This is a genomic window from Streptomyces sp. NPDC058741 (assembly GCF_042746715.1).
Taxonomy (GTDB): domain Bacteria; phylum Actinomycetota; class Actinomycetes; order Streptomycetales; family Streptomycetaceae; genus Streptomyces.
This window is the reverse complement of the sequence record NZ_JBHYQH010000035.1, coordinates 1-57,671: the sequence shown is the minus strand read 5'-3', so window position 1 is coordinate 57,671 and position 57,671 is coordinate 1. Positions and strand designations below refer to the sequence as shown.

At 73.4% G+C, this 57,671-nt stretch carries 31 protein-coding genes and 4 pseudogenes; 11 read left to right on the top strand and 24 right to left on the bottom strand.

Features of this window, described 5'->3' with window-relative positions; genetic code table 11:
• Positions 1 to 140 precede the first annotated feature (140 nt).
• The 4 genes from ACFW6P_RS24285 to ACFW6P_RS24270 all read left to right on the top strand — a co-directional run bounded on the left by ACFW6P_RS24285 (position 141) and on the right by ACFW6P_RS24270 (position 3,436).
• Positions 141 to 659, top strand: a complete 519-nt coding sequence (locus ACFW6P_RS24285; protein WP_386357829.1) for a hypothetical protein — start codon at positions 141 to 143, stop codon at positions 657 to 659.
• A 75-nt stretch (positions 660 to 734) separates the two neighbouring features.
• Entirely contained in the window at positions 735 to 1,577 is an 843-nt protein-coding gene (locus ACFW6P_RS24280) for a DUF4097 domain-containing protein (RefSeq protein WP_386357827.1), read from the top strand.
• A 75-nt stretch (positions 1,578 to 1,652) separates the two neighbouring features.
• Positions 1,653 to 2,648: an ATP-binding cassette domain-containing protein gene (locus ACFW6P_RS24275; protein WP_386357825.1), complete on the top strand. Its 996-nt coding sequence runs from the start codon at positions 1,653 to 1,655 to the stop codon at positions 2,646 to 2,648.
• Positions 2,645 to 3,436 (top strand): ABC transporter permease, encoded by a 792-nt coding sequence (locus ACFW6P_RS24270; RefSeq protein ID WP_386357823.1) that lies wholly within the window; start codon positions 2,645 to 2,647, stop codon positions 3,434 to 3,436. The genes ACFW6P_RS24275 and ACFW6P_RS24270 overlap by 4 nt, the downstream gene beginning before the upstream one ends.
• A gap of 201 nt (positions 3,437 to 3,637) precedes the next feature.
• On the opposite strand, the pseudogene ACFW6P_RS24265 reads toward ACFW6P_RS24270, so the two are convergent.
• The 12 genes and pseudogenes from ACFW6P_RS24265 to ACFW6P_RS24210 all read right to left on the bottom strand — a co-directional run.
• Positions 3,638 to 3,799, bottom strand: a pseudogene (locus ACFW6P_RS24265) (cytochrome P450); the annotation flags it as partial.
• Between the two features lie 324 nt (positions 3,800 to 4,123).
• Entirely contained in the window at positions 4,124 to 4,846 is a 723-nt protein-coding gene (locus tag ACFW6P_RS24260; RefSeq protein ID WP_386357842.1) for an ABC transporter permease, read from the bottom strand.
• 35 nt (positions 4,847 to 4,881) lie between these two features.
• A complete protein-coding gene (locus ACFW6P_RS24255) occupies positions 4,882 to 5,820 on the bottom strand; it encodes an ATP-binding cassette domain-containing protein (protein ID WP_386357821.1) in 939 nt (312 codons plus the stop codon).
• 25 nt (positions 5,821 to 5,845) lie between these two features.
• Positions 5,846 to 6,616: a thioesterase II family protein gene (locus tag ACFW6P_RS24250; RefSeq protein WP_386357819.1), complete on the bottom strand. Its 771-nt coding sequence runs from the start codon at positions 6,614 to 6,616 to the stop codon at positions 5,846 to 5,848.
• A gap of 16 nt (positions 6,617 to 6,632) precedes the next feature.
• Positions 6,633 to 10,493, bottom strand: coding sequence for an amino acid adenylation domain-containing protein (locus tag ACFW6P_RS24245; RefSeq protein WP_386357817.1), 3,861 nt, complete (start codon positions 10,491 to 10,493; stop codon positions 6,633 to 6,635).
• A complete protein-coding gene (locus tag ACFW6P_RS24240) occupies positions 10,490 to 19,378 on the bottom strand; it encodes an amino acid adenylation domain-containing protein (RefSeq protein ID WP_386357815.1) in 8,889 nt (2,962 codons plus the stop codon). Before ACFW6P_RS24240 ends, ACFW6P_RS24245 begins: the two co-directional genes overlap by 4 nt.
• Entirely contained in the window at positions 19,375 to 27,168 is a 7,794-nt protein-coding gene (locus ACFW6P_RS24235) for an amino acid adenylation domain-containing protein (protein WP_386424759.1), read from the bottom strand. Before ACFW6P_RS24235 ends, ACFW6P_RS24240 begins: the two co-directional genes overlap by 4 nt.
• 41 nt (positions 27,169 to 27,209) lie before the next feature.
• Complete coding sequence (locus ACFW6P_RS24230; RefSeq protein ID WP_386424756.1) at positions 27,210 to 28,397, bottom strand: NAD(P)/FAD-dependent oxidoreductase; 1,188 nt, start codon at positions 28,395 to 28,397, stop codon at positions 27,210 to 27,212.
• A gap of 186 nt (positions 28,398 to 28,583) precedes the next feature.
• Positions 28,584 to 28,802 carry an acyl carrier protein gene (locus ACFW6P_RS24225; protein ID WP_386357809.1) on the bottom strand — a complete coding sequence of 73 codons (219 nt, stop codon included), beginning with the start codon at positions 28,800 to 28,802 and terminating at the stop codon, positions 28,584 to 28,586.
• A gap of 48 nt (positions 28,803 to 28,850) precedes the next feature.
• Positions 28,851 to 30,506 carry an amino acid adenylation domain-containing protein gene (locus ACFW6P_RS24220; protein ID WP_386424754.1) on the bottom strand — a complete coding sequence of 552 codons (1,656 nt, stop codon included), beginning with the start codon at positions 30,504 to 30,506 and terminating at the stop codon, positions 28,851 to 28,853.
• Between the two features lie 118 nt (positions 30,507 to 30,624).
• Positions 30,625 to 31,350, bottom strand: a complete 726-nt coding sequence (locus tag ACFW6P_RS24215) for an LmbU family transcriptional regulator (protein WP_386357806.1) — start codon at positions 31,348 to 31,350, stop codon at positions 30,625 to 30,627.
• A gap of 267 nt (positions 31,351 to 31,617) precedes the next feature.
• Positions 31,618 to 31,833, bottom strand: a complete 216-nt coding sequence (locus ACFW6P_RS24210) for an MbtH family protein (protein ID WP_386357804.1) — start codon at positions 31,831 to 31,833, stop codon at positions 31,618 to 31,620.
• A gap of 1,103 nt (positions 31,834 to 32,936) precedes the next feature.
• On the opposite strand from ACFW6P_RS24210, the gene ACFW6P_RS24205 reads away from it, so the two are divergent.
• From ACFW6P_RS24205 to ACFW6P_RS24185, 5 genes and pseudogenes are all read left to right on the top strand, one after another.
• On the top strand, positions 32,937 to 33,698 hold the full coding sequence (locus tag ACFW6P_RS24205; protein ID WP_386357802.1) for a thioesterase II family protein: 762 nt from the start codon (positions 32,937 to 32,939) through the stop codon (positions 33,696 to 33,698).
• Between the two features lie 157 nt (positions 33,699 to 33,855).
• The gene (locus ACFW6P_RS24200; RefSeq protein WP_386357801.1) at positions 33,856 to 35,034 is read left to right on the top strand and encodes a serine hydrolase domain-containing protein; all 1,179 of its coding nucleotides are present in this window, start codon (positions 33,856 to 33,858) and stop codon (positions 35,032 to 35,034) included.
• A 55-nt stretch (positions 35,035 to 35,089) separates the two neighbouring features.
• Positions 35,090 to 35,422: pseudogene (locus ACFW6P_RS24195) on the top strand (N-acetyl-gamma-glutamyl-phosphate reductase); the annotation flags it as partial.
• Between the two features lie 143 nt (positions 35,423 to 35,565).
• Positions 35,566 to 36,465: an acetylglutamate kinase gene (gene argB, locus ACFW6P_RS24190; RefSeq protein WP_386357841.1), complete on the top strand. Its 900-nt coding sequence runs from the start codon at positions 35,566 to 35,568 to the stop codon at positions 36,463 to 36,465.
• The gene (locus ACFW6P_RS24185) at positions 36,462 to 37,682 is read left to right on the top strand and encodes an acetylornithine transaminase (protein ID WP_386424751.1); all 1,221 of its coding nucleotides are present in this window, start codon (positions 36,462 to 36,464) and stop codon (positions 37,680 to 37,682) included. The genes argB and ACFW6P_RS24185 overlap by 4 nt, the downstream gene beginning before the upstream one ends.
• 29 nt (positions 37,683 to 37,711) lie before the next feature.
• Here the strand turns inward: ACFW6P_RS24185 and ACFW6P_RS24180 are convergent, their stop codons facing one another.
• Entirely contained in the window at positions 37,712 to 38,737 is a 1,026-nt protein-coding gene (locus ACFW6P_RS24180; RefSeq protein ID WP_386357797.1) for a ParB/RepB/Spo0J family partition protein, read from the bottom strand.
• A 354-nt stretch (positions 38,738 to 39,091) separates the two neighbouring features.
• On the opposite strand from ACFW6P_RS24180, the gene ACFW6P_RS24175 reads away from it, so the two are divergent.
• The gene (locus ACFW6P_RS24175) at positions 39,092 to 39,880 is read left to right on the top strand and encodes an LmbU family transcriptional regulator (protein WP_386424748.1); all 789 of its coding nucleotides are present in this window, start codon (positions 39,092 to 39,094) and stop codon (positions 39,878 to 39,880) included.
• 27 nt (positions 39,881 to 39,907) lie between these two features.
• Here ACFW6P_RS24175 and ACFW6P_RS24170 read toward each other — a convergent pair whose 3' ends face one another.
• Entirely contained in the window at positions 39,908 to 40,552 is a 645-nt protein-coding gene (locus ACFW6P_RS24170) for an FMN-binding negative transcriptional regulator (protein ID WP_386357793.1), read from the bottom strand.
• 321 nt (positions 40,553 to 40,873) lie between these two features.
• Between ACFW6P_RS24170 and ACFW6P_RS24165 the strand changes: the two genes are divergently transcribed.
• Positions 40,874 to 42,226, top strand: coding sequence for a lysine N(6)-hydroxylase/L-ornithine N(5)-oxygenase family protein (locus ACFW6P_RS24165; RefSeq protein WP_386357791.1), 1,353 nt, complete (start codon positions 40,874 to 40,876; stop codon positions 42,224 to 42,226).
• A gap of 161 nt (positions 42,227 to 42,387) precedes the next feature.
• Here ACFW6P_RS24165 and ACFW6P_RS24160 read toward each other — a convergent pair whose 3' ends face one another.
• The 10 genes and pseudogenes from ACFW6P_RS24160 to ACFW6P_RS24115 all read right to left on the bottom strand — a co-directional run bounded on the left by ACFW6P_RS24160 (position 42,388) and on the right by ACFW6P_RS24115 (position 57,593).
• Positions 42,388 to 42,849 (bottom strand): nuclear transport factor 2 family protein, encoded by a 462-nt coding sequence (locus ACFW6P_RS24160; RefSeq protein ID WP_386424745.1) that lies wholly within the window; start codon positions 42,847 to 42,849, stop codon positions 42,388 to 42,390.
• Positions 42,850 to 43,371: 522 nt separating this feature from the next.
• A pseudogene (locus tag ACFW6P_RS24155) lies at positions 43,372 to 43,479 on the bottom strand (adenosylhomocysteinase); the annotation flags it as partial.
• Positions 43,479 to 44,234: pseudogene (locus ACFW6P_RS24150) on the bottom strand (PfkB family carbohydrate kinase); the annotation flags it as partial. The pseudogenes ACFW6P_RS24150 and ACFW6P_RS24155, both read right to left, overlap by 1 nt.
• A gap of 37 nt (positions 44,235 to 44,271) precedes the next feature.
• Complete coding sequence (metK, locus tag ACFW6P_RS24145; RefSeq protein WP_386357787.1) at positions 44,272 to 45,495, bottom strand: methionine adenosyltransferase; 1,224 nt, start codon at positions 45,493 to 45,495, stop codon at positions 44,272 to 44,274.
• A 67-nt stretch (positions 45,496 to 45,562) separates the two neighbouring features.
• Positions 45,563 to 47,710, bottom strand: a complete 2,148-nt coding sequence (locus ACFW6P_RS24140; RefSeq protein WP_386357785.1) for a condensation domain-containing protein — start codon at positions 47,708 to 47,710, stop codon at positions 45,563 to 45,565.
• Between the two features lie 1,062 nt (positions 47,711 to 48,772).
• Complete coding sequence (locus tag ACFW6P_RS24135) at positions 48,773 to 49,627, bottom strand: 4'-phosphopantetheinyl transferase family protein (RefSeq protein WP_386424742.1); 855 nt, start codon at positions 49,625 to 49,627, stop codon at positions 48,773 to 48,775.
• Positions 49,628 to 49,707: 80 nt separating this feature from the next.
• The gene (locus ACFW6P_RS24130) at positions 49,708 to 51,468 is read right to left on the bottom strand and encodes an acyl-CoA dehydrogenase (RefSeq protein ID WP_386357782.1); all 1,761 of its coding nucleotides are present in this window, start codon (positions 51,466 to 51,468) and stop codon (positions 49,708 to 49,710) included.
• Positions 51,469 to 51,837: 369 nt separating this feature from the next.
• Positions 51,838 to 52,020: a DUF5302 domain-containing protein gene (locus tag ACFW6P_RS24125; protein ID WP_386357780.1), complete on the bottom strand. Its 183-nt coding sequence runs from the start codon at positions 52,018 to 52,020 to the stop codon at positions 51,838 to 51,840.
• Positions 52,021 to 52,134: 114 nt separating this feature from the next.
• Positions 52,135 to 53,655, bottom strand: a complete 1,521-nt coding sequence (locus ACFW6P_RS24120) for an MFS transporter (protein WP_386424740.1) — start codon at positions 53,653 to 53,655, stop codon at positions 52,135 to 52,137.
• A gap of 8 nt (positions 53,656 to 53,663) precedes the next feature.
• Positions 53,664 to 57,593 (bottom strand): SDR family NAD(P)-dependent oxidoreductase, encoded by a 3,930-nt coding sequence (locus tag ACFW6P_RS24115; RefSeq protein WP_386424736.1) that lies wholly within the window; start codon positions 57,591 to 57,593, stop codon positions 53,664 to 53,666.
• Positions 57,594 to 57,671 lie beyond the last annotated feature (78 nt).

Sequence of the window (57,671 nt, the reverse complement as noted above, 5' to 3'; positions counted from 1 at the left end):
ACAGGAACGCGCACGGAGCCGCCATGACCCGGGATCCCTTCTTCACGTTTCCGCAGGCAGGAAAGTTTTCTGCGGCGTCGTGCCAGCGGAGGCGCCGGACACGCTTGCGCATAGCGCCACGATGATGCCATGATGGCGTTATGGACCTCGCCCCCTATGTCGACTCCCTCCGCCGCGAACTCGCGGTGGCCGCCGAGGCCGGCGGAGACGACGCCCGTGAGCTGGCCGAGCGGCTCACCGCCCCTCTGGAGTCGGCGACCCGGCTGACCCTGCTCAACGTGCTCTCCGCCGCGATGGACGAGATCACCCGTGAACTCGCCCCCGGATCGGTCGACGTGCGGCTGCGCGGGCTCGACCCCGACTTCGTGGTGACACCGGCGCCCACCGACGCCGGCGCCCCCGCGGAACCACCGGCGCCCGCCGAACCGTTCATACCCCCGGCACCGGCCGACGGCGACGAAGGCGGCACCGCGCGGATCAACCTGCGCCTGCCGACCCACCTCAAGACGCGCGTCGAGGAGGCCGCGAGCCGCGAGGGCCTGTCGGTCAACGCCTGGCTGGTGCGGGCCGTGTCGGCCACGGTCGACGGCGGCACCCGGCCGCGCCCGCCGGAGAAGGCCCGGAGCGTCGGGCACAGCTTCACGGGCTGGGTGCGCTAGCCGCGGCCAGCCGCCTCCCCCACACCGCGTCCCACCAGCGGGGACGTCCTGAGGACCCACGACGACGGGACAGCCATGCCTTCCTTCGACACCCCCGAGGCGATCTCGGTCACCGCCCACGTGTACGCCGGCTCCGTCCAGTTCGTCGCGGGCGACCGCCTCGACACCGTCGTCGAGGTGCGGCCCCGCGACCCGAAGAAGGACCTGGACGTACGGGCGGCCGATCAGACCGAGATCACGTACGCGAGCGGCGCGCTGACGGTGAGGACGCCCAAGGCCGGTCTCCTCGGCCGCAGCGGCACCGTCGACGTCTCGGTCGAGCTGCCCGCGGGCTCGCACATCGACATGACCGGCGCCGCGGGCACCGTGCTCGGCGAGGGCCGGCTCGGCGAGGTCCGCGTGAAGACCACGGCCGGCGATGTCCGCCTCGACACCACCGGCCCGCTGCACCTGACCTCGTCGCACGGCTCGATCACCGTGGACCGGGTCGAGGGCGCGGCCGAGATCACCAGCAGCACCGGCAACGTGCGCGTCGGCATCCTCGACGGCCCCGCCGTCCTGAAGAACTCGCACGGCACCACGACCGTCGGCGCGGTGACCGGCGAGCTGCGGGTGAACGGCGCGCACGGCGCCGTCGACATCGCCCGCGCCGAGGACTCGGTCACCGGCACCACCACCCACGGGCACCTCCGCCTCACCGACGTCGCGCGCGGAGACGTCCGGCTGGAGACCTCCAACGGCTCCATCGAGGTCGGTATCCGCGAGGGCACCGCCGCCTGGCTCGACATCAGCTCCAACCGCGGGCACGTACGCAACACGCTCGCCGCGTCCGAGGCGCCGGAGCAGACCGAGGACACCGTCAGGGTCCGCGCACGGACCAACTGGGGCGACATCGACGTCCGCCGGGCCACGTCCTAGCGGCCCGTCCTCGAGCGGCCCCGTTCCCCACCCACTTCCGCCTTCGCAGCCTTCGACCCTCGAATGGAGGACTCCATGTCTTCTGTCATGTCCACGTCGCAACGGGATGACGGTCACCCGTCGCCGGCCGCCGTCTCCGCCACCGCTCTGCGCAAGTCCTACGGCGACAAGACCGTCCTGGACGGCATCGACCTGGACATCCCGGCCGGCTCCGTGTTCGCGCTGCTCGGCCCGAACGGGGCCGGCAAGACCACCGCCGTGAAGATCCTGTCCACGCTCATCACAGCCGACGGCGGGCAGGCCCGGGTCGCGGGCCACGACCTCACCACCGAAGCGCAGGCGGTGCGTGCCGCCATCGGCGTCACCGGGCAGTTCTCCGCCGTCGACGGGCTGATCACGGGCGAGGAGAACATGCTCCTCATGGCCGACCTGCACCACCTGTCCCGAAGCGAGGGACGCCGGGTCGCCGCCGGGCTGCTCGAGCGCTTCGACCTGGTCGAGGCCGCGAAGAAGCCGGCCTCCACCTACTCCGGCGGCATGAAGCGCCGTCTGGACATCGCCATGACGCTGGTGGGCAGCCCCCGGATCATCTTCCTCGACGAGCCCACCACCGGCCTCGACCCGCGCTCCCGCCACACCATGTGGGGCATCATCCGCGAGCTGGTCACGGGCGGGGTGACGGTGTTCCTCACCACGCAGTACCTGGAGGAGGCGGACCAGCTCGCCGACCGCATCGCCGTCCTCCACAACGGCAGGATCGCCGCCGAGGGCAGCGCCGAGGAGCTCAAGCGGCTCATCCCCGGCGGACACGTCCGGCTGCGCTTCACCGACCCGGTCGTCTACCAGTCCGCCGCCTCCGCCCTGCGCGAGGTCACCCGCGACGACGAGGCCCTCGTCCTGCAGGTCGCCAACGACGGCAGCCAGCGCGAGCTGCGCTCCCTCCTGGAGTGGCTGGACACCGCCGGCATCGAGGCGGACGAGCTGACCGTGCACACCCCCGACCTCGACGACGTCTTCTTCGCCCTCACCGCCACCGACATCCCCAGCCAGCCCGAGGAGGCTGTCCGATGAGCTCCCTCTCCCTCGCCGTGCGCGACTCTTCCACGATGCTGCGCCGCAACCTGCTGCACGCCCGCCGCTACCCGTCCCTGACCCTGAACCTGCTGCTCACGCCGATCATGCTGCTGCTGCTCTTCGTCTACATCTTCGGCGACACCATGAGCGCGGGCATCGGCGGCGGCGGTGCGGACCGCTCGGACTACATCGCGTACATCGTCCCGGGCCTGTTGCTGATGACCATCGGCAGCACCGTGATCGGGACCGCGGTGTCCGTCTCCAACGACATGACCGAGGGCATCATCGCCCGCTTCCGGACCATGGCCATCCACCGCGGGTCGGTGCTCGTCGGGCACGTCGTCGGCAGCGTGCTGCAGTCGGTCGCCAGCGTGGTGGTCGTGGGCGCCGTCGGCGTGGCCATCGGCTTCCGCTCCACCGATGCCGGCCTCCTGGAGTGGCTCGCGGCGTTCGGGATGCTCGTGCTCTTCGCCCTGGCGCTCACCTGGATCGCGGTCGGCATGGGCCTGGTCAGCCCGAACGCCGAGGCCGCCAGCAACAACGCGATGCCGATGATCCTGCTGCCGCTGCTGTCCAGCGCCTTCGTCCCGGTCGACTCCATGCCCGGCTGGTTCCGGCCGATCGCCGAGTACCAGCCGTTCACCCCGGCCATCGAGACCCTCCGGGGCCTGCTGCTCGGCAGCGAGATCGGCCACAACGGATGGCTCGCCGTCGCCTGGTGCCTGGGCCTGACGGTGCTCGGCTACTACTGGTCCAAGTCGCGGTTCGGCCGCGACCCGAAGTAGGGGCCGGCAGCCCGTCCCGCTCCGGGGCGGCGTACTCCGACACCACGTCGGCGTGCGCCGCCCCGTCCGCGTTCCGGCCGCCCGCCGGACCCGGGCCCGTGCCGCGGAGCCGCTCCGCTGGCTTCGCCGCTCGGCGGAGTGATCCGCGGGAGTGAGCCCGGCGGTGCCGTCCCGCCCGCATGACGTGCGCGGCCGACGGTCCTAGCCGGCCGTCCGCGTCCAGGTGACCGGCAGTTCGTGGACACCGTAGATGTTCATGTCGGTCCTGAGCCTCACGGCGTCGGCGGGGACGGCGAGTTCGAGGGCCGGGAAGCGGCGCAGCAGGCCGGCGAGACCGGCGCGCAGCTCGACGCGGGCCAGTTGCAGGGGGACGGGGCTCGGCTTCGCCGGCCGAGGGGCGCGTGGTCCGCGCGGTGAGCCGGCGGGTCCGCCGCCGTGCTCCCCGGGGCGGACCCGGCAGCGCGAGCCGGCGAGCACGGCAGGACCTCGGCGCGGCCCGCGGCGGGCGGGCGCCGCCTCCCGGGGCCGTATAGCCCGTGGTGTCGGACCCGTTCTCGCCTACGTCCCTGGAGCGCGTTCAGCCGGACGCGCTCCGCAGCGGGCGGACAGCACGATGCCGCCCCGGCGGCATGGGATGCGCCGAGGCGGCTCGGGAGGGGAAGGGGACGGCGACCGGCCTGGTCGGGGTCAGGCCCGCTTCTTGAACGTGGAGACCGCCCACACGTAGCCGAGGACGGTGAACCCGACGCACCAGGCGACGGCCGCGATCGCGTCGCCGCTCGACGGGGTGCCCACCAGCAGGCCGCGCAGCGTCTCGATGATCGGGGTGAAGGGCTGGTACTCCGCGAACTGCCGCACACCGACGCCCATCGTGTCCGCGGGTACGAACGCGCTGCTCAGGAACGGCAGCATGATCAGCGGCACGGACGCGAGGCCCGCGGACTCCGCGGTCTTCGCGGCCAGTCCCAGGGCGACGGTGAGCCAGCCGGCCGCGAAACTGAGCAGCAGGACGACACCGATGGCGCCGAGCCAGTCCAGGGCACTCGCGGACGGGTCGAAGCCCATCGCGAAGGCCACCCCGATGATCGCGGCGCAGGCCACCAGGCAGCGCAGCGTGGTCACGACCACGTGCCCGGTCAGCACCGAACCGCGGGAGACGTCCATGACCTTGAACCGGTTGATGATGCCCTTGGTCATGTCGGAGTTCACGGCCGTCGCGGTGGCGCCGAGACCGTAGCTGACGGCCATCACCAGCAGCCCCGGCGTCGCGTAGTCGACGTAGTCGTCGCCGACGCTGAACGCGCCGCCGAAGACCTTGACGAACATGAGCATGATGACGATGGGGAAGAGGACCCCGTTGAACACCGCGACGGGGTTGCGCACGGCGTGCTTCAGGTTGCGGCGCAGCATGATCGACGAATCGGCCAGCGGCGACGAGGCGCGGCTCACTGTGCGATCCCCTCCTTGCTCGTGGTGTCGGTCAGGGTGAGGAAGACGTCGTCGAGGTCCGGCCGGTGCACCGAGAACTCCTGGGCGTCGAGCGCGTGCGCGTCGAGCCGGTCCAGCAGGGCCCGCAGCGACCTGGTGTCGCCTTCGGCCGGCACCCGCAGGGTCAGCTCCTCGTCGTCCCGCGTGGCCTCCGTCAGGACCCGCGCCGCCGCGTCGAGTTCGCCCGGGCCGGCGAAACGGAAACGGATGTGGGTGCCGGGGATCCGGCGCTTGAGCTCCTCGGATGTGCCCTGGGCGACCAGGCGGCCCTGGTGGAGCACCGCGATCCGGTCGGCGAGCTGGTCGGCTTCCTCGAGGTACTGGGTGGTGAGGAAGATGGTGGTGCCCTCGGCCACCAGCTCGCGGACGATCCCCCACATCGTGCGCCGGCTGCGCGGGTCGAGGCCCGTCGTCGGCTCGTCGAGGAAGATGATCTGCGGGTTGCCGACCAGCGTCATCGCCAGGTCCAGCTTGCGGCGCATACCGCCGGAGTAGGTCCCGGCCGGCTTGTCCGCCGCCTCCACCAGGTCGAACCGCTCGAGCAGCCGCGCCACCACCTGCCCACCGGAGGACACCCGCTTCAGGTCCGCCATCAGCTGCAGGTTCTCCCGGCCCGAGAGGAGGTCGTCCACCGCGGCGAACTGGCCTGTCACACCGATGGCCGCGCGCACCTGCCTGGTCGCGGTCGCCGCGTCGTGCCCGGCGATCCGCACCGTACCGGCGTCGGCCTTCAGGAGCGTCGTCAGGACGTTGACGGTCGTCGTCTTGCCCGCGCCGTTCGGACCGAGCAGGGAGAAGATCGATCCCGCGGCGACATCGAAGCCGATGCCGTCGAGCACGACCTTGTCGCCATAAGCCTTGCGCAGGCCTGAGACCGCGATAGCTGGACTTCTCATGCTCCCACTGTCCTCTCCGGGGCTGTCACGCCCCTGCCACACCGCTGACACGGCGCTCGAGTGCCTCTGCCCGGGCGGACTCCGCCTCGATCACGTCCAGTACCTCCCGGCCGAGGTCGACCAGGTACATGTGGTCGCCCGGGAACTCCGCGTAGCTGAACGCGCCCGTGGTCGCGTCCCGCCACTGCCGGGCCTCTTCCGCGCTGACCAGGCCGTCGGAGTGGCCCCGCAGCGAGCAGATCGGCACCGTCACCCTCGCGTCGGTGCCGGGGACGTAGTTCTCGTGCATCTCGCAGTCGGCCTGCAGCGTGGGGAGGATCAGCTCACGCATCTCGGGGTGGTCGAGGGCCTCGTGCCTGAACCCCGCGAACTCCTCGACCCGGGCGAGGAACTCCTCGTCCGGCAGGCCCGCCGCCCGCCTCTCGCGCTGGGTCCACGGCCCCGGCGAGCCACTGACGACCAGCAGCCCGACGTGCACGCCGCGTGCGCTCAGCAGATGCGTCAGCTCGTAGGCGAGCACCGCGCCCAGGCTGTGCCCGAACAGCACGGTCCGCGCGCCGTCGCCGAGGTCCGCGGCGATGCGGTCGATCTCGTTCCTTGCCGCTTCGACGACGTTCCGGTACGGCGCCTCCAGGATGCGCCGCTCCCTGCCGGGCAGTTCGACCGAGGTCACGCGCCACCGGTCCGCGGCCTCCTTCTGCCACGGATGGAAGAAGGAGGGGCCCGCGCCCGCGAACGGCACGCACAGCAGCGTGGCCCGGTCCCCGTGCTCCTCGGATGTGCTGGGTTGCTTCACAACCGACCCCAATCCGTCAGTCCGCCAGTTTGCGGTTGATGACATCGAAGATCTCGGCCACGGGGGCGGGCATGTGGAGATCGCCGTGCGTGGCCCGCACGTCGTGCTCCTCGATGGAGCCGAGGACGTAAGGCCGCCACAGGTGCGCCCACGACCCCTCGTCCTTCAGCGCCGCGTTGAAGAACAGCACGTCGCCGCTGTAGACCGGCGAGTGGTACTTCGCCATGGCGGACTGGTTGTTGGCCAGCACCTTCGCCATGGTGTCCAGGAACTCTGCCTTGTTGTCGGTCTTCACGAACTGGCCGAAGTAGCCCTCGAGGTCCTCCCGGTACGCCGCCACGGCGCGGCCGGCCAGTTGCGCGAAGCCTTCCTGCGCGGGCAGGGAGTCGAGGATGGCCAGGAAGGCGACCTGGTGCCCACGCCGTTCGAGTTCGGCGGCGACGGCGTGGGCGACGGTGCCGCCGTAGGACCAGCCGATCAGGTAGAAGGGCCCGTCCGGCTGGATCGCGAGCATCTGGGCGAGGTAGTCGTCGACCATCTCCTCCACGGACCCCGGCAGCACGTCCGTGCCGTCGAAGCCGCGGGACTGCAGGGCGTAGCCCTGCCGGTCCTGCAGGTGCAGCACGAAGCTGAAGTAGCCCCAGCCCACGCCGCCCCCTCCGTGGAAGAACCACACCGGCTCCTTCCCCGTGCCCGGATCGCTGTTGAGCGACATGACGACCGCGAACGGGTCGGCGTGTTGGTCGTGGGCGCCGCCGGTGAGCAGCACCACGGCCAGTTCGGCGACCGTGGGGTACCTGATGATCGTGCTGAGGGGCAGCGAGACGTCGAACTGCCTGCGGATGCGGGCGCTGAGCCGGGTGGCCAGGAGCGAGTGCCCGCCGAGGGCGAAGAAGTCGTCGTCGATCCCGACCTTCTCCACGCCGAGCAGCTCGCCGAAGAAGGAGCACAGCTTCTCCTCGTGGGGGGTGCGCGGCTCCCGGCGGACCACGGCGGGCGCGTGCTCCGACGGCAGGGCCCGCCGGTCGAGCTTGCCGCTCGGGGTCAGCGGGATCTCCGAGACGGGGATCAGCGGGGACGGCACCATGTACTCGGGCAGACGGGCGCGCAGGTGCTCGCAGAGGGCGGCGAGCAGCGGGCCGGTCGACTCGGCGTCGTAGACCTGGCACCCCTCTCCCTGACGGACACCGCCGTCACCCGGCACGGCGCCGGGCTCGGGCACCACATAACCCACCAGGCGCTTGTCGCCCTCCTGGTCCTCGCGCACCACGGCGACGGCGGCGCCGACGTCCGGGTGCGCGCTCAGCGCCTGCTCGACCTCACCGAGCTCGATCCGGAACCCGCGGACCTTGACCTGGAAGTCGGTCCGGCCGATGTACTCGACCTGCCCGTCCCCACCCCACCGCACCAGATCCCCGGTGCGGTACATCCGCGCACCCGGTCCACCGAACGGGCACGCCACGAACCGCCCCGCCGTCAGACCACTCTGGCCCACATACCCCCGCGCCAGCCCCGCACCCGCCAGATACAGCTCACCCGCCACCCCCACCGGCACCGGAGACAACTCCGCGTCCAGCACGTACACCCGCGTGTTCCACACCGGCGCACCGATCGGCACCCGATCCAGACCCGGCACATGACGCCACGCCGTCACCTCCACCGACGCCTCCGTCGGCCCGTACAAGTTGAACACCGCGCAATCCGGCAGCACCTCCACGGCCCGATCAGCCAGCGCCGGCGCGAACGCCTCACCCGCCACCTCGATCCACCGCAGACTCGAGCACCCCTTCGCACCCGGCTCCGCCAGGAACGCCTCCAGCAAGGACGGCACGAAGTCCGCCCCCGTCACCCCCTCCCGCTGGATCAGCTCCGCCAGATACCCCGGATCCCGCCGCCCCTCCGCACGCGCGATCACCACTGCCGCACCCACCTGCAACGGCGCGAACAACTCCGGCACCGACACATCGAAACTCGCCGTCGTACTCAGCAACACCCGATCCGAGGGACCCACCCCGAAATACGACAGACCCCACTTCAACCGGTTCATGATCGAACGGTGCGACACCTGCACACCCTTCGGCCCACCCGTCGAACCCGACGTGAAGATCACATACGCCGCATGATCAGGCGACAACCCCCGCTCCGGATCCACCTCCGCATACCCCGACACATCCGGAAGCTCCCCCTCGAGCACCAGCAACGGCCGCGCACGATCGAGCACATGCCGCACCCGGTCCTCCGGCAGCCCCGGATCCACCGGCACATACGCCGCACCCGACTTCACCACCGCGTACAACGCCACCAGCAGATCCACCGACCGGGCGATCCGCACCGCCACCGACCGCTCCGGGCCCGCACCCCGCTCCACCAGCCAATGCGCCAACCGATTCGCCCGCCGGTTCAACTCCCCGTACGACAGCGTCTCGCCCTCACCGACCAACGCCACCCGCTCCGGATCACGCGCCACCTGCGCCTCGAACGCACCCGGCAACGTCTCCCCCGCCACCTCGAACGCGGTGTCATTGACCCCCCGCACCAACCACTCCCGCTCCCCCTCCCCCAGCACCTCGACCGCGCCCACCCGCACCCACGGATCCACGACCAGCTGCTCCAGGACCCGGACGTACCGGCGGGCGATCGCCTCGGCCGAGGCACGGTCGAACAGCCGGGTGGCGTACTGGAGGTCGCCGCGCAGGGCCCCCGAGGCGTCCTCGGCCAGGAAGAAGAACAGGTCGGACATGGCGGTCGAGGTGATCGCCTGCTCGAACTCCACCTTCAGCCCGGGAAGTTCGAGGTCCTTGCCGGCGAAGTTCTGCCAGGCGAACATCACCTGGAACAGCGGCTGGTACGCCGCGGAGCGGTCGGGGTTGATCGCCTCGACCACCACGTCGAACGGCACGTCCTGGTGCTCGTAGGCCGTCAGCGCCTTGTTGCGCACCTGTGCGAGCAGGTCGGTGAACGACGGGCCGCCCGCGAGGTCCACGCGCAGCACCTGCGTGTTGACGAAGCAGCCGACCAGGTCGGCCAGTGCCTCGTCGGTCCGGCCGGCGATCGGCGAGCCGATCGTCACGTCGTCCCCGCCGCCGAGCTTGCGCAGCAGCACGGCCAGCGCGGCCTGCAGGAGCATCGACATGGTCGTGCCGCGCTCGTGGGCCAGCGTCTGCAGCCCGGCCGCCAGCTCGGGTGCGACGGTGAGGGGGACCGTGTCGCCGCGCGAGCCGGCTTCCCCGGACCGCGGGCGGTCCAGCGGCAGGTTCAGCGGCTGCGGCACCCCGGCCAGCTCGTCGCGCCAGTAGTCGATCTGCGCCGCGGCCGGACTGCCCGGGTCCGCCGCGTCGCCGAGCACCTCGCGCTGCCACAGCGCGTACTCCTTGTACTGCACGGGCAGCGGCTCCCAGTCCGGCGCCCGGCCCTCCAGGCGCGCGGTGTAGGCCGCGGCCAGGTCCCGTGCCAGCGGTGCGCCCGAGCTGCCGTCCGAAGCGATGTGGTGGATGACGAGGACCAGCACGTGCTCCTGCGGGGAGCAGCGCAGCAGGTGCGCCCGGAGGGGGAGTTCGGCTGTCAGGTCGAAGCGGTGGGAGACGGCCCCGTCGATCGCGGCGGACACGTCCTCGGGCGCCACCTCGGTGACGGGCACCTGCGGCGTCGCCCGTTCCGGCGGCAGGATCCGCGAGGAGGGCTCACCGTCGTCGCCCGTCGTGTACGCGGTGCGCAGGATCTCGTGCCGGCCGACGACGTCGCCGATCGCCGCGACGAGGGCGGCGTGGTCCAGAGGGCCCGTCAGCCGGAACGCCGCCGATATGTTGTAGGTCTCCGCCCCTTCCTCCAGTTGGTGCAGAAGCCACATCCGGCGTTGGGCGAATGACAGCGGAATCATTGCTTCACTCCATTTCCGAACATCAGGCGCAGGCTTGGGCGACGGGGAGCGGCAGATTCCTCCGACCACGCTGCGAGCGCGGCGACCGTCGGCAGGTCGAAGATCTTGCGGATGGGTATCTCGATCCCCAGCTCGGCACGGGCACGGCTGATCAGCCGGGTGGCCAGGAGCGAATGCCCGCCGAACGCGAAGAAGTCGTCGTCGATGCCGGCCTTCTCCAGGCCGAGGACCTCCGCGAACAGCGCGCAGAGGGTCTCCTCGCGCCGGGTGCGCGGCGCCCGGCCGGTCGACACCCGGGCGTGGTCCGGCGCCGGCAGCGCCCGCCGGTCCAGCTTCCCGTTCGGCGTCAGCGGGATCTCCGAGAGCGGCACGACCGTGGCCGGGACCATGTACTCGGGAAGGTGCTTGCGCAGATGCCGGGGGAGTTCGGCGAGCAGCGGGCCGATCGCGCGGGCGAGCCCCGGGTGGTTCGACCGGGTCCGCCCGGCCGCGCCGCTGGGCACGAACCCTCCGGAGACGGTCCGCCGCTCGGGCAGCAGGACCACGTCGAAGCAGCGCACGTCCGCGCCCGACAAGGTGAGGACCGGGTACCGGCCCCGGCGCCGCGCCCATGCGGCGAGTTCCTCCGGATCGAGCGGCCCGGCGGAGCGGGCGGCCGTACCCGGCACGCCGGCCAGGGCCGCCGCGGTGACCTCGGCGTCCAGGCGCGTGCTGGGGATCCCGGTCACCCGCACCGGGCGGTCGCCCGCCCGGTCGATGTGGCGGCGCAGTCCGGCGAGGTCGGACACCTCTCGGCCCCACTCGGCCGCGGGCAGGCCGGCCAGGTCGAGGAGGTCGGCCGGCTGCTTGTGCAGGACGACCTCGTAGCGGTGCCGGGTCAGCTCGTTGTGCGCCCGCCCCGGCTTCAGCCGGATGTCGACGCCGTCGGCGTGTTCACGCGCCCAGTCGGCGAACCACTCGGGGGCGACCACCAGCTCCCGCTCGGCCAGCAGCGCCTTCTCCACCAGCGTCCGCAGCTCCTCGTGCGACGCGTGCGGGTGCGCGGCCCGCTGCACCGCGGTCAGCAGCACCCGCAGCGTGGTGGCGTTGCGGACGTCGCCGACGATGATCCGGCCGCCCGGTGCGAGCAGTTCCATCGCCTGGCGCAGCACCCGGTCCAGGTACTCCACGCCGGGGAAGTACTGCGCGACCGAGTTGAGCACCACGGTGTCGAACCCGCCCCGGGGCAGCCCGGTGATGTCATCGGCCGGCTGGGCGCTCAGCCGCACCCGCCCGCCGTGGCCGGCCTGCGCGGCCTGGGCCCGGACGCGCTCCACGACCGTGGAGGAGAGGTCGGTGCCCCAGTACTCCTCGACCTCGCCGGCGATCCCGGCGAGGAGCAGCCCGGAGCCCACGCCGATCTCGAGGACCCGCCGCGGGGCGTACCGCAGCACCTGCGCCACGGCCGCGTCCCGCCACTCCCGCATCTGCTCGCGCGGAATCGGCTCACCGTCGTACGTGGACCGCCACAGCTGGAAGTCCTCGCCCAGCGCCTGGTCCCCGGAGGCCGTGTAGCTGTCGTCGTAGACCGCGCGCCACTCGTCCACCTGGGCGCCCGCGTCGGCCGCCGCGGTATGCGGCTCCGGCACCACGTAGCCGACCAGGCGCTTGTCGTCCTGCCGGTCCTCGCGCACCACGACCGCGGCCTGCGCCACGCCGGGGTGCGCGGCCAGCACGTGCTCGATCTCGCCGAGTTCGATCCGGAAGCCCCGGATCTTGACCTGGAAGTCGGTGCGCCCGACGTACTCCAGCCGGCCGTTCCCGCCCCATCGCACCAGGTCCCCGGTGCGGTACATCCGCGTGCCGGGCTCGCCGAAGGGGCAGGCGACGAACCGTCCGGTGGTCAGGTCCGGCCGGCCCTGGTACCCGCGGGCCAGGCCGGCACCGGCGATGTACAGCTCACCGTCGACCCCGCGCGGGACCGGGCGCAGGCGGGAGTCGAGCACGTACACCCGGGTGTTCCCGATCGGTTCGCCGATCGGCGGGACACCGCGTCCCGGCCCGACGGGGGCCGTCGTCGACCAGATCGTCGTCTCGGTCGGGCCGTACATGTTGGCCACCTCGGCCGCCTGTGCGGCGAGAGCCCCGGCCAGGGGCGCGGGCAGGGCCTCGCCGCCGACCAGGATCCGCAGGCCCCGCGCGGCGTCCGGGTCGTCCATGAGCAGCATCTGCCAGAAGGCGGGGGTGGCCTGCACGAGGGTGACTCCGTGGCGGCGCATCGCCGCCACGGCGGCCGACGGCCGGGACACGGTCTCCTTCCCCGCGAGCACCACCGCCGCCCCGGAGATCAGCGGGAGGTACAGCTCCAGTCCGGCGATGTCGAACGCCACCGTCGTCACGGCGAACAACCGGTCGCCGGGCGTGAGCGGGAACCGCCGCCGCATCGTGGCCAGGAAGTTCGCCAGTGCGCCGCGCGGAACCGCGACCCCCTTCGGGGTCCCGGTCGATCCCGACGTGTAGATGACGTACGCGGTGTTCCCGGGTGAGACGGCCGGGGCCGGCGGCGAGTCCGGGCAGGCGGAACGGTCCGCGGCCAGCGCTTCGGCGTCGAGCACGAGCGCCGGGTCCGAGTCCTTCAGGATGTGGTCGATCCGGGAACGCGGGTGGTCCGGGTCGATGGGGACGTAGGCCGCGCCGGCTTTCAGCACCGCCAGCAGGGCCACCACGAGTTCCGTCGACCGGGGCAGGCGGACGGCGACGAGCGACTCCGGCCGCACGCCGCGGTCGATCAGCCAGTGCGCCAGCCGGTTGGCCTCCGTGTCCAGGTCCCTATAGGTCAGCGAGCGCTCCTCGCCGATGACGGCGAGCGCCCGCGGTGTCGCCCGCGCCTGCCTCTCCACGGCCGCCACCAGGCCCTGCTCCAGCGTGGGTTCGGCCGTGTCGTTCGCCGTGCGCAGCAGCCACTCCCGCTCGTCCGCGCCGAGCACGTCGAGATCTCCGACGCGCACGTCCGGGTCGGCGACGACCTGCCGCAGGACGCGTACGAGCCGGTCGACGATCCCCGCGGCAGCGTCCCGGTCCAGCCGGTCCCGGTGGTACTGCAGGGCCATCTGCAGGTGCGGTTCGGACGCGGCGGTCAGGGTGATCGGGTAGTGCGAGCCGGCGAACGGCCGCAGTCCGGTGATGGCGACACCGGCCGTGGTGTTGGCCCGGTCGAGGGCGTCCCGGTCGACGGGGAACGACTCGAACAGCACCAGGGTGTCGAACAGCGTGCTCAGCCCGGTGGCCTGCTGGATCTCCGCGAGGCTGTGGTGGTGGTGGTCCAGCAGCGCGCCCTGCCGGTCCTGCAGCGCGGTGAGCAGGGCGGCGAAGGTGTCCTGCCGCTCGCAGCGCACGCGCACGGGGATGGTGTTGATGAACATCCCGACCATGTCACCGGCGTCCATGAAGGCGGCCGGGCGGCCGGCCACGGTGGCGCCGAACACGATGTCGGACCGCCCGGTGAGGTGGGCGAGCAGCACGGCCCAGGCGCCCTGCACGAGGGTGTTGACCGTGACGCCGAGCTGCGCGGCCCGGCGGGTCAGGCCGGGCATGTCCTCGAACGCCACCTCGAGGTCCCCGACTCCCGCGGCACCGTGCTTCCCGGCCGCGCGCGGCACGAGCAGCGTCGGCTCCTCCACGCCGGCGAGCTCGGCCGCCCACACCCGCGCCGACTCCTCCTCGTCCTGCCGGACGAGCCAGGCCAGGAAGTCGCCGAAGCCTCGCGTGCCGGGCAGCCCGGTGGGGTCGCCGTCGGACGCGTAGAGCAGCATCAGGTCCCGCATCAGCAGCGGCGTCGACCAGCCGTCGTACAGGACGTGGTGGCCGGTGAGCACGAGTTCGGACCGGCCGGGGCCGAGGGTGACCAGGGCCAGCCGGATCAGCGGTGGGGTGCTCAGCCCGAAGTGGGCGGCCCGGTCCTGGACGAGGAACTGCTCGAATGTCTCCGTCCGCTCCTCCGCGCGGGCCGCGGTCAGGTCGAGGTGCTGCCAGGGCAGGGTGACCGTCCGCGGCACCACCTGCACCACGTCGCCGTCCGCCCGGTCGACGAACGCGGCGCGGAGGTTGTCGTAGCGCTCCAGCAGTGCCTGCCCGGCGCGGCGCATCCGCTCCGGGTCGACCTCGCCGGACAGATGGAACACCAGCTGCATGTGGTAGACGTCGAACGTCTCCTCGGCGACCAGCATGGAGTGGAACAGCAGCCCGGACTGCACCGGGGTCACCGGCCAGGCCTGGGCCAGCGTGCCGAAGCGGGCCTCCCAGGTGTCGATCTCCGCCTGGCGCACCCGGACCAGGGGCGCGTCGCTCGGGGTCAGCCCGCCGGCGTCCGGGGTGGTGGCGTGCCGGGCCAGGGCGGTCAGCGCCTGGACCCACAGCCCGGCCAGCTCGGTCACCTCCTGGCGCGCGAGCACGCCGGTGGGGAAGCCGAAGTACGCGGTCAGCTCCTCGCCGCCGGGCGTGTCGGCGGCCACCGTGTTGATCTCCAGCGCGGACAGTACGGGCATGTCCGCGTCCGGCGCGGCGATCAGGTCGGGGTGCGTGGTGTCCGGCGCCCAGCCCAGGCCGCGCAGTTCCTCGGGGATGTCCGCGCCGGAGGCCCGGCCGAGGTAGTTGAACCCGATGCGCGGCCGGCGCTCCGTCGCCAGCGCGGCGGCGGTCTCGGGGTTGAGGTGGCGCAGCAGGCCGTAGCCCATGCCGTTGTCCGGCACCGCCCGCAGCTGCTCCTTGACGGCCTTGACCGCCCGTCCGGCGGCCGGGCCGCCGGCGAACGCCTCCGCCAGGTCGATGCCGGTGACGTCGAGCCGCACCGGGAACATGGCGGTGAACCATCCGACCGTGCCCGACAGGTCGGCGCCGGGCACCAGGTGCTCTTCGCGGCCGTGTCCCTCCAGCCGGACCAGCGCCGGGGAGGCGGACTCACCGCGTGTGCGGCGCCAGCGCGCCAGGGCCAGGGCGAGGCCGGCGAGGAGCCCGTCGTCGACGCCGCCGCGGAACACCGCGGGCAGCGTGTTCAGCAGGATCCCGGTGACGTCCGCGGGCACCCGCACGCGCACGGTGTCCACGGTGGCCGCGACATCGCGCGCCGGGTCCACCTCCCGTGCCCCCAGCACCGGTTCGCCGGTGCGCAGGATCTCCTGCCACACGGGCAGTTCCGCCACCCGCTCGGGGGCGGCGGCCTCGTCGGCCAGGGCGTGCGCCCAGCGCCGCAACGACGTCCCCGCCCCGGCCGGGGCGGGGGTGCGGCCGTCCCGGCTCTGCCAGGCGGACACCAGGTCCGGCACGAGGATCCGCCACGACACCCCGTCGACGACCAGATGGTGCAGCACGATCAGCAACCGGCCCGCACCCGTGTCCGCGGTGAACCACACGAACTGCGCCATCACGCCCGCGTCCGGGTCCAGCCGGTCCGCGGCCGCGTCCAGCTCCGCCTGGACGTCGGCGCCGGCGTAGGGGACCTCGTGCAGCAGCGCGCCGGCGTCCACACCGCCGGCCGGCTGCATCCGCAGGCCCGGGTCCGCCCGGTCGAGCCGGGACCGCAGCACGTCGTGCCGGTCGACGACCGCCTGCAGGGTGGCGACCAGCCCCGCGCGGTCGACGCCGTGGGGCAGGGTCAGCATCGCGGACATGCAGAACCGGCCGATGCCTCCCCCCAGGGCGAGCACGTGCGCCGCCGTCGGCGGCAGCGGCGCCCAGCCCACGCCGCCACCCGGCAGCTCGGGCAGGACCACCTGCTCCTCCGCCTCCCGGCCTTCGACGAGTTCCGCGAGCCGGGCGACCGTACGGTGCTCGAAGACCTCCCGCGTACTGACCGCCACACCACGCGCCTTGGCCCGCGCGACCACCTGGATGGACCGGATGCTGTCGCCGCCGCTGGTGAAGAAGTCGTCGTCGACGCCCACCTGTCCGGCGCCCAGGACGTCGGCGTACACCTCGGCCAGCACCCGCTCCGTCGCGGTGCGCGGTGCCCGGTACTCGGCACCGGCGAACTCCGGCGCGGGCAGCGCGGCCCGGTCCAGCTTCCCGTTGGCGGTCAGCGGCAGACGGTCGAGCACCACCAGGTGGGCGGGCACCATGTAGTCGGGCAGCCGCTCGGCCGCGAACCGCCGCAGTTCCGCCGCCGGCACGCCGGCGCCGGAACCGGCCTCGCCGTCCGCGGTGCCCGCCGGCGCCACGTAGCCGACGAGCCGCGCGGTGCCGCCGTGGTCCTCGCGGACCGCGACCGCCGCCCGGCCGACCGCGGGATGCCGGGCGAGCACGGTCTCGATCTCGGTCGGCTCGACACGGATGCCGTTCACCTTGACCTGGGTGTCGGCTCGTCCCTCGTACGTCAGCCGGCCGTCGTCGTCCCACCGGGCCAGGTCACCGGTGCGGTACATGCGCGCGCCCGCGGGACCGAAGGGACAGGCGACGAACCTCTCCGCGGTCGCGCCGCCGCTGCGGTGATAGCCACGGGCCACCAGGCCGCCGACGTACAGCTCGCCGGTCACACCGGGCGGGACCGGAGCCAGCTCCGGCCCCAGAACGTAGGCACGCATGTTGGCCAGCGGCCGTCCGACCGGTGTGGCGCCGGTCCCGTCCCACTGCCGCGGGACGGTGAAGGTGGAGGCGTAGAAGCTCTCCGTCTGCCCGTAGGCGTTGACGACGCGGACGTCGGGCAGGGTGTCCCGCACCCTGCGGACCAGGTCGGCCGGGAGCGCCTCGCCCGCGAGGACGACGGTCTCCACGTCGAGTTCGAGGCCGTCGGAGGCGCCGGTGCCGATCTGGTCGAGCAGCGCGGCGAACACCGAGGGCACGGCGCTGAGGGTGGTACCCGACCAGCTGCCGCGTTCGGCGAGTTCGAGCACGTCACGGACGACCTCCACGCTCGCCCCGGTGGTGAGCGCGGTGAAGACCTCGAACACGGAGACATCGAAGTTCACCGACGTCCCGGCGAGCATCCGGGACCCCGCCCCGACCCGTGCGATCCGGCGCAGGTCGCGCACCCCGTTCACCACGGCGGCGTGGGAGACGGCGACGCCCTTGGGGGTGCCGGTCGATCCGGACGTGTACATCACGTAGGCCAGGCCGTCCGGCCCGGTACGGGCGGGCGCGAGCCCGGGAGCGGGCCCGTCGAGGTCCAGGTCGTCGAGGTGGAGTACCGGCGGCCGGCACCCGGCCACGGTCGCCGCCGTCGTGCGGTCGGTCACCACCAGCACGGGATCGGCGGTGCCGAGCAGCAGGCCGATGCGCGCGGACGGGTAGCCGGGGTCGACCGGCAGATAGGCGCCGCCGGCCTTGAGGACGCCCAGCAGCGCGACCACCAGGTCCGCGGATCGCGGCAGTGCCACGGCGACCGGGGTGTCCGGCCCGACTCCGTGGTCCCGCAGCACCGCGGCCAGCCGGCCCGCGCGGGCCTCCAGCTCCGCGTACGACAAGACGGTCCGGCCGCAGACCACCGCGGTCGCGTCCGGTGTCCGCGCCGCCTGGGCGGCGACCAGTTCCGCCACCGTCGCGTCCTGTACCGGTGACGCCGTCTCGTTCAGGCGTGCCAGCCGGTCCCGTTCGGCGCCGGTGAGCACGTCGACGGCACCGAGCCGCGTCCCGGGATCGGCGACCACCTGCCGCAGCGCGCGCACGTAGCGGTCGACCAGGTTCTCGGCCGTGGTGTGGTCGAACAGTTCCGCCGCGTACTCGAGCCGCCCGTACGCGCCCCCCGACGGGGCCGGGACGATGTTGAGGAACAGGTCGAACTTCGCGGTACCGGTGCCCGCCGGGACCGGGGTGACCCGCAGCCCCGGTATGTCGATCTGCGACCACTCGAACTGCCAGGCCAGCATCACCTGGAACAGCGGCTGGTACGCCGTGGTGCGTTGCGGGCTCAGCAGTTCCACCAGGCGCTCGAACGGGACGTCCTGGTGGTCGTAGGCGGCCAGGGCCCTGTCCCGCACCTGCTCCAGCAGGTCGCCGAACGACGGGTTGCCCGACAGGTCGACGCGCAGCACCCAGGTGTTGGCGAAGAACCCGACGAGGTCCTCGAGCTGTTCCTCGGCGCGCCCCTCGATCGGACTGCCGATCGTCAGGTCGTTGCCCGCGCCGAGGTGGTGCAGGAGCACCGCGAGCACGGCCTGGGCGAGCATCGGCGCCGTGGCACCGTGCTCGGCGGCCAGCTTCCCGATCCCGCGGAGCAGTTCCGCGTCCAGTTCGAAGTCGACGTCACCGCCGCGGTGGCCGGCCGCCGTCGGCCGCGGCCGGTCCAGCGGCAGCTGCACCGGCTGCGGTACCCCGGCCAGTTCGCCCCGCCAGTAGGCCAGTTGTTCGGCGGCGACGCTCTCCGGGTCCTCCTCGTCGCCCAGCAGCTCCCGCTGCCACAGGGTGTAGTCCTTGTACTGGACCGGCAGCGGCGCCCACCGCGGCGCGCCGCCCTGCCTGCGCGCCGCGTACGCCGACAGCAGATCCCGCATGAACGGCGCCATCGACGCCCCGTCGGCGGCGATGTGGTGGAACACGAACACCACCACGTGCTCCTGCGGGGAGAGGCGGAACACGGTGGTGCGCAGGGGGAGTTCCGTGTCCAGCTCGAAGCCCTCGCGCGTGGCCCCCCGCACCGCGGCGTCCACCGCGTCCGCGGCCGCGTCGACCACCCGGAAGTGCGGGACGGCCTCCTCGGGGGGCAGGATCCGCTGCTCCGGTGTGCCGTCCTCGTTCTCGGTGATCAGGGTGCGCAGGCTCTCGTGCCGGTGCGCGACGTCCGCCACCGCGGCGGCCAGGGCCGCCGTGTCCAGCGCCCCGTCCAGGCGCAGCACGAACGGAATGTTGTACGTCGGGGTCGGGCCCTCCAGGCGGTAGAGGAACCACATCCGCCGCTGGGCGAAGGACAAGGGGATCATCGACGCTGCTCCTCAACGGTCGTCTGGCCCAGCCGGGGACGCAGCCTGGGGCGGTGCGACGGGGCCGGGTCCTGGATCCGCGCCGCCAGCTGGGCGACGGTCGGATTGCGGAAGACCGCCGTGACCTTCACGTCGACGTCCAGCTCGTTGCGTATGCGGCCGGCCAGCCGGGTGGCCAGCAGGGAGTGCCCGCCGTGGTCGAAGAAGTCGGCGTCGATGCCGACCTCCGCCACGCCCAGCAGTTCCGCGAACAGCCGGCAGAGGACTTCCTCGGTGCGGTCGCGCGGTCCCCGTCCGGCGGGGGCCTCGGTGGGGTCCGGTGCGGGGAGCGCCCTGCGGTCGAGCTTGCCGCTCGGGGTCACGGGGAACTCGGTGAGCGGCACGATCGCCGAGGGGACCATGTACTCCGGCAGGTGCTCCCGGGCCAGGTCCGCCACGGCCGTGACGTCCGGCCCGGCGGCCGCCGTGCCGTCGCCCGGCACCACGTACGCGACCAGTCGCTGGTCGTCGGCGCGGTCCTCGCGCACCACGGCGACGGCGGCGCCGACGTCCGGGTGCGCCGTCAGCGTCTGTTCGATCTCACCGAGTTCGATGCGGAAGCCGCGGATCTTGACCTGGAAGTCGGAGCGGCCGAGGTACTCCACCTGGCCGTCCCGGCTCCAGCGCACCACGTCGCCGGTGCGGTACATCCGCGTCCCGGGCGCTCCGAAGGGGCAGGCCACGAACCTGTTCGCGGTCAGCGCGGTCTGTCCGAGGTAGCCGCGGGCCAGCTGGTCGCCGGCCAGATACAGCTCGCCCGTCACCCCGGCCGGGACCGGGCGCAGCGCGGAGTCCAGCACGTAGACCCGGGTGTTCCACACCGGGGTGCCGATCGGCAGCCGGTCCGAGCCCGGCACGTACCGGTGGGCGGTGACCTCCACGGCCGCCTCGGTGGGGCCGTAGAGGTTGTGGGCCGTGCACTGCGGCAGCAGCGTCGTGAAGCGTTCGGCCAGCGCGGCCGGGAAGGCCTCGCCCGCCACCTCGATCCAGCGCAGGCTGGTGCACTGCGCGGCCGCGGGTTCGGCGACGAACGCCTCCAGCAGTGAGGGCACGAAGTCCGCCCCCGTCACCTTCTCGCGCCGCACCAGATCCACCAGGTAGCCGGGGTCCCGCCGCCCGTCCGGCCGCGCGATCACCACCGCGGCCCCGACCTGGAGCGGCGCGAACAGCTCCGGCACCGACACGTCGAAACTCGCCGTCGTGCTCAGCAGCACCCGGTCCGCGACGCCCACGTCGAAGTGGTCCAGGCCCCACGCGAGCCGGTTCATGATCGCCCGGTGCGCCACCGGGACGCCCTTGGGTGCCCCGGTGGAGCCGGAGGTGAAGATGGCGTAGGCGGCGTTGTCCGGCGACAGCACCCGCTCGGGGTCGGACTCCGGATACGCGGCCGTGTCCGGCAGGGCCCCGTCGAGGACCAGCAGCGGCCCGGCGCTGTCCAGGACCCGGCGCACCCGGTCCTCGGGCAGGTCCGGGTCGATCGGCACGTACGCCGCACCGGCCTTGACCACGCCGTAGATCGCCACCATCAGCTCCACCGACCGCGGGATCCGCACCGCGACCAGCGCCTCGGGGCCCGCACCCCGCTCCACCAGCCAGTGCGCCAGCCGGTTGGCCCGCCGGTTGAACTCCCCGTAGGTGAGGGTCTCGTGCTCGCCGATCAGCGCGAGGGCGTCCGGCGTCCGCGCCGCCTGCTCCTCGAAGGCGTCCGGCAGGGTGCCCTCCGCCACCGGGTGCGCGGTGTCGTTGATCCGCCGTACCAGCCGCTCCCGCTCCTCCGGCGCCAGCACCTCCACGGCGCCGACGGGTGCCTTCGGATCCTCGAGCACCTGGTCCAGGACCCGTACGAGACGGGTGGCGATCATCTCGGCCGCGTCGCGGTCGAAGATGTCGGTCTGGTAGTCCAGGGAGAGCCGCAGGTAGGGGTCGGAGGCGTTGAGGGTCAGCGGGTAGTGCGAGCCGGCGAACGGGCGGATGGCGTCGATCGTGAAGCCGGCCGAGGTGTTGGCGTCGACGATGCCCTCGCGGTCGATCGGGTAGTTCTCGAACACCACGATCGTGTCGAACAGGGAGGGCAGTCCGGTGGCGCGCTGGATGTCGGCCAGCCCGTAGTAGTGGTGGTCGAGCAGGGTGACCTGCCGGTTCTGGAGGTCGGTGACGACGTCGCCGATGCTCAGCTCCGGTCGGCACAGCGCCCTGGTCGGCAGGGTGTTGATGAACAGGCCGACCATCTCGCCGGAACCGGCCAGGTCCGCCGGGCGGCCGTTGACGGCGGCGCCGAACACCACGTCGTGCCGCCCGGTCAGCTTCGAGAGCAGGATCGCCCACGCGCCCTGCAGCAGCGTGTTCAGCGTGACGCCGAGTTCGGCGGCGCGCTTGGCGAGTTCGCGGCCCTTGTCGATCGACAGCGGCACCTCGACCCGGCCGAGGGAGGACGCCTCCCCCTGGACCGGGAGGTCCGCGGCGACCCGGGTCGGCTCGTCGAATCCCTCCAGCTCGGTCTTCCAGCGGGCGGCCGAGGCCTCGCGGTCCTGCCGGGACAGCCAGGCCAGGTACTCGGCGTAGGAGCGGACCGGGGAGAGGTCGTCGGCCTCGGCGTACAGCCGGATGAGGTCCGTGATCACCAGGGGCGAGGACCAGCCGTCGAACAGGGTGTGGTGGGCCGTGAGGATGAGCTTGGTCTGCTTCGGCCCGCAGGTGAGCACCGCCAGGCGCAGCAGCGGGGGGCGGGCGGGGTCGAGCTGGTCGGCGCGGTCGTCGGCGAGGGCCCGGTCGAGCGCCGCGTTCTGCTCGGTCTCGGTCAGGCCGCTCAGGTCGAGGTGCCGCCAGGGCAGGGTGACGTGCTCCGCCACGACCTGCACCGGTTCGCCGCCGGCCGTGGTGACGAACGCGGAGCGCAGGTTCGGGTAGCGCTCCAGCAGGGCCTGGCCGGCCGCCCGCATGCGCTCCGGGTCCACGTGTCCGGACAGGTGCAGCACGAACTGCATGTGGTAGACGTCGAAGCTGCCGTCGGCGAGGGCCGCCTGGAACTGGATCCCGGACTGCCCGGGGGCCTGCGGCCACACCTCGACCAGCCGGCCGTAGCGCTTCTCCCAGCCGTCGATGTCGTCCTGGCTCACGGTGACCAGCGGGGCGTCGGAGGGGGTGAGCCCGCCGATCAGCGGGCGTGCGGCGTACGAGGCCATGCCGCGCAGCACCTCGGCCCACAGCTCGGCCAGTTCGGCGACCCGCTCCCGGGTGAGCACCCCGGTCGGGAACATGAACGCGGCGTGCAGCTGCGTGCCCTCGGCGGTGTCCGTGGCGACGGAGTTGACCTCCAGCGCGGACAGCGCGGGCAGATCCGGGTCGGGCTCCGCGATCAGCTCGGCGGACCAGGAGGCCGGGCCCCAGCCTTCGGCGCGCAGGTGCCCGGGGACGTCGGAGCCGGAGATCCGGCCCAGGTAGTTGAACCCGATCTGCGGTGCCGGGTGGTCGGCGAGCTGTTCGGCGGTCTGCGGGTTGAGGTAGCGCAGCAGCCCGTACCCCATGCCCTTGCCGGGGACGGCGCGCAGCTGCTCCTTGACCCGCCTGACGGCCTGGCCGGCCGCGGAACCGCCGGCCAGCACCTCGGCCGGGTCCACGCCCCGCACGTCGACCCGGGCCGGGTACATGCTGGTGAACCAACCGACGGTCCGGGAGAGGTCCGCGCCCGGGACGAGGTCCTCCTCGCGGCCGTGGCCCTCCAGGCGCACCAGGGTGGAGCGTTCGGTACCGCGCCACCGGTCGACGGCCAGGGCGAGCGCGGCGAGCAGGACGTCGGTGCCGGTGCCCTTGAATGCGGCGGGGAGCGTGGTCAGGACGGCCTCGGTGACGTCGGCGGGCAGCTGCACGCGCACGGTGTCGACCGTGGCCCACACGTCCACCGCCGGGTCGAAGGCGCGGGTGCCCAGCGGGGGTTCGGTGACGTCGAGCAGGTCCCGCCAGTACGGCAGTTCCGCCTCCCGCTCCTCGGAGAGCGCCTCGTCGGCCAGGGCCGACGCCCAGCGGCGGGCCGAGGTGCCGACCGCGGGCAGCTCAGGCGTCCTGCCGGAGCGGACCTGCTGCCACGCCTCGGCCAAGTCCGACATGAGGATCCGCCAGGAGACACCGTCCACCACCAGGTGGTGCAGCACCACGAGCAGCCTGCCGGCACCCGAGGGGGCGGCGAACCAGACGAAGTCCGCCACCTTTCCGGCCTCCGCGTCGAGCCGGCCGACCGCGTCGTGCAGCTCGGCCCTCGCCGCGGCCAGCGAGGACGGCTCGTCCCAGCGGCCGTCGCAGTCGACCCGGCGGATCAGGTCCGCCGCCCGCACGGCGCCCGCCGCACGCGGGACGAGAAGGGGCTCGTCGCCGCGCACCAGCCGCGCGCGCAGCAGGTCGTGCCGGCCGAGCACGCCGTCCAGCGTCGTGGTGAGGCCGTCCGCGTCGATGCCCGCGGGCAGTTCGAGGACCATCGACATGGCGAACCGATTCGTCCCGCCGCCGTGCTCGAACACCTGCCGGGCCACCGGCTGCAGCGGCATCGGCCCGACGCCGCCGCCGTCGAGTTCCGCGAGCACGGGCGCCCGGCCCCGGCGGGCGGAGGCCGCCTCGGCCAGGCGGGCCGCCGTGCGGCTCTCGAAGATCTCCCGCGTGGAGAGCTCCAGGCCCCGGGCCCGGGCCCGCGCCACCACCTGGATCGACCGCAGGCTGTCGCCCCCCACCGCGAAGAAGTCGTCGTCGGCTCCGACCCGGTCCACACCGAGCACGTCCGCGTACGCCTCGGTGACGATCACCTCGGCCTCGGTGCGCGGCTCCCGGTAGGCCTCGCCGAGGAACTCCGGTTCGGGCAGGGCCGAGCGGTCCAGCTTGCCGGTCGGCCCGAGCGGCAGCCGGCCGAGGGCGACGAAGGCCGACGGCACCATGTAGTCGGGCAGCCGTGCCGCGACGAACCTGCGCAGTTCGGCGGACGAGGCCCCGGCCAGCACGTCCACGTCGCCGATACCGCCCGCGCCGTCGTCGCCGACGGCTCCTTCGCCGGTGTGCACCACGTACGCGACGAGCCGCCGCCCGCCCGAGGGCACCTCCCGGCTGATCACGACCGCCTCGCTGATCCCGGGGTGCGCGGTGATCGCGGCTTCGGTCTCGGCCGTCTCGATGCGGAAGCCGCGCACCTTCACCTGGCCGTCGTCGCGGCCGAGGCACTCCAGCTGCCCCCGCGCGTTCCAGCGGGCCAGGTCCCCCGTGCGGTACATCCGCTCACCGGGAGGGCCGAACGGGCCGGCCACAAAGCGCTCGGCGGTCAGACCCGGGCGTGCGTGGTAGCCGCGGCCCAGGCAGGTGCCGGCCACGTACAGCTCACCGACCACGCCCTGCGGCACCGGGGACAGTCCCGGCCCGAGGACGTAGGCCCTCATGTTCCCCAGCGGGGTGCCGATGGGCGCCACATCGCCGTCCGCCCCGTCCTCGGATGCCGCGAGGGAGAAGGTGGTGGCGTAGAAGCTCTCGCTCTGCCCGTAGGAGTTCACGATCTGCACGCCGGGCAGGGCCTCGCGGACCTGCCGCACCAGCCGGGCCGGGAGCACGTCGCCCGCGAACACGACCGAGCGGACGCCGGGCGCCTTGCGGAGGTGGCCCGCGAGTGCCCCGAGCACCGAGGGGACCCCGCTGATCACATGGCCGTCCCAGCCGTCCCGCTCGGCGAGCGCCAGCGCGTTCGCGACCACCTCGGCCGTGCCGCCGGTGGTCAGGGTGGTCAGCAGCTCGAAGACCGAGACGTCGAAGTTGACGGAGGTGCCGGCCAGCATGCGCCACCCGGGCGGCGCGTCGAGGACGCGCACCAGTTCCCGTACTCCGTTGACGACGCCCCGGTGGGTGATCGCCGCGCCCTTCGGCTTGCCCGTGGAGCCGGAGGTGTACATGACGTACGCCAGGTTGTCCGGCCCGAGCGGCGCGATCCGGGCCGCGTCGTCCGGCGCCCCCTGGGGTGTGGTCCAGTCCGCGCGGTGGTCGAGGTCGACGGCCGAGACGTCGTTGCCCGGCATCCTCCGCCATGTCGCGCTGTCGGTGACCGCGAAGCGCACAGCCGCCTCCGACAGCACGCCCTCCGCTCGCCCGCTGAGGTACTGCGGGTCCAACGGCACATATCCGGCACCGGACTTGAGGATCCCGAGCAGGCCGGCCACCAGGTCCTCGGTGCGCGGCAGCGCGAGGACCACCAGGTCCTCGGGGCCGGCGCCGCGCCGGATGAGCTCCCACGCGACGCCGTTCGCGCGGTCGTCGAGCTCCCGGTAGGTCAGCGTCCGGTCGTCGCACACGAGCGCCGGGGCGTCGGGCGTCCGGGCGACCTGGCTCTCGAACAGCTGGGGGATCGTCAGTTCGGGCACGGGTGCGGCGGTGTCGTCGAACCGGGTGAGCAACCGGTCGCGCTCGTCTGCGCCGAGCACGTCGACGGTGCCGATCGCGCGCTCGGAGCCGGCCACGAGCTGCCCCAGTACGCGGGTGAACCGCTGCGCGATGGTCTCGGCCGTGTCCCGGTCGAACAGGCTGGTGGCGTACTCCAGACGGCACCGCGCCCCGCCCGAGCCGTCCGGGAGCAGGTCGAAGAACAGGTCGAACTTGGCTGTCCCGGTCTCGAGCCGCTCGATCCGCACGGCGAGGCCGGGGAGTTCCAGAGCCGGCACGGGCGGCTGCCAGGAGAGCATCACCTGGAAGAACGGGTTGTAGGCGGTGGACCGGTCCGGGTTGAGCAGCTCCACCAGCCGCTCGAACGGCATGTCCTGGTTCTCGTACGCGGCGAGGGACCTCTCGCGCACCCGCTGGAGCAGCTGCCGGAAGGTCGGGTTCCCCGACAGGTCGACGCGCAGCACCCAGGTGTTGACGAAGAACCCGACGAGGTCCCGCAGCTCCTCGTCGGTGCGGTCCGTGATCGGCGCGCCGATGGGCACGTCGTCACCGCAGCCGAGGTGGTGCAGGAGCACCGCCAGCGCCGCGTGCATGACCATCGAGACCGTGGTGCCCTGTTCCGCGGCCAGCTTCTCCGCGGCCCCGAGCAGGCCGGGGTCGAGGCAGAACCGGACCCGGTCGCCGTCGGGGCTCATCACCCGCGGGCGCGGGCGGTCCGCCGGCAGGGCCAGCGGCTGCGGCAGATCGGCCAGGGCCTCGCGCCAGTACGCCAGCTGCCCGGCCGCCAGGCTCTGCGGATCGGACTCGTCGCCGAGCACGTCCCGCTGCCACAGCGTGTAGTCCGCGTACTGCACCGGGAGCGGCTCCCACGCCGGGGCCCTGCCCGCGGCGCGGGCCGCGTAGGCCGTGGTGAGATCGCGGAACAGCGGCCCGAAGGACTCCCCGTCCACGGCGATGTGGTGCGCCACGACGACGAGGGTGTGCTCACGCGGCCCGGACCGCACCAGCCTGGCGCGGATCGGCACATCGGCGGCCAGGTCGAAGGTCTCGGTGGCCGCGTCGCCGACCGCCGCCGCCCGCTCCTCCTCCGTCGCGGCCTCGACGACCGGCAGGGCGAACGGCCTCTCCCCGGACGTCAGCACCCGCTGGTGCGGAACACCGTCGTCGCCCTCGGCGATCACCGTGCGGAGGACCTCGTGCCGGTCGAGGACGTCGCGGAGCGCCGCCTCGAGCGCACCCGCGTCCAGCGCACCGGTCAGTCGCAGGGCGAAGGCGCCGTTGTAGGCCGGCGAAGGGCCTTCGAACCGGTCCACGAACCACAGCCGGCGCTGCGCGAACGACAACGGGATCATTGTGTCTCCAAATCGGCAACCCAGGGAGCGGGGCGTCTCGGTCAGCTCTGGTCGAGCAGGGTGAGGAGTTCGTCGTTGTAGAAGTCGTCGATGGAGCACGCCCCCGACAGCGTGGAGAAGTACCGGTCGATGTGGTCCTGGTGGCCGACCAGCCTGCGCAGCATGTCGACCCGCCCCTGAGGCTCCAGCTCGGCCACGTTCAGCGCGCCCTGGTAGTGGCTGAGGGCTTCGCCGTTCAGGTCGTCCTCGTAGCGCCTGAGCGCCGCCGTGAGCGCGGCGTCCTCGTGCAGTCGCTCCCCGATGTGGTCGGTGAGCGACTGGGCCTGGACGAAGGCCTCGGTGATGCCACGGGCGGTGATGGAGTCCTTGTGGTTCACCGCGTCACCGACCAGCACCCAGCCGGGCCCGTAGGCCTTGCGGAAGTAGTTCTCCTGGTGACCCGTGCCGTACAGCTGCTCCACGCGCTCGCCGGCCGACATCCGCTCGTACAGCTCGGGGGCCGTCGTGCGGAAGGTGTCGAGGTAGAACGGCTCCACTCCCTTGCGGACCTCGTGGTACTCGTCCTGCGGGAAGTAGGTCATGAGCAGCGTGAGGTCGTCGTTGGTGGGGATGACGCCGATCCAGCGCCCCGGCCGCTCGTACAGCTCGAAGTGCGCGGGAACGCCGGCCCAGTAGCTGTAGTAGGTACAGGTCACCCGGGGGTGCTCGATGACGTGGGGCGCGCCGGTCCTGCGGGCCACCAGCGAGCGCATGCCGTCCGCGCCGACGACCAGGCGCGCCCGGTCCGTCGCCTCGGCGCCGCCGGGCGTCGTGTACCGCACCCCGACGACCCGGTCGTCCTCCCACACCAGGTCCTTGACCGCGCAGCCCTCCCGGAACTCCACGCCGGCCCCGACGGCCGCTTCCGCGAGGACCGGGTCGAGCACGTACCGCCTCGGCGCGTAGGTGAAGGTCAGGCCGTCGACCGGCAGGGAGAAGCCCTCGACGCGGACGCCGGGCCCCTCGTAGCTCTGCCGGGTGATCGGCCTGCAGCCCGCGTCGCGGAGCCTGCCGATCAGTCCCCAGCGATTCAGCAGCGCCATTCCCTGCATGTGGATGTAATGCGAGGAGAGGGTGTCCTGCGGAAACCGGGCTTTCTCCAGGAGCAGGACGCGATAACCCTGCCGCGCGAACAGCATGGCCGTCGGCGAACCCGCACAACGGGCACCTATGACAATCACGTCGTACATGGCGCGCCTCACTTACCAGGTAGTTTTTGACACAACTCGGCTGCAGCCGGGAAAGCCAATGTGATTGGGCGTGATGCTAGCCGCCCGAACTGGCGGAGAAACAGAGCCGGCGGGACGGGCGCGCGGCGCCGTCGGCTGTGTCGTGTCTCGCCGGCGGGACAGGACGAGGCACCAGCAGGCGGGACGCTACCGGGTGGTCACCGTGCCCTGGGATGCGATGTACGCGGAGATCGACGCCACCGTCGGATGGAGGAACAACTGGTCCATCGGGACTTCGACGCCCAGTTCCTCCATGAAGGCACCCTGAATTCCGACCATGATGACGGACTGACCGCCCAGGGTGAAGAAGTCGTCGTCGACGGATATGTCATCGCGCTGGAGTTCCCGGCACCAAATGGCATGCACGCGGTCGGAAATCATCACAGTCCTCTCGTTGTCGGAAGGGTCCGTCGACTATGCCGCGGTGCCGCTGTCGGCGTACCTGTTCCGGAATGCGTCGGCCAGCGCCGCACGGTCGACTTTCCCGTGGGGGCTGAGCGGAAGCCGCGGGACGTTCACGAACCTCGCCGGAACCATGTTCCGCGGCAGCGTCTCCAGCAGGCGGGTGCGCACGTCGTCCGCGGCGAGTCCGCCCCGCTCCGGGACGAGGAACGCGGTCAGCTCGGCCTCGCCGGAGTCGGTGTGCGTGATCACCACGGCGGCCTCGCGGACGCCGTCCAGCCGGGCGAGCGCGCGCTCGACGTCGGTGGGGTCGATGCGCATGCCGCGCACCTTCACCTGCGCGTCGATCCTGCCGAGCACCACGAGTTCGCCGGCCTCGGTCACGTAACCGCGGTCCCCCGTGCGGTACACCCTGCGCGGCTCTCCGTCGACCTCGATCGTCGTGAACCGCTGGTTCTCGGGACCCCTGTTGAGGTAGCCCGCGCCGACACCGGCCCCGGCGATGCAGATCTCGCCCTGCTCACCCGGCGCCACACCGCGCAGCCGCTCGTCGAGGAGGTGGATGTCGGTGTTGTGGGCCGGCCTGCCGACCGGGGCGATGTCGTGGCCGCCGCGCCAGTACCCGGCGAGGTCGTACGACGTCGCCACGTCCGTGCACTCGGCGACGCCGTACTGGTGCAGGAGGGTGCAGGTGTTGCCCGCGCGCCGGGCCCAGTCCCTGAGCCGTTCGGTCTTCAGCGGCTCCCCGCCGAAGAGCACGCAGTCGAGCCGGGTCAGCGCGTCGCCGCCGCGTGCGGTCTCCCAGTCCACCAGCAGGTACAACGTGCTCGAGGCGCAGTGCACCACGCGGATGTCGTGCTCGGTCAGCAGGCGGTAGGCCATCATGGCGTCGAAGTTCCGGCTCGCCAGCAGGTACTGGGTGGCTCCGCAGAACAGCGGTGTCATCAGCGCGCGCTGGGAGAGGTCGAAGCCGAACGCGCTGACGACCAGGTTGTGCGACCCGCGGTGCAGGCCGTACTCGAGCTTCAGCCAGTTCATCAGGTTGAACCAGCCCTCGTGCCGGACCGCGGTCAGCTTCGGCGTACCGGTCGACCCGGACGTGAAGACGGCGTAGCACACGTCGTCGCCGGTGACGTCGACGCCGGGAGCGGTCGCCGGGAGATCCGCCAGGTGGGCGGAGAGCCGCCCGGGATCGACGACCTCCACGCCGGCCGACTCGACCAAGCCGGCCGACTCGACCAAGCCGGCCGACTCGACCAAGCCGGCCGACTCGACCAAGCCGGCCGACTCGACCATGCCGGCCGTCGCCGGGGAGGCCACGATCAGGGCGAGATCGGGCACCTGCCCCAGCAGCAGCCGGAGCCGCGCCGCCGGGTAGGCGGGGTCGAACGGTACGTATGCCGCGCCCGCCTTCAGCGTGCCGAGGATGGCGACGAGCATGTCGATCGAGTAGTCGAGGCAGACGCCGACCTTCGCGCCCCGGCCGTGCCCGCGCGCGGCGAGGAAGTGAGCGAAACGATTCGCCTTCGCGTCCAGCTCCGCGTACGTCACCTGCCGCCCGGCACAGAGGACGGCGACGGCCTCGGGGGTGGCTTCCGCGTGCGCCTCGAACTGCCGGTGGACGACGGGCGCCGGGGGCAGGGCGACCCGCTTTCCCTGAAGGATCATCAACTGACTCCGATGTGAGAGGTGTCCGGTCGGGCGGGCCGCCGGCACACCACGGGGGAACGGCCCGCCGGCGCCCCGGGCGGTGCGCCTCAGGCGGTGCGTCTGTCGGCGGTGCGCCTCAGGCGGTGCGTCTGTCGGCGGTGGCCCGGTCGGCGGTGTCGAGCATCCGTGTCACCCACTGGTCGACGGGCAGGCCGTGCGCCGCAGCCGCCTTCGAGTAGTACTCCAGTTGGTCGGCGGACAGTTGGATGGTGAGCGTGGTGACCTTCTGCCGTCGCTGCTCGGCGGCCGGCGCCTCGGCCAGCCGGAGCACCTCCTGCTTCTCGTCGCCGGCGTTCGGGGGGATCTCGGCCTTGTCGCTCTGCGCGGCCAGGCTGGCGCGCACCGTCCTGCGGAGTGCGTTGCGCGACCACTTCTGCTGTTCGGCCTTGCGCAGCCAGTAGTCCTGCTCCGGTGGCGACAGGCGGGCCACCTCGGCGTGGTGGGCGAAGCTGAGGCCGTCCCGTCTGCGGTGGTGCTCGAAACGCCGGGCCACCCACGCGTAGTTGCGCAGGGTCTGGTAGTCGAGCCCGGTGCGCTCGATCGCCTCCTTGTAGCGCCGCCACCCGTAGGTGGACTCCCCGTAGATCAGCCAGTCGGCCAGCCACCAGGCCGAGGAGTTCACGAGCTCGCGCAGGCTGGTCCCGATCTGCTCCCAGGACCGCTCCGACAGGTTCTGCGGGAAGACCATCCCCGACTTCTGCACCTTGGCCTGCGATCCCACGAAGGACAGGACCACATCGCGCTGCGCGGGTTCACCGTTGTCGTCCGCCGGCCTCGTCTTGTACCTGCTCGCGGTTCTCACAGCCGCCGTCACCACCTTCATCTCCCCCACTCGGAGTGTCTGCCCGGGTGTGGCCCGATCGTTCGACCGGGCGCCCCGGGGCGGCGATCACTGTTGTTCCCCCTTCGGCGCGCGGTGCCCGCGAAGCCGGGCACCGCGGGCAGGCGCGGGCCGCAGCACCTCGCCCCGGGTGCCCGGTTCGCGCGGGCCCGTCCACGCCACCGCCGTCGGTCACGAGCGGGCCCAGCGGGTTCCGCCACGTCGGCCCGGCGGGAATCCGGGCGGCGTTCAGTCCGCCGCCATCGCCTCGCGCAGGCTCCTGGGGCGCAGGTCGGTCCAGTTCTGCTCGACGTACTCCAGGCACTCGGCCCTGGCCGCCTCACCGAAGACCACCCGCCAGCCTGCGGGCACCTCGGCGAACACCGGCCACAGGGAGTGCTGCTCCTCGTCGTTGATCACGACGTAGAAGCGGCCGTCCTCGTCGTCGAAGGGGTTCGTGCTCAACTGACACCGTCCTTAACCGTCACGGGATGACTCGGGAGGGAAACAGCCGGGCCGGGTGCGGGAGCGCACCGGGCGCGGGTTCGCCGATCGGCGTCGCCGGGTCTGCGGGGCCCGGATGTCCGGTCGACAGGACACCCGGCATCGGGGGCGACCCCGGCGTGGTGACGTCACCGTAGGGACTCGGCCGTCAGCGCTACAAGGGCGGCGGGCTCGTCGGCCACCCGGCCGTCCGCCCGGATCCGCGTTCCACCGGGATCCCCTGTACCGCGCCGGGTTCCTGTGTCACCATGCCGGGTCCGTGTCCCCGGGACATCCCTGACGGACGGACGGCCCGAAGCCGTGCGCGCGGCGCCTCGCCCGGCGACCGGGCAGAGCGGTCGTGGCGGGCGGGTACCTGCCCCCTCGGCTGCCCGAGGACGGCGCCGGCGTGACCGTGCGCCCGGGCCCGGGCGCCGCGACCGGCTTCCGCGGGCCGGCCCACCGCTCGGCGCGGGTCGGCCGGCCGGTGCCCGGTTCCACGCACCGGTTCGGGAAGAGGCCGCACCGTGTCGCCATGCGGCCGGTGCCGGTGGCCGACGCGCCGCCCACGGTATCCGCGGCCCTGTGGAGACCCGGTCGCGTCGCGCTCGAGCGGGCGGGTGGCGTTCCCGAGGACGGCGAGCACGCCGGGTTGCGGCGGAAGACCTGCGCGGGCGAAGGTGTCCGCGCGGGGCAGCGGCCGCCGGAACACGGCGGGAACGGACCGGGAGTTCGGCCGGAGGACGCCGGGCGGTCGCCCGGCCCGCGAAAGCGGGACGCCGTGTGCGCCGGCGGTCCTGTGTGCCCGAGCGGACCGTCCCGGTGCCGCTCACGGCCGGCACACCGCGCGCGCAGGCCGGCCGCCGATCAGCCGGCGCTCACCGGAGTCGTGACCGAGCACACCCCGGGGGCCGTGCCGAAGCGCTGTCCCGGCCCGGCGGCGTGCTCCCGCACCGGGCCCCCCTCGGAGGGTGAGGGGTGCCGGTACGCGCGGCCGCGGCGCCGCGGGGGCGTCCCACTCGGCGGGGGCCGGCCCCATGCCGCCGTCGCGCTCCAGGGTGCGCGGCCCGATCCGAGGGAGAGCGATGGACACCACACGGCCCGCCTTGCGCCTGTTCGTCCTGCATCACGCGGGGGGCTCACACACGCTGTACCGCCACTGGCCGGCCGGACTGCCGGACACCTGGGACGTGCGGCTGCTGGACGCCCCGGGCCACGGCCTCCTCCTCGACCAGCCGCCGATCCCGGACGCCGGCCGCCTCGCCGACTTCCTGCTGCGCCGCATCGAGCCCGAACCGGCATGCCCCTGGGCCCTGTTCGGGCACAGCATGGGCGCCCTCCTGACGTACGAGATCACCCGGCGGGCCGTCGACCGGGGCATGCCGCCGCCGGTGTGGGCCGGTGTCTCCGCCCGAGCGGCACCGCGGTGGGCGCGCCGGGGAAGCGGTTACCACGAGTTGCCCGACGCCGAGCTGCGGACTCGCCTGAAGCGGCTCGGCGGCACGCCGGACGGCGTCTTCGACGATCCCGACCTGTGGGCCCTGTTCGACCCGATCATCCGGGCCGACCTGCGGCTGGTGGAGACCTGGCGCCCCACTCCCGGCGCCGGTCCCCTGCCCGTGGCGCTGTCCGCCTTCGCGGGCGTCGGGGACCACGCCGCTCCACCGTCCCGGATGGCGGGCTGGGAGGAGCACACCGAGCGCTTCCTGGGCCTGCGGGTCTTCGGCGGCGGTCACTTCTACTTCCTGGACGATCCGCGGCCGCTGCTGCGGCAGATCGAACGGGACGCGTCCGCGGCGCTGGAGGCGGCGGGCGCGACGCGCCCCTCGCGGACCCCGCTCCGCTGATCGCCGGCCCGGCGTGCAGCCGAGCGTAGCGCCCGACCACCGCGTCGTCGTCCGCGGCCTTGAACACGCTATCCGCGCCCGACACCCGTGACCTACCGTCGACGGACCGCGCACAAGTACGGCATCAGCCAAGTACGGACGACGACGGGGAGCGGGAATGACGACACGGAAGAGACCGAGGGCCGGCGTGGTCGGTCTGCTGGCGGTCGCGATCACGGCCACCGCCCTGACGGGTCCCGCCCGGGCATCGCGGGACACGGCCGCCACCGCGGCCGGCCACCAGGCGACGCAGCGCGCGATCGACGCGGCCGTCGAGGCAGGTGTCCCCGGCATCGCCGCCCAAGCACGGGACGCCGACGGGGTCTGGACGTACGCATCGGGCGTGGGCGACCTGGAGACGGGTGCGCCGCGCGGCGAGAACGACCGGTTCCGCGTCGGCAGCATCACCAACACCTTCGTGGCGACGGTCCTGCTCCAGATGGAGGCGGAGGGGAAGCTCGACCTCGACGACACGGTGGAGCGCCATCTGCCCGGCGTGGTGTCGGGGGGCGGCAACGACGGCCGCGCGATCACCGTACGGCAGTTGCTCAACCACACCAGCGGGCTCTTCGACTACCTCGCCGAACCGGCCTACTACGAGAAGTACGTCCTGGGAGACGGCTTCCTCCAGCACCGCTACGACACCCTGACGCCCGAGCAGCGCCTGCGGGTGGCCTTCTCCCACCCGCCGCAGTTCCAGCCCGGCGCCAGGCACGGGTTCTCCCACACCAACGACCTCCTGGCCGCGCTGATCGTCGAGAAGGCCGCCGGCAGGTCGTACGAGAACGAGGTGCGGCGGCGCATCATCGAACCGCTGGGGCTCAAGGCGACGTCCCATCCCGGCACGAGCACCGCCGTGCCCCGGCCGAGCAGCCGCGGCTACTCCAAGCTCTTCCTCACCTCGCAGCCGGACCGGATCGACGACGTCAGCGAGTTCAACGGATCACAGGTCCGGGGCGACGGCGACATCATCTCCAGCGCGGGCGACCTGAACCGGTTCTACGGGGCCCTGATGCGCGGCAAGCTGCTGCCGGCGCAGCAGCTCAGGGAACTGAAGACGACCGTGGTCAACCCCGATCTGCCGATCTCCTCCTACGGGCTCGGCGTCGAACGGCTCGAGATGAGCTGTGGCGTGCCGCTCTGGTACCACGACGGGGGCACCGTGGGGTCGCTCACCTTCACCGCCTTCACCGAGGACGGCCGCCACCAGCTCACCTTCAACTACAACGGCGACTGGGAGTTCTCGCAGCTCCTCCCCACCCTGGACGCCGAGTTCTGCGACACGACGTCGGGCTGACCCCGAGGCGGCCCGCGGCGTGTGAGGACGACATGTCTGTCAACCAGGAGGGTTTATGACCGTGCGAGCGGCCGTGGCCGGAGCCGGCGGCTATGCGGGGGGCGAGCTCCTGCGCCTGCTTCTGGCGCACCCCGAAGCAGAGATCGGTGCCCTGACCGGGCACTCCAGCGTGGGACGGCGTCTGGGCACGCTGCAGCCGCACCTGACCCCGCTGGCCGGGCGGGAGGTGCAGCCCACCACCGCCGACGTCCTCGCAGGACACGACGTGGTCTTCCTGGCCCTGCCGCACGGCCGGTCCGCCGCCGTCGCGCGGCAGCTGGGCGACGACACGCTCGTCATCGGCTGCGGCGCGGACTTCCGCCTCGCGGACGCGGCCGACTGGGAGTCGTGTGCCGTCATCTGGACCAACGACCTCACCGCCGCCTACGTCCACGAGAACAGCGAGTACTCCTCATGAGAGCCTCTCCCCCTCGTCCGCCGGTGCCCCGGCCGTCCGGTCAGGACCGCTCCGGCGGGCGCGCGGCCCTGGACATGGCCGGCGCCCTCGCCGAGGCGCTGCCCCGGATGGCGCGCCACCACGGCAAGACCGTCGTCATCAAGTTCGGCGGCAACGCCATGGTCGACGACGGCCTGAAGGCGGCTTTCGCCCTGGACATCCTCTGTCTGCGGCAGAGCGGCCTGAATCCCGTCGTGGTGCACGGCGGTGGCCCGCAGATCAGCGCGCAGCTCGAGCGCCTGGGCCTGGAGTCGCGGTTCGAGAGCGGCCTGCGGGTCACCACCGACGAGACCATGGAGGTCGTGCGCATGGTCCTCGCCGGGCAGGTGCAGCGCGAGCTCGTCGGGCTGCTGAACGCGTACGGCCCGCACGCGGTGGGCCTGACGGGGGAGGACGCCCGTCTGATGACGGCCGTGAAGCGCTACGCGCAGCGGGACGGCAAGTCCGTGGACATCGGCCGCGTCGGCGGGGTAGCCCACGTCGACGCCGGGATCGTGCAGGACCTCATCGACAGCCGGCGCATCCCCGTCATCTCCTCCATCGCCCGGCCGCAGGATCACAAGGACGCCGCCGAGGGCGGTGTGTTCAACGTCAACGCCGACACCGCGGCCGCCGCCCTCGCCGCCGCGCTCGGCGCCGAGATGCTGCTGATCCTGACCGATGTCGCGGGCCTGTACCGGAACTGGCCGCACAGCGACGAGGTGATCTCCCGTCTCACCGCCGGCGAACTGGCGGGGCTGCTGCCCGGACTGGCCGCCGGGATGGTCCCGAAGATGGAGGGCTGCCTGTACGCCGTGAACAACGGCGTGCGCTCCGCCCGCGTCGTCGACGGCCGGGTCGAGCACGCCGTCCTGCTGCAGATCCTCACCGGCGAGGGCGTCGGCACGGTGGTGGTGCCGGACGACGACGCCGGCTTCGAAGGAGCGACGGCATGAGCGGCGGCGCGGACCTCACCGGATCGGGCAACGCGCTGCTGACCCGCCGCTGGCAGGGCGTCATGATGGACAACTTCGGCACCCCCCGGCTGCCGCTGGTGCAGGGCCGGGGCACCCGGGTCTGGGACGCGGAGGGCAACGAGTACCCCGACTTCGTCGGCGGCATCGCGGTCAACGCGCTCGGCCACGCGCATCCCGCGGTCGTCCGGGCCGTGTCCGGGCAGGTCGCCTCGCTCGGACACGTCTCGAACCTGTTCGTGGCCGAACCGACCGTGCGCCTCGCCGAGCGCCTGCTGGGGCTCGCCGGACGCCGGGGCCGGGTCTACTTCTCCAACTCCGGCGCCGAGGCCAACGAGGCGGCCTTCAAGATCGGCAGGCTCACCGGCCGCACGCACATGGTGTCGGCCACCGGCGGCTTCCACGGCCGCACCATGGGTGCCCTGGCCCTCACCGGCCAGCCCGCCAAGCAGCGCCCCTTCCAGCCGCTGCCGGGCGACGTCGGCCATGTGCCGTACGGGGACGTCGAGGCCCTGCGCGCCGCCGTCACACCGGATACCGCGGTGGTGATGCTGGAGCCCCTTCAGGGGGAGGCCGGCGTGGTCGTACCGCCGCCCGGGTACCTGCGGGCGGCCCCCGAGATCACCGCGGCGACCGGCACCCTCCTCGTCCTGGACGAGATCCAGACCGGTGTCGGGCGCACGGGCCACTGGTTCGCGGCCCAGGCCGAGGGCGTGGAGGCGGACGTCGTCACCCTCGCCAAGGGCCTGGGCGGCGGGCTGCCCATCGGCGCCACGCTCGCCTTCGGCCCGGCGGCCGACCTGCTCACGCCCGGCACGCACGGCTCCACCTTCAGCGGGAACCCCGTGGTGTGCGCGGCCGCCCTCGCCGTACTGGACACCGTCGAGCGGGAGGGCCTCCTCCACCGCGTGGCCCGGGCCGGGCGGCGGCTGCGGCGCGGCCTGGAGACCCCGAGCCACCCGTTGGTGCGCGAAGTGCGGGGCGCCGGGCTGCTGTTGGGCGTCGCGCTCCACGGCAAGCCCGCGGAGCGCGTGCGGCGGGCGGCCCAGGACCGCGGTCTCCTGGTGAACGCGGTGACGCCGGACGTCATCCGGCTCGCCCCGCCGCTGACCGTGTCGGACCGTGAGGTGGACACCTTCCTCGACGGCTTCCGGGCGGCCCTGTCCGAGGCACTCGGCGAGGAGCCGACGGCGGCCTGACGCGCCGTGCGGTCACGCGGGGTCGCGGGTCACGTCCCTGGGGACTCGAGTGCCTCGGCGAAGCGCAGCCAGTGGTCGGCACAGCGGCGGGCGGCCTGCGCGAGGACGTCCGCGCGGTGACCGGGCACGCTCCGTGCGAGCCGGAGCCAGGTCGCCTCGTCGCCGATGGCGTGGACGCTCAGCATCCGCAGCAGCATCCGGCCCGCCTCCGTGCGCAGGGACGGGTCCTTGCGCAGGCGCGGCAGGAGCAGGCCGACGGCGTCCGCGGAGATGCGCGCCGGGGTGCGGCCGCGGCCCGGCCGCGGCAGAGCGCCGGGCGCGTCCGGCCCCGTCCGCGCGGACCGCCCGCTGGACGGGAGGGGGTCCTGCCCCTGCCGTATGCGGTCCCGCACGTCCTTGGCGGTGGCCGTGGCGATGCCCGCCTGTTCGGCTATCTCCCGCAGCGACGCCCCGGGGTTGGCGGCGATCACCCGGCTCGCCCGCAGCCGCCCTTCGGTCGCCTGCAGCGGCCGGATCCGCCCGTCCCGGCCCACGCGCGCGTTCAACTGTTCGTTCTGGCCGGTCGAACGGCGCCGGACGGCGGCGACGGTGCCGGCCGAGAGCCCGACAACGGCGGCGATCCGCCGGTCCGACCAGTGCGGGCGGGCGCGCAGCATCCGCTGGGCGGCGGCCGTCCGGTCGGCCTGCGACAGCGGCAGCCCGTGGGCGGTGTTGAGCCACACCCCCAGGGCGAAGGCCTCCACTTCCCCGCCGTCGAAGAACTCCACGTCGATCGTGTCGTCGCCGCGCAGCCGCGCCGCCTTGAGCCGGTGCATCCCGTCGATGACCCGCATCGTCTCGCGGTGCACCAGGATCGGCGGCAGCGGTGACCGCAGTGCCGCGAGCATCCGGACGTGTTCGCCGTTCTCGCCGTCGATCCTCGGTGAGTCGGAGTCCAGCGGCGAGTCCACCGGCACCGTGGCCCGCGGCCTCCCGGCCGTTTCCCCCGCGGCGACGGCGGCGACCGCGTCGGCCGGAGCCGGGACGCCGTCGGCCGGAACGAGGTGAAGACCCATCAGAGGACGCTCCTCCGCGCTGTCGCACCGGCCCCGTCGGCCACCGGTCCGCGGCCTGTCTCCACGGTGGTGATCATGAAGTGCTTGTCCACGTACGGCTCCCCTTCTCTGGGCGTATCGGCCCACGGCATGAAAGAACACCCGGCTGCCGGTCGTTCTCCGGGACTCGGGCGGCAAACCCGCAGCGGGCCGGCGACCGCACCGGGCCGGCTGCTGCGGAAACGGAGGAAGCGGGCGCGCCGGGGGGCGTGTGCCGTCCCGTCGGCGGGACAAGCCGTTCGAACGCCGTTCCGGCGCCGCTCCAGCCCACCCCGCGAGACTTCTGGCCGGAAACGTTCACCCCCTCATGGAGGCATGATGGCGCGTCAAGCCGGACACGTCGGGGGGGCGCGCGGCGTCCCGGGGAGCTCTCTCCCGCAGCCCTCGCCACCGACGTCGCGCACCGCGGAGGCGCCGCAGCGCCGTGGCCAGGCGCTGACGACCAAGATGGGCCTGCAGATGCCCCCCGGGATGGCCTACGACGAGTGGGAGCGGGCCGGGCGCCTGCTCGCCGGCGTCCTCGACTCGTCCTCCTGGTGGCTGGGCGACTGGCTCGTGTACGGCAAGGACCACTACACCGACCGCTACCAGCGCGGGATACGCGCCGCCGGCCTCTCCTACCAGACCCTGCGCAACTACGCGTGGGTCGCGCGCCGCTTCGACCTCACCCGGCGTCGGCCCGCCCTGAGTTTCCAGCACCACGCCGAGCTGGCCTCCATGCCGGTCGAGGAGCAGGACCTCTGGCTCGACCGCGCCGAGCAGCGGCAGTGGACCACCAAGCAGCTGCGCTGCGCCGTCCGTGCCCCGCGCCGGAGCGAGGAGCAGTCCGGCACGGCCTCCGTCGAGCCGAGCCGCCGTCTGGAGGTCCCCGGCAGCCGTTTCCACCGGTGGCACAAGGCCGCGGAGCAGCTGGGCGTCGACTTCGAGCAGTGGGTGATGAGCACGCTGGACCGTGCGGCCGCGAGCGCCCTGGAGGAGCGGGGGGAGCTCCCCGAGTTCAAGGATCTCAAGGGCCTGGCCGCGCCGGCCGCGGCCGTTCCCGAGGAGAGCGCCCGGCCCGGGGGCCTCACCGAGCGGACCCTCCCGGTGGCCGTCAGCGCCTGAGCCGCCGGCTCCGAGGCCTCCGGCACGTCACGGCAGACGGCTCATCAGTCCGGCGGTCCCGCGCTTGTGCGCGCACGCGCTCTGCGCGAACGACTCCCGCACCCGGTCGCGCACCTCGGCCGGCTGTTCCTGGCTGAGCTTGAACATGCCCTCGGCCCCGGTCACCGTGAGCCGGAAGGCCCCCACGCCGGGCGCGATCTTGCGGAAGTAGCCGAGCGACCCGGTCATGTCCCAGCCGTCGCCGAACGCCCCCTCGAAGGCCTGCACGGTGGACTGCACCACGCCCAGTGTCTCCTCCAGCGAGTCGATCCTCTCGACCGTGCCGCGGACGTGCACCGCGGTGAAGTTCCACGTCGGGGCGGCCGGGTTCACCTCGTACACGGTGGGCGACACGTAGGAATGCGGCCCGGTGAACGTCAGCAGCATGAGGCTGCCCGTCTCCAGCGCCGCCCAGTGCGGATTCGCCCGGTTCATGTGCCCGAGCAGGGTGGCCCCCGGCAGCTCGCCGGCCCGGTCGCCGGACGTCGCGGGGTCGAAGATGACCGGCAGGTGCGTGGCGAACGGACCGTCCTCGGGGCTGCCGTTGGTCACCGCGAGCGCCAGTGGATTACCACGGATCAGGTCCGCCGTCCACGAACTGTCCGGTTCGCGGTAGGAGCTGGGCACGAACATCCGGATTCACCCTTTCGGCAATTGGCTCAGGGAACGACTGCACGCACGACCGCATGCACGGTTCTGATTCAGGGCATGGCGGATCGCGTCGCTCCGGCGCATATGCCATCGGCCGCGCCACCCGGAGCTGTGGAAATCGCGCCGACCGTACCCGCCGTCCCGTCGACAGGACAACGTTTTCGGCTCCAGAGGCACTCCAGAGGCACTCCAGGAGCCTTCATGGCGTCTTCACGTTGCCCTCGAGCGGGGGCCGGAGCAACACTGCAGAACGGTCTCTCGGGCCACCGGCCGAGTTTTCCAGACGCAATCGGGAGAATTTCCATGGGCATAACGGGCAGGCGTGACCAAGAGATCTACGATGTGGTCGGTATCGGGTTCGGCCCGTCCAACCTGTCGCTCGCGGTCGCCTTGGAGGAGCACGGGGCGAGCACTCCGCAGCATCCGGTCAGATCCCATTTCTTCGAGCGGCAGACCGCGTTCGGCTGGCACCGGAACATGCTGCTGCCGTCGACGACCATGCAGATTTCCTTCCTGAAGGACCTGGCGACCTTCAGGAATCCGATGTCCCGGTTCAGCTTCATCTCGTATCTGCACGCGTCGAACCGGCTGGTGCAGTTCGTGAACAACCAGGACTTCTTCCCGACCCGGCAGGAATTCCACCAGTACCTGGAGTGGGCGGCCGCCGGCTTCCGCGACCGGGTCACCTACGGCGCCGAGGTCACCTCGGTCCGGCCGTGCACCGAGGCGGGGGCCGGGACGCCCGACCTCCTCGAGATCGGGGTGCGCGGCGGCGACGGCGGCACCAGCGTGGTCACCGCACGCAACGTGGCCATCTCGACGGGCCTGGTGCCGCGCCTGCCGGAGGGCATGACGGCCGGTGAACGGGTGTGGCACAGCTCGGAGTTCCTCAGCAGGTTCGGCGAACGGGCACCGGAAGACCTCAGGAGCGTGGCGGTGGTCGGCGCGGGCCAGAGCGCGGCCGAGATCACCCGGTTCCTCTACGACGCGCTGCCACACGCCGACGTCTCCGCGGTCATCCCGTCCTACGGCTACTCCATCGCCGACGACACCCCCTTCGCCAACCAGGTGTTCGACCCCGGCGCGGTCGACGAGTACTACTTCGGCACCGAACAGGCACGGGACGCGTTCTGGCGCTATCACCGCAACACCAACTACTCGGTGGTCGACGCCGACGTCATCCGGGCCCTGTACCAGCGTTCGTACGAGGAGCAGGTGCGCGGCACCCGGCGGCTGCGCTTCCGCAACCTCACCCGGGTCGCCGAGGTCGAGCGGGCCGAGAGCGGGACGCGGGTGGTCCTGCGCTCCCTGCTCGACGACCGGACGGAGGAACTGGCCGTCGACGCGCTGGTGTTCGCCACCGGCTACGACGGCCTGGACCCGGCCCGCCTGCTCGGCGACTTCGACCGGCACTTCCTGCGCGACGCGGCGGGCAGGCACCGGGTGGAACGCGACTACCGCCTCGTCAGCGCATCGGGACTGACCTGCGGCGTCTACCTCCAGGGCGGCACCGAGCACAGCCACGGCCTGTCGTCGGCCCTGCTGTCGAACATCGCGGTGCGCAGCGGCGAGATCGCCGACTCGATCGTGCTGCGGCGCACCGAGCGGGAGCTGGACCGCACCTGCCCCGCGGCGGAGGCGCCCTCGGCCGCCTGAGGCGGCGCGCCGTGGGGCCGGGCCCGGTGCTGCGGCCGCCCACCGGGTCTTCGCCGAGGCCGCTCCGGGGTACCGCCGGCGCGGTGTGCCGGAGCGCCGGTCGAGGCGGTGGCGCTCGGCGCCGTCGTGCCCGGCCGGTCCGCCCGCGGTACGCCGGCCGCTCAGGCCAGGTCGTCGCGGGTCACCCGGCGCTGTGCGACGCGCCAGTCGCCGCCGGCGCGCACCAGGACGTCCTCCATGACACGCACGTACAGGACCCTGGCCCCGCATCCGCTCGGCGTGACGTACACCAGGGCCGAGCAACGGGTGTGCAGCGTCCCGTCCGCCTGGGGCTGCACGTCGAGCATGCCGACCCAGTGGTCGAGGCGGCTGCCGGCCCGCCGCTCCCGTGCCGCGCCGGCGCGCACGTAGCGGGCGAGCCCGGCGCCGGCGCGCAACGGCCCGGACGGGGAGGGCAGTTCCAGGACGGCGTCCTCGGTGAAGGTGCCCGCCCAGTGCTCGGTGTCGTGCGCGTCCAGGATCTGCATCTGGTGCGCGTAGAACCGCTCCACCTCCGCGTACAGGGCGGCGAACCTCCGGCTCCGGAGCGTGCGTTCGGCGGTGCCCACCGGCTCGGCGGTCATGGTCCCAACCTCCGCTTCCGTAGACGTGAACGCGACCTGTCCGGCCGATGCGGCGCTGCCGAGGGGCGTCACCCGGAGCGGACGCCCTCCGGTCGCGGCTCCGGCACGGCGAGGCGGCTCGGCCGGTCGGCCTCCCTGCGCGCGTGGGCCCGGTGCGGCAGGAGTGCCACCGGGTCCCGGGAGGGCTGGGCACGCATCGTCTCGGCATCTGGTGCGGGCCGGGCCTGACGCGCTCGCGGGCGCGCCCCGTGATCTGCGGCAGCGGCCGGCCGCGGGTGCGGGGCAGGGGGACCGGATACCGACGGGCACCCGGTCCGGGCGTCGACGTCGGCTGATCCGTGTCCGCGGGGGGACCGGCGGCCGTGCGGAGGAGCTCCGCCGGGCGCTGACGGCGTCCGGGGTGGCCGGACGGGATGGCCGGCCGGGAGACCGCGCAGGCGGTGCGCGCGGCGCTCGTGGCCGGGCCGGACGCGAGCAGGAGGGGCGCCGGGACGGCCGGGGCCCCTCCTGCGTGCGCGCAGGTCAGTAGCGGTAGTGGTCCGGCTTGAACGGGCCCTCGACCTGCACACCGATGTACTCGGCCTGCTCGGGACGGAGCGTGGTCAGTTTCACGCCGAGCGCGTCGAGGTGTCGGCCACCGGCACGTCGGGCACGGCGGGAACGGTCAGCGTGGGCTCGGCGGCGCGCTCGACGCGCACCCCGTCGCCGCCGAGCGTGGTGACCCAGGCGCCGACCCGGAGGAGGACGCCCTCGCGGGTCCAGCCGGTGCGCTCGAGCAGCAGCGCGGCCTCGTCGTCGTCGGTGAACAGCCAGCGCGCCCCGTCGACCAGGTCGCGGACCCGGCGGGGTTCGAGCCGGGCGAGCTGCTGCCCAAGGTGGGCGGCGAAGGGCAGGCAGAGGCGACGGCAGCCGGCGGTGTGCCGCAGCATCGCCTCGGAGTCGTCGGTGCACACCACCACGAGGTCGGGCCGCCGCTCGGCCAGCGGCCCGGCCCGACCCAGGTCGATGTCACGAGCCTCCTGCATGGCGCCCGCGTAGAAGGCGGTGATCCGGTTGTCGTCCCGGTCGGTGAGGCACAGGAAGCGGGCGGTCCGGCGGGTGCCGGAGACATGGACCGCGCCGGTGTCGACACCGTGCTCCTCCAGCCAGGCCTCGTACTCGGCGAAGTCGTCGCCGACGGCGCCGACGAGCAGCGGCGCGAGGCCGAGACCGCCGAGGCCGAAGGCGATGCTGGCCGCCACCCCGCCCCGCCGCACCTCGAGCGTGTCGACGAGGAAGGAGAGCGGGACACGGGCGAGCCGGTCGGGGATCGGCTGATCCGCGAAGCGGCCGGGGAAGACCATCAGATGGTCGGTCGCGATGGAACCGGTGACAGCGATGCGCATGCCGGGATCTCCTCGGGAGGCGTCGGGGCCGGCCGCCTCAACGGCCGGCCACGTCCCGGAGCAGCCGGGCGCGGTCGGTCCGCTCCCAGGTGAAGTCGGGCAGTTCGCGGCCGAAGTGGCCGTAGGCGGCGGTCTGGGAGTAGATCGGGCGCAGCAGGTCCAGGTCACGGATGATGGCGGCCGGGCGCAGGTCGAAGACTTCGGTGATGGCGTCCTCGATGCGCTGCTGGGGAAGCCGGCCGGTGCCGAAGGTCTCCACGAACAGGCCGACCGGCTCGGCCCTGCCGATCGCGTAGGCGACCTGGACCTCGCAGCGGGAGGCCAGGCCGGCGGCGACGACGTTCTTGGCGACCCAGCGCATGGCGTAGGCGGCGGAGCGGTCGACCTTGGACGGGTCCTTGCCGGAGAAGGCGCCGCCGCCGTGGCGGGCCATGCCGCCGTAGGTGTCGATGATGATCTTGCGGCCGGTGAGGCCGGCGTCGCCCATCGGGCCGCCGATCTCGAAACGGCCGGTGGGGTTGACCAGCAGGCGGTGGTCGCCGGTCTCGAGTTTGATGCCGTCCTCGGCGAAGCGGGCCAGGACCGGCTCGACGACCCGGGTGCGGATGTCGGGGGTGAGCAGCGCGTCCAGGTCGATGTCAGCGGCGTGCTGCGAGGAGACGACGACGGTGTCCAGACGGACCGGGCGGCTGCCCTCGTACTCGACGGTGACCTGTGTCTTGCCGTCCGGACGCAGGTAGGGAACGGTGCCGTTTTTGCGGACCTCGCTGAGGCGGCGGGACAGCCGGTGGGCGAGGTCGATCGGGACCGGCATCAGGGACGGCGTCTCGTCGGCGGCGTAACCGAACATCAGGCCCTGGTCGCCGGCGCCCTGCTGGGCGAGTTCGTCCGCCTCTCCCCCGCGGGAGGCATCCCCGATCCGGGACTCGTACGCCGTGTCGACGCCCTGCGCGATGTCCGGGGACTGCGCGCCGAGGGAGACGGAGACGCCGCAGGAGGCGCCGTCGAAGCCCTTGGCGGAGGAGTCGTAGCCGATCTCCAGGATCGTGTCGCGGACGATCTGGGCGATCGGCGCGTAGGCCGTCGTGGTGACCTCGCCGGCGATGTGGACCTGGCCGGTCGTGATCAGTGTCTCGACGGCGACCCGGGCGCGCGGGTCCTCGCGCAGCAGCGCGTCGAGGACGGCGTCGCTGATCTGGTCGGCGATCTTGTCGGGGTGGCCCTCGGTGACGGACTCCGAGGTGAACAGGCGACGGGGCATGGCTCTCCAGAGGTTGACGTCTCACGACAGCCCGCGGGCCGTCCTATGCCGTCACCGTTGGCCGGGTTCAGGGGCGTCCGGCTCGTGCGGCGACGGTTTCGAGCATCCGGGCGAGCGGGGCCGCGCCGGTCGTGGCGCCGGTGAGCACCACGAGCGGGGGGCGGCCGCCGTTCTCCCCGACCAGCCGGGCGATCTCGTAGGCGGTACTGCCGCCGCCGGAGAACGCGCCCAGCACCAGCAGCCCGGCCCTGTCGGTCAGCGGCCGCAGCGCGCTGTGGCGGGCCCGGACGCCGCCGGGCACGCTGCGCAGCAGGACGATCGACTCGGGGCCCTGGTAGGCGGCGGCGAGTTGGTTGTAGCGGGAACGGGGGATGCCGTGGGTCTGCACCAGGCAGACGACTCCGGCGCCCGCTTCGCCGGCGGGCCGGAGCGGTACCAGCGGCAGGTCGGCCGGTTCGTCGGTCTCCGCGGTCCGCAGGGGGCTGCGGGTCCCGGCGGGCCCGGGGTCCTCCCGCGGGGCGGGTCGCCGCCCGGCCGGGCCGCCCGCGCCGGCCAGCAGCCGCAGCAGGTCGGCGACGGTCGTGGTGTCGCCCGGCAGGTAGGGCAGTTCGCGGAGCAGCAGCGCGGTGTGCGTGAGCGCCTCGGCGGCGTCGGTGTGCGGGCCGCGGTCGTAGGACACGGTCAGCACCAGGCCGCCGCCGTCGCCGTGGTGGGCGACGAGCGTGACCGGGAAGGCGGTGCGCGCGCCCAGCGGGTCGGGCCGCTCCACCCGCACGCCGAGTGCGGCGAGTTCCTCCGACAGGTCGTCGGCGGGGCGCGGACCGCGCTCGAAGGCGAGAAGGCTGCCGTCGGCCGGGAGGTCCTCGGCGGGCGGCCCGTGCGCGGGGTCCGCAGCGGTGCTGCGGCCCGGGGTGGACCAGCCGCGGATCTGCCCCGGCGACACCCATTCGTACGACGTCATGTCCAGGACGCGGTCGCGTAGTTCGGCGAGGAGGCCGGCCACGGTGCGGCCGGGGTCGACCTCGACGCTGAGCGGCAGCGGGGTGCGCAGCGCGGCCGGGAGGCGGTCGGCGCCCTCGAAGAGGATGCCGCGACCGGAGGCGGTGACGCCGAAGCGGATCGTCGCGGTGCCGTCGGCGCCTCCGGCCCGGTACAGCAGCACCGCCCACACGGCCTGGAGCACGCCGCTCTCGGGGCTGCCCAGGCGGGCGGCCCAGGCGGCCAGCCGCCCGGTCTGGTCCGCGGTCAGCCGGACGCGGGTGCGGCCGGTGCGCGCCGGGCCGGGTGCCGCGGCGCACGGGACGGGCGGGACGGCGTCGGCGGGCGGGGCGCCCGTCGACCAGAACTCCCGTGGGGGCGCGGTGTCCTGCCGGCCGAGCCAGCGGACGTAGTCGCGCAGGTCGGGACGGCGCTCGCCGCCGGGCAGCCGGCCGCCCGCCAGATAGGCGCGGTAGAACTCGCGCAGCAGCAGCCGTGCGCTGAGGTCGTCGAGCAGCGCGTGGTGGTAGGTGAGCAGCACCCGGGCGGGTGTGGGCGTGCCGTCACCGGCCGGGCCGCCGCCCAGGGCGGTGACGCGCGGGCCGCCGGGGCGGCGCGGGTCCAGGCCGCGTCGTAGGTCGTGTTCGACCAGGTCGTTCCAGCGGACGGAGCCGTGCGGCAGCCACAGCACGTCGGCGTCGACGTGGTCGTGCAGCACCAGCGGCGGGTCGGGACCGTCGTCGAAGGCGGCGCGCAGCACGCTCTCGTGGTCGACGACCGACTGCCAGGCAGCGCGGAACCGGTCCGGTTCGAGCGGTCCGTGCCAGGCCCACGACAGCCGTTCCACATGACGGCCGGGGTGGGCGTCGGCGTCGGCGAGCAGCTCCCGCATCAGGGGTGTCGGCGCGAGCGTGCGGGTGGAGCGGGCTGCGGGCGCGGGCCGGCCGGTCAGCAGGTCGGCGAGGAGTCCGTAGGGGAACGTGCCGCCGGGCGGGTCAGCGCCCTCGGTGGTCAGCCGCAGCGTGTGGTGGCCGGGGCCGTACCGGTCGACGCGGTGCCTCAGGGCGGACGCGCCGGGAAGGTGGACGGCGGCCCGGCCGAGCGCGGCCTGCAGCCGGGCCTCGTCGAGCGGGCCGTGCAGTTCGAGGCGCGGCTCGTCGTAGGGGGCCGGTCCGAGGTCGACGACGACGCAGGTCGGTTCCCCGTCCGGCGGGGGTGAGGTGTGGTTGGCGGTCATCGGCTGTACGGGGCACGCCTGTCGTGGCCGTGCGTACGGCGTGCGGTCGACGCGTACGGCTTGTGCCCGACCTCGGCGTACGGCTGCGAAGGCCCCCTCCCTCCCCTCTGTGCGAGCGCTCGACGAGTATGTGCGGGGCCGCCCATACGGACCTGATACAGCGCTGACACCGCGATGGACGGTGCGGCCGGCCGCCGTGTCCCGGGGTTCAGGCCGGGGTGCGCGGCCCCGGCCCGACGAAGGGAACGACCGCGTGGCCGCGGTCGCGCGGGCGGGGTGTACCGAGCGGGTCCGGGGTGGTGCCACCGGCGTCCACCGGCCGCGAGTGTGGTGTGCGGGCCGGCTCCCGGGCCGGAGGAACCGCGGTGCCACCGTGCGCGTACACCACACCGGGGCGCGGGGCCGGCAGCCGGGCCGCGGGAACCGCGGTGCCACCGTGCGCGTACACCACACCGGGGCGCGGGGCCGGCAGCCGGGCCGCGGGAACCGCGGTGCCACCGTGCGCGTACACCACACCGGGGCGCGGGGCCGGCAGCCGGGCCGCGGGAACCGCGGTGCCACCTTGCGCGTGCACCACGCCGGGGCGCGGGGCCGGCAGCCGGTCGTGGGCGCCGGGGCGGGGGGCGCCGACCGGGCGTGCGGCGGGTCGGTCCGGGAGCGGGGATCTGACGCCTGCGCGGGCCGGCGCGTCCCCGCCGGGGGCACACGCCCGCACCGGGGTGCCCCGGACGGCGGAGGTCTCGGGTGCGCCGGGTGCGGCCGGTTGATCACCGTGTGCCGGTCCGGGCCGCGTCCAGGGCCGGTCGAGGCCGGGGACGGGCTCCGCGGGTCCGTGCGGGACGGCGGCCGGCAGGGCGTGCGGCGACGCGCGCAGGGCCGGACGGCGTCTGGGGGAACCCGGTTCTGCCATGACGGCCTCCTCGTCCCTCACGTGCGCAACCGTCGCCCGGGACACTAGCCGGGCCGGTGCGCGGCCGCCGGATCCTCGACCGGTCCTGGACGTGGGCGCGAGCGGGACTCAGGGCCCGGGCCACCGCGGCGCGGAGACGAAAGGCCGTGCGGTCAGGGGGTGAGCAGGGCGGTGACGGCGCCCATGAAGCCCTCGTCGAGCATGGTGTGCGGGGCGGTGTCCCGGGCGGTGTCGAGGCCGGCGTCGTGACAGGCGACGCTGATGAGGTAGCGGCCGAGCGCCCGGTGGGTGGCGAAGGCCCATTCGCCGCGCGAGGCGGGCCGGCCGTCGGGGGCGAGGAGCCCTGCGCTGCCGGCGCCGAAGCCGAACTCGGTGAAGCCGAGCCGCAGTCCCTGTCCGACGGCCTTGGTGTAGGCCTCCTTCAGGGTCCACAGTCTGAGCAGCGCGGCAGCGCGCTGCTCCTCGGGGAGCCGTTCCAGTCCGGCGCGTTCGGCGGGGGTGCACACATGGTCGTGGAGCAGGTCGAAGGACATGGAGCGGTCGGCGGGTTCGGCGTCGACGCCGATGCGGCCGTTGCGGCTGACGCCGACCGCGATCAGGTCGTCGGTGTGGGTGAGGCTGATGTCGACCTGGTCGAGTCCGCGCAGGTAGGGCCGGCCGCCGATCTTGTAGGCGAGGTCGAGTTCGCCGGCCTCGGTGCCCAGTGCGGCGGCGGCGGTGTACTTGGTGACGAGGCGTGAGGTGACGAACCGGAAGCGGACCAGGGGGTCGGTGGTGCGGCGGTAGCGCTGCCAGTCGCGGCCGAGCAGGGGCCGCAGCCCGGGGTCGGTGACGGCCGGGCCGAGCCACTCGCCCCAGGTCGCGAACACGACGGCGTTGCCGCGCGACCGCATGTCCTCGCGGACCCGGTGCCAGGGGCCGTGGGGGCCGCCGACGTGGACGGGTTCGCTGACGCGGTCGGCGTCGACGGGTACGCACCCCGGGTCGATGAGCGTGAGCGGGTTCACCCGGTCCACCCCTTCTCGTGGCCTCGTCACGCGGGTCGTGTGCGGTCCGGGCGCGCCCCGTGTGCCGCGGTGACGGGGCGTCACCGGGCCAGGACCGTGGCGTCCAGGTCACAGCCGAGGCCGGCCCGGTAGCGCCGGAGCAGTTCGTCCAGGACCTGCCGCGTGCAGCCGTCGGGCAGGTCGGGCACGGGAATGCCGAGCCGGGCGCCGATCCGGGACAGGGCGAGCACGGCCCAGGCGGCGTCGGCGAGGAACGGGTCGGTGCCGTCCTGGCCCTCCCAGATGCCGAGGACGGCGGCGGCGGCCACGATCAGGCTGTAGCGGTCGCCGAGCACGACGACGGCGGGGTCGGACAGGCCCCGTCCGCCCTGCCGCGGAAGCTGCCGGCAGGTCTCGCGCAGGGCGCGCAGTTCGGTGGTGAACGCCTCGGCGAGGGCGGCGAGAGCGGCGATCTGCCCGCCGACGCCCCGGGCGGAGGCGAGGCGGGCGGTGGAGCCGATCAGGGAGGCGGCCATGAAGTCGCCGCCGCCGGCGATGCCGAGCAGCCGGTAGTCCAGCGGGGGCAGTGCGGCGCCGGCCCGGAAGAGCTCGGGCGGCGGCTCCTCCTCGGCGAACCAGGCGGTCTCGGCGAGGGTGCGCAGCTGCGGCACGATCACGGACTGGCAGGAGGCCGTGCCGGCGTGGCCGAGTCCGGCCACGGGCAGGTCGCGTACGAGCTTGTCGAGGGCACCGTACTCCGGGCTGTCGTGCTCGTAGGCGCGCCCGCCGAGGACGGCGGCGAGTTCCTCGAGGTTCTCCCGCAGCTGGTCGGGGACGACGTACTTGACGGCGGCGGCGAAGACATGGGCGCGGCCGGGCAGCAGACCGAGGGCGCGCAGCGCGACCGTCGCCATGGCGTCGCAGGCCAGCAGGTCGGCGAAGACGCCGGTGAGCGGCTTGTGCCAGCGGCGGGCGACGGGGCCGCTGCGGCCGGTGGTCGCGGCGCGGACCGCGGAGTGCAGGACGGTGTCGGCGGCGGCGGTGACGACGCCGCAGATGACGCTGCGGTTGACCTGGAAGGTGCGCAGGGCGAGGGCGACACCCTCGCCGGCGCGGCCGACGAGCGCGTCACCGGGCACCGGCCGGTCCTCGAACTCCAGTCCGCTGAACAGGGCGCCGCGCATGCCGGAGGTCGTCACGCGCGGCAGGTGCCGCATCCCGCCGGGCGGCGCGTCGGCGGGGTCGAGCAGGAACACGGAGTGGCTGCGGGGGCCGCGCGCGGGGTCGGTGCGGGCGTAGACGACGTGGGCGTCGGCGCGGGCGGCGTTGATGATCAGGTCCTTGCGTCCGGCGAGGAGACGGCCGCCGCCGGGTGCGGGGCGGGCGGTGAACTCATGGCGCAGGATGGCGTTGGCGTGGGCGAGTTCGTGGTGCAGGATCGTCGCCCGCCCGCCGCCCAGCAGCAGCCGGGCGACGTGGTGACGCTGCTCCTCGGTGCCGGCGGCCCAGACGGCGCCCGCCGCGAACAGCGAGGTGATGCCGTGGCCGAACCCGAGGGCGACGTCGCGCCGGAAGACGGGGCGCAGGGTGCGGGCCAGGAGGTCGGCGCGGGTGAGCCGGCCCCCGTACCGGACGGGTACGAACTCGGCGGCCAGGCCTGTCTCGTCGAGGAGTTCCTCGGTCCGGCGGGGCGGGGTGCGCCGGTCGTCGGCGGCGAACAGGGCACGCAGCCCGTGCGGGTTGGCGGGGTCGTGGGGGTCGCCGAGCCGGGCCTCGAGCCGGGCCGCGCGCAGGCTCGCGGCCGCGTCCCAGTCGCCGGGTGCGGTGCCCGGCGCCTGTCCGGTCTCGGCGGTCGTGGTCATGACGCGGCGTCAGCTCCTTCGTCCGGGACGGGCCGGTCGCGCCCGTACGTCACCCTCACCCCGCTCCCTCGCGCGGTGCTGGGGCTTCGCTCGAACCGCCGTCCAGGGGCGGTGCGGGCGGCGCGCCGGACGTTGTCGTGAATTCGCTGCTCCGAGCCGTCAGGTCCAGGAATTCTCCAGTTTCCCTCAAGCGGTCCGCGAGCATTTCTCCAGGAGGCCGACACCCGGCGTGAGGCAGTTCACCGGGAGGCCGCGACCGGAGTGACCGCACAAGGTCCGTAACACAAGAGAAGGGGGCTGTCGCGGGCTCTTTTCTCCCCATGGTCGAAAAGAGCCCGCGACAGCCCCGGATGGCCGTACGGAGGTCGTTCAGGCGGTCTTGCGCCGGAAGTAGCGCTTCTTTCCTGCAGACCCGCTCATGCCCTTCACACGCAGCCGGCCCTCTTCATGGGCCTGGCGGGACCGACTGGCGTTCGCCTTGCGGACGAGAGCCTCACGGAATTTGGCCCGGTCGTCGGCCTCGAAAGAATCACTCTCGGGAATTCCCGTCATATACACCTCCGATGGGGGAATGTTCGGCATCCAGGCTGGCACAGAATTCCCGCACCTGCCAGATGCGCTTTTCGTTCGAACAATGGAATTCGGCCGCTTCGGGACCGGATCACCTCACGACCCGGTGGCGGCCGGTGCGCTCTTCCGGCCGCTGCCGGCGGGCAGCAGGGAGCTCAATGCGGTCGTCAGCAGGAAGACGGCGACATTGCACCAGAGGACGGCCGCCGTGACGGTGGCGGAATGCCCCGCCCCGGTGTGCCGCCCCGCTCCGCCGCCCAGCTGCCCGAAGTACAGCCCGGCGATGACGGCGACCCCGGCGGCCGAGCTGAACTGGATGGCGGCGTTGAGCACGCCGGAGCCCGCCCCGGCGTCGTCGGCCGGGACGTCCTCCAGGACGACGGCGGTGAGCACGGGGGTGGTCAGACCCATCCCGCAGCCCATGACCAGTTCGGCGGCGGCCAGTTGCGGCCAGGCCAGCTGCCCGTCGCCGGCCGCCCAGATCGCGAGAAGTGTCCACAGGGCACCGCCGCCCATCAGCAGGGACCCGGCCGCCACGCACGCCCGGCGGCGGCCCGCGCCGTGCTTCCAGGCGATCTGGAAGGTGGCGGTGATTCCGACCGGCCAGGCCGCCGTGACCAGCGCGGTCTTCAGCACCGGCCAGCCGAGCCCCGTCTGCAGGTGGTACGTCAGCACCAGGAAGAACGAGGCGACGCCGCTGAACACCAGCAGGGTCACGGTCAGGCCGACCCGGGTGGAGCGGTGCCGGAAGAGCGTCGGCGGGACCAGTGCGGAGCCGTCGCGCCGGTGCCGCACACCCTGCTGCCGTACGAACACGGCGAACGTCGCGGCGCCGGCGCCGACGAGGACGAGCATCCAGGCGGGCCAGCCCGCTTCCCTCCCCTGGATCAGGGGATACATCACGCCCAGGGAGGCGGCCGTCAGCAGCACCACACCGGTCAGGTCCAGGCGCGGCGGCTGCTCCGACCGGGACTCGGGCATGCTGCGGGCCGCCATGACCAGTGCGATCAGCCCGAGCGGCACGTTGATCAGGAAGATCGCCCGCCATCCCAGGCCCAGCACGTCGAGGTCGGTGAGGGTGCCGCCGAGCAGCGGGCCTCCGACGCTGCCGATGCTGAGCGCCGCGCCCAGCACGGCGAACGCCCGTGCCCACTCGTCCCGGTGGAACATCGTGACCACGACGGACACGGCCTGGGGCACCATCAGGGCGGCCATGAAGCCCTGCGCGAACCGCCCCGCCACCAGTACCTCGGGAGCACCCGCGACACCGCACACCGCCGACGCCGCGGTGAAGCCGGCGACCCCCGTCATGAACAGGCGCTTGCGTCCGTAGATGTCGCCGAGCCGGCCCCCCGTGATGAGGAACAGGGCGTAGGCCAGGGCGTATCCGGCGAGCGTCCACTGGGCCGTGGCGAAGCCGGCCCCGAGGTCCTTCTGGATGGCGGGCAGGACCACGGTGACGGCGTTCGCGTCCAGGTTGTCCAGGAACGACGCCAGGGTGACCACGGCGAGCGCCAGCCAGCGGTGCGGTGAGGGGGCGGGGGAAGGAGCGCCGGCGGGGCGGGGCGGTGCCTCCGTCGGGCCCCCCTGCGCTGCGGAGTCGACGGGCTCAGGCATGGCATCCCTCACAGTGTGTTTCCGAGAACGGCATCGAGTGCCCGGTCCATGTCGTCCTCCGACAGCTCGTCGGCCGCCTGCAGGGCGTCCGCGGCGGATCCCGCCTCCGCGGGCGCGCTGTCGGGCTGCGCGAGCCGGAGCAGCTGCGCCAGCAGTCCGCTGTCCCTCAGCTGGTCGGCGGTCAGGCGCTTGAGCGCCCATGCGGCGGCCTGCGAGGGATCCCGCGGCGCGGACTCCTCGCCCGTCGTGCCGAGGTCCAGACGCACGTGCAGGAACTCGGCGACGGCCCGGGGGGTCGGGTAGTCGAAGGCCAGCGTGCTCGGAAGGGCCAGCTGCGCCTGGGCGCTGAGCCGGTTGCGCAGCTCCACCGCCATCAGCGAGTCCCAGCCGAACTCGCGCAGTTGCCTGTCCGCCGGGACCGTCTCCGCCCCCGGCAGGCCGAGCACGCCGGCGACCTCCTGCCGGACGGCGGCCAGCAGCGCCGCGACCTGTTCACCCGCCGGCAGACCGGCCAGCCGTGCACGGAACGTCTCCGTCTGCGCCACGGCCTCCCGGGCCCGGCGCAGCCGCGGCCGCGCCAGGGCCGCGAAGAGCGGGGCGGCCTCCTCGCCGCCGCCCAGCCCCGCCACGTCCAGCTTGATCGGGACGAGGTGGGTCTCCGGGCGGCCCAGGGCGGCGTCCAGCGCGTGGATCGCCTCCTGCGCGGACAGCGCCTGCGAGCCGCGCTTGCGCAGCCGTGCCAGCTCCGCGTCCCCGAGGTGGGAGGTCATGCCGATGCCCGCCTGCTCCCACAGGCCCCAGGCGAGGCTCACCGCGGGCAGACCGAGCTTGCGCCGGTGGGCCGCCAGCGTGTCGAGGAAGACGTTGGCCGCCGCGTAGTTGCTCTGGCCGGGGGCGCCCAGCGTGCCTGCCGCCGAGGAGAACAGGACGAACGCCGCCAGGTCCAGACCGGCCGTCAGCTCGTGCAGATGCGTCGCACCCGACACCTTCGGGGCGAGCACCCGAGCGAACCGGTCGGCGTCCTGGTTGCGGACGATGCCGTCGTCGAGCACGGCCGCGAGGTGGAAGACACCCGTCAGCGGGTGCTGTGCGCCCGCCTCGCCGACGACACGGGCGACGTCCTCACGGTTCGACACGTCGCAGGCCAGCACGCGCACGTCGGCCGCGCCCGCGTCGAGCAGCTCCGTCACCACCTCGTCGGCGCCGGGTGCCCGCGGCCCGCGGCGCGAGGTGAGCACCAGGTGCCGCACCCCGTGCTCCTCGACCAGGCGGCGTGCCACCAGGCGGCCGAGCTCACCCGTGCCGCCCGTCAGCAGCACGGTGCCCGCGCCGTCCAGGGACTGCGGAACGGTGAGCACCAGCTTGCCGACGGTGCGGCCCTGCGCCATGAGCCGGAACGCGCTCGGCGCCTCCCGCACGTCGAACGCCGAGTACCGAAGGGGCGTGACGGCCCCCTGCTCCAGCAGGGCGACGAGTTCGCACAGCATCTCCTGGACGCGGTCGGCCCCGCTCTCGATCAGGTCGAACGCCCGGTAGTGGACGCCGGGGTACGCCGCGGCGATCTCGTCGGCGTCCCGTACGTCCGTCTTGCCCATCTCCAGGAACCGTCCGCCACGCGGCAGCAGTCGCAGTGACGCGTCGACGAACTCCTCGGTCAGCGCGTTCAGCACCACGTCCACGCCCGTGCCGCCGGTCAGCGACAGCCACTTCTCCGCGAAGCCGGTGTCGCGGGAGGAGGCGATGCGGTCCTCGGGAAGGCCGAGGTCCCGGAGCACGGGCCACTTGCCGGGGCTCGCCGTGCCGTAGAGCTCGCAGCCGGCATGCCGGGTGAGCTGGAGCGCGGCCTGTCCGACACCGCCCGCCGCCGCGTGGACGAGGACCTTGTCCCCCGCACGCAGGGGGCCGAGGTCGGTGAAGGCGTAGTGGGCGGTGAGGTAGGCCAGGGGGACGGTCGCGGCCTCCACGAAGGACAGCGAGTCCGGGATGCGCACCATCCAGCGCGCGTCCACCGTCACCTCGGAGCCGAACGTGCCCACGGCGAGCCCCATCACACGGTCGCCGACCCGCAGATGCGTCACGCCGGGACCCGTCTCCAGGACCACACCCGCGCACTCCAGGCCGAGTTTCGGCGCGTGCACCATGTCGAGGGCGTTGAGGACGTCGCGGAAGTTCATGCCGGCCGCGCGGACCCCCACCCGCACGCATCCGTCCGCCGGCGGAGCGTCGCGGTCGACGGGACGGAAGACGAACGTGTCCAGCCGTCCCTTCTCCTCGATGTCCAGACACCAGGGCTGTTGCCGTACGTCCGGGACGAGCAGGTCCGGCGAGGACGTACGGTCGGCCCGCACCAGCCGGGGCGCCAGCACACCGTCCCCGCGGACGACGAGCTCCGGCTCGCTCCTCGAGAGCAGGACCCGGCGCAGCAGGGCCGCGTCGGGCTGTTCGGCACCTATGTCGACCAGTCTGAGGCCACGCTCGGGGTGTTCGGCACGGGCCACGCGGACCAGGCCCCACAGCGGCGCGTGCTCCAGCGAGGTGATCGTGTCCACCGGACTCGCGGCCACCGCGCCCCGGGTCACCCACACGACGTCGGTGCCCTCCGATCGCGGATCCTCCAGCAGCTCCTGCAGCCAGGCCAGCGCCGCCGTCACCGTTCGTCCGGCACGACCGTCCACGGTCTCGCCGCTCCCGCGGGCCGCGCCGGCCGCGCTGAGGTCGACGACGACGGTACGAGGACGGTTCCCGTCGAACGGCACAGCGGTGCCGAGGCCCACGGCGTCCTCGACGCCCAGCGTCTCGGCCACCAGCCCGCCCGGGCCGAGCACCAGCAGCCCGCCGGCCTCCCCCGGCGGCGTGCCGGGCTCGTCCGCCGGCGTCTGCGGCTGGTACTCGACGCGGTACAGGTGCGCGGTGTCGCGGGTGGTGCCCGTGCCCTTCAGCTGCGCGGTGTCCGCGCGCTTGACCGCCAGGCCCTCCGCGCTCAGTACGGGCTCACCCGTACCGTCGCAGACGAGGATCCGGGCGGTGGAGTCGTCCACGAGCTCGGCGCGGACCCGCAGCTCCGTACCGCCCGTGGCGAACAGCCGCACACCGGTCCACAGGAACGGCAGCAGGACTCCGCCGGCGCCGTCGCCGTCCGGGTCGCCTCCCCGCGTTCCCGCCAGGGTGTGCAGAGCGGCGTCGAGGAGCGCGGGGTGCACCGCGAAGCCCTCGGCGTCCGGCCGGGCCTGCTCCGGCAGCCGCACCAGGCCGTACGCGACGTCTCCGGCACGCCACAGTTCGGTCAGGCCCCGGAACACCGGTCCGTACTCCAGCCCCTGCTCGGACAGTTCCCGGTAGAAGCCGTCCACGCCGACCCGCTCGGCTCCGTTCGCCGGCCATGCGCGCAGGTCGGCGGAGGGCGGGGCCTCTGCGCTCGCCCCGGTCAGCGTGCCGGTGGCGTGCAGGGTCCATGGGGTGGTGTCGGTCCCGCCGTCGGGCCGGCTGTAGATGTCCACGGGCAGACCGTCTCCGTCCGCGGCGGCACCGACCCTCACCTGGAGGCGAACCGCCTCGTGGGCACCGAGCACCAGGGGCTGCGACAGCGTCAGTTCGCCGACGCCGGCCGCCCCCAGGTGGTGGGCGGCGGTGAGCGCCATGTCGAGGAGCCCGGTGCCGGGGACCAGCACGGTGCCGTGCACCGCGTGGTCCTTCAGCCACGGCTGTTCGGCGAGCGACAACCGTCCGGTGAACAGGTGCCCCTCCCCGTCGGCCAGCTCGACCACGGCCCCGAGCCACGGGTGTGCGGAGGCGTCGAGACCGAGCGATCCGGCGTCCCCGGCCGTCCTGACCGTCTGGTGCCAGTAGCGCTGGCGCTGGAAGGCGTAGGTCGGCAGTGGCACGACGGTGCCGGTGCCCAGCACCCGGTCCCAGTCGAGGGGATGGCCCTGAACGTGCAACAGGCCCAGATTGCGCAGCAACTGCGCACTTCCGCCCTGCTCACGCGCCAGGGAACCCACGACGATGCCACCGCGCTC

Excerpts from the sequence above, each read along its gene's own strand:
- ACFW6P_RS24280 (WP_386357827.1), top strand. The coding sequence starts at position 735 with ATGCCTTCCTTCGACACCCCCGAGGCGATCTCGGTCACCGCCCACGTG.
- ACFW6P_RS24180 (WP_386357797.1), bottom strand. The coding sequence starts at position 38,737 with ATGGGTCTTCACCTCGTTCCGGCCGACGGCGTCCCGGCTCCGGCCGAC.
- ACFW6P_RS24170 (WP_386357793.1), bottom strand. The coding sequence starts at position 40,552 with ATGTTCGTGCCCAGCTCCTACCGCGAACCGGACAGTTCGTGGACGGCG.
- ACFW6P_RS24220 (WP_386424754.1), bottom strand. The coding sequence starts at position 30,506 with ATGATCCTTCAGGGAAAGCGGGTCGCCCTGCCCCCGGCGCCCGTCGTC.
- ACFW6P_RS24200 (WP_386357801.1), top strand. The coding sequence starts at position 33,856 with ATGACGACACGGAAGAGACCGAGGGCCGGCGTGGTCGGTCTGCTGGCG.
- ACFW6P_RS24235 (WP_386424759.1), bottom strand. The coding sequence starts at position 27,168 with ATGATCCCGTTGTCGTTCGCGCAGCGCCGGCTGTGGTTCGTGGACCGG.
- ACFW6P_RS24245 (WP_386357817.1), bottom strand. The coding sequence starts at position 10,493 with ATGATTCCGCTGTCATTCGCCCAACGCCGGATGTGGCTTCTGCACCAA.
- ACFW6P_RS24240 (WP_386357815.1), bottom strand. The coding sequence starts at position 19,378 with ATGATCCCCTTGTCCTTCGCCCAGCGGCGGATGTGGTTCCTCTACCGC.
- ACFW6P_RS24275 (WP_386357825.1), top strand. The coding sequence starts at position 1,653 with ATGTCTTCTGTCATGTCCACGTCGCAACGGGATGACGGTCACCCGTCG.
- ACFW6P_RS24130 (WP_386357782.1), bottom strand. The coding sequence starts at position 51,468 with ATGACCACGACCGCCGAGACCGGACAGGCGCCGGGCACCGCACCCGGC.
- ACFW6P_RS24125 (WP_386357780.1), bottom strand. The coding sequence starts at position 52,020 with ATGACGGGAATTCCCGAGAGTGATTCTTTCGAGGCCGACGACCGGGCC.
- ACFW6P_RS24270 (WP_386357823.1), top strand. The coding sequence starts at position 2,645 with ATGAGCTCCCTCTCCCTCGCCGTGCGCGACTCTTCCACGATGCTGCGC.
- ACFW6P_RS24285 (WP_386357829.1), top strand. The coding sequence starts at position 141 with ATGGACCTCGCCCCCTATGTCGACTCCCTCCGCCGCGAACTCGCGGTG.
- ACFW6P_RS24140 (WP_386357785.1), bottom strand. The coding sequence starts at position 47,710 with ATGACCGCCAACCACACCTCACCCCCGCCGGACGGGGAACCGACCTGC.
- metK (WP_386357787.1), bottom strand. The coding sequence starts at position 45,495 with ATGCCCCGTCGCCTGTTCACCTCGGAGTCCGTCACCGAGGGCCACCCC.
- argB (WP_386357841.1), top strand. The coding sequence starts at position 35,566 with ATGGCCGGCGCCCTCGCCGAGGCGCTGCCCCGGATGGCGCGCCACCAC.
- ACFW6P_RS24120 (WP_386424740.1), bottom strand. The coding sequence starts at position 53,655 with ATGCCTGAGCCCGTCGACTCCGCAGCGCAGGGGGGCCCGACGGAGGCA.
- ACFW6P_RS24175 (WP_386424748.1), top strand. The coding sequence starts at position 39,092 with ATGATGGCGCGTCAAGCCGGACACGTCGGGGGGGCGCGCGGCGTCCCG.
- ACFW6P_RS24205 (WP_386357802.1), top strand. The coding sequence starts at position 32,937 with ATGGACACCACACGGCCCGCCTTGCGCCTGTTCGTCCTGCATCACGCG.
- ACFW6P_RS24160 (WP_386424745.1), bottom strand. The coding sequence starts at position 42,849 with ATGACCGCCGAGCCGGTGGGCACCGCCGAACGCACGCTCCGGAGCCGG.
- ACFW6P_RS24255 (WP_386357821.1), bottom strand. The coding sequence starts at position 5,820 with ATGAGAAGTCCAGCTATCGCGGTCTCAGGCCTGCGCAAGGCTTATGGC.
- ACFW6P_RS24165 (WP_386357791.1), top strand. The coding sequence starts at position 40,874 with ATGGGCATAACGGGCAGGCGTGACCAAGAGATCTACGATGTGGTCGGT.
- ACFW6P_RS24230 (WP_386424756.1), bottom strand. The coding sequence starts at position 28,397 with ATGTACGACGTGATTGTCATAGGTGCCCGTTGTGCGGGTTCGCCGACG.
- ACFW6P_RS24260 (WP_386357842.1), bottom strand. The coding sequence starts at position 4,846 with ATGCTGCGCCGCAACCTGAAGCACGCCGTGCGCAACCCCGTCGCGGTG.
- ACFW6P_RS24185 (WP_386424751.1), top strand. The coding sequence starts at position 36,462 with ATGAGCGGCGGCGCGGACCTCACCGGATCGGGCAACGCGCTGCTGACC.